Raw genomic sequence first — 57,124 nt, forward strand, 5'->3', positions numbered from 1 at the left:
TGGTGCCCTCTTTGTTGGCGATGGCCTGCATGTCGGCCACTTCCTCGCGGACGCGGGCGACGGCCGCGGGCCACACGGCCTCCATCAGGGCCGTGGCGCGCTCCGGCGTCTTGGCCATGGCGTTCTCGAGCCGCCAGTGCGCATGCGTCGGGTACCCAAGCAGCTTGGCGCGCTCGGCGCGCAGCTGGAGGATCTCCGTGATGAGCGCGTTGTTGTCGCGCGTGTCCCCGTTGTCCCCGCGGTTGACGTAGTTGCGCCAGACCTTCTCGCGCAGGTCCCGGCGGGTCGAGTAGGTGAGGAACGGCTCCATGGAGGAGCGCGTGTTGGTGATGGCCCACTTGCCCTTCTGGCCCCGCGCCTCGGCGGCGGCCGCCGCGGCATCCCGGATGGAGCTGGACAGGCCCGCCAGGTCCGCCTCCGTCTCCAGGATGACGGCGTAGCCCTCTTCGTCGGCCAGCACGTTCTGGCTGAAGGAGGTGTAGAGCGTGGCGAGGCGCTGGTTGATGTCCGCCAGGCGCTTCTTGGCGGTGGCGTCGAGCTTGGCGCCCGAGCGCACGAAGTTCGTGTAGTAGTACCACGCGAGGCGCTGCTGCTCGGGGTTCAGCTTCGCCTTGTCCGGCGAGGTGTACACGGCCTCGATGCGCTGGAAGAGCTTCTCGTTCTGGTAGATTTCATCCGAGAAGGCCGCGAGCTTGGGGGCCATCTCCCGCTCGATGACCTGGAACTCGGGGCTGTTGAGCGTCGAGGCCCAGACGCCGAAGACGGTGCCGACGTCGTTGAGCGTCCGCCCGGAGTCCTCCATCGCGGCCAGGGTGTTCTCGAAGGTGGGGGCCTGCGTGTTGGCCGTGATGGCGGCGATCTCCCGGCGGTTGGCCTCCATCGCCTCTTCCAGGCCGGACCGGAACTGCGAGACGGCGAAGCGGTCAAAGGCTGGGACTCCGCCGTAGGGGCCGGTCCAGGAGGCCAGCAGGGGGTTGGTCTCCTGGGCTTTCGATTCGGATGGGCTGCTGCTCATGGCGGGGCGGCCCTCCTGGGCCGTGGTCGCGCACGCGGTGGAGAGGAGGGCGGCGACACCCGCGCTGGCGAAGAAGAACGTTCGTCTCAACGAGCTACCTCCGGTAGGAACTGCAGGAACCGGTGACCGCAGTCATCGGCAGGGTCTTTTCGCACAGGGCACGGCGCTCCGCCTCTCCTTCCCGCCACGGCGGCGGAAGGGTGCGAAAAGACAGGCGAATGGAGGGGATGTGCCGGGAGGGGAGGCCGGGAGCGCCCGGCCGTCCCCTGGTGACGGGAGCCACCAGGGGCACGAGGCCTCAGACGTAGAGCTGCTCGACCGCCTGGAGCTTCAGGAGCTGGCGGGCCATGTGCTGCACCTGCTCCACTTCCATGTTCCCCATGAGCTTGCGGCCCATGGTCTTCAGGTCCGTGGAGGCGTTGAGGAGGATCTGCCGCACCTGCTTGTTGGTCAGGCGGGGGTTGAGGCGGCGCATGTGGGCCACGAGCGTGCCGAGCTGGGCCACGTTCAGCCCGGCGACCATGATCTGGGTGTCCGAGCCCTCATCGGGGTTGAGCCCCACGGCCAGCAGCAGCGGGTCCACCAGCAGCGAGCGCGAGAAGCTCTCGGGGGCGGTCATCTTCAGCCCGGCCAGCTCGGCCAGCATGGGGCCCGTGTCGTGACCGGGCACGATGGGCAGCACGTTCGCCTTGTCGTAGGCTTTGAGCACTTCCTCGTACTGGGCCCGGGTCTCCTTGCCGGGACGGCTGGCTTGGTAGTCCACGAAGGCCTGGTGGACGATGTTCATCAGCTCCTGGAGCAGGGTGGCATTGTCCGTCGCCGGGGAGAACCCCAGCGTCAGGGCCATGCGCTCGCGGCGGGCAGGGACGGAGCTGGGCTCCTTCCAGAGCTCATAGGTGATGGCGCTCTCGCTGAGCACCAGGGTCAGGTTGACGACGCCCAGGCGGCCGGGGCTCTTGATGAACTTGGTCAACCGGCCCAGGACATCCTGCATGCCGGCCTGGATGCGCTGGGCCAGGGCGGCCTGGAGCTTCGCGCGGCCCTCCAGGGCCTGGCGCGCGGCATTGGAGTGCTCCCGGTCCTCCGCGGCCTTCCTCTCGCGGGGCAGCTCGGGCGCGGCTGGAGCGGGCTGCTCGCGCGCGGGGCCCTGGGGAACCGGCTTGGAGTGGGTGGACTCGCCCTGGAGCATGTCGAACCGGCCCCGGCCTTGGCCCTGGGCCTCGCGCTTGTCCAGCGAGCCCGCGCCACCCCCGGCCTGTGCCCCGACGGAGCCGCCCGACTCCATGCCATCCTGGTTCTGAAGACCCTGGGCCCCTGCGCCCTTGCTGCTGCCCGCGGACTTGCCCGCGGCGGCGCCGCCCGTGGAGCCCTTGCCCGAGCCGGGCTTCGCGGGCTCCTTGCGGACCTCCTCCTTGGCTGCGGGTGTCCGGGCCGGCGTTCCCGTCGTTCTCGCGATGATTGCCGCCTGTGCCTGTGCTGACCGGACGCTCATGTGGGGCCTCGGAAGAGGTGCTGCGCGCGGAAGTCTACTGCAACTGGTGTTCCCACGTCTGGAGCTTCACTCCAAGTCCGTTTGGGCTCAGACTATCCGCGACGGAATCAGGCCGCTGGGGGGCGTTCGGTGACTTCGAACGTCATCCCGGCCTTTCGCAGCCGCTCGATGAGCGTGGAGCCCATGCTGGAGGCGGGGGTGAGCACACCGCCCCCGGTGGCGGGCGTGTCGAAGGCCAGGCACAGGGCGGACTGGGAGAGCATCCGGGCCGTCGCCGCGTAGCCCGGGTCGCCCTGGGAGGCCACCTTGCCCTCCAGGCGGAGCGTGCCGCCCTTCGGGGAGGTGCCCTCGCCGCGCAGCCGCACCTCGAAGAAGCCGTTCTCGCGCGCCTCGGCGGAGGGGCCCTCGCCCGGGCCCGGCAGGACGCGCTGCTCGAGCAGGCGCCGCACCGGGGTGATGCTCGCCGCCGCCATGAAGGCGCCCATTCCCGCCGTCATGCCCGCGGCGGTGAGCAGCCCCTTCACGCCGGGGGCGAAGCTGGAGGACTCCGCGTAGAAGAAGTCCCGGCCCCAGGGGTAGCCGAGCAGGGCATTGGAGCGGCGGACCACGCGCGTGTTGACGGAGGCCATCAGGAAGGGGGCCGTCCACCGGCCCAGCTCCGCGCTGTAGCGCACGCCCATCTGGTCGCGCTCCTCGCGGGTGCCCCGCCGGGGCTCCGGGTCCAGGGCGTGGGGATTGCCCATCACCCGGCGGACGGAGGGGTCCGCCGCCATCTCCTCCATCATCTGCATCATGCTCGCCAGGGTGCCCCCGCTGATGCCGCCGCGCATGCGCGTCATGTAGTAGTTCACGCGGTGGCAGTGCGTGCCGTGGCGTTCCTTCATGGCCTCCTGGAGCATCAGCACGCCCAGGTCCGAGGGGATGGAGTCGAAGCCACACGTGTGGACGATGCGCGCGCCGCTCTTCTGGGCCTCCTCGTGGTGCGCGTCGATCATCCGGCGCATCCAGTGCACCTCGCCGGTCAGGTCACAGTAGTCCGTGCCGCTTCGGGCACAGGCCGCCACCAGCTCGTTGCCATGGCGGGCGTAGGGGCCCACGGTGGAGATGACCACGCGCGTGCGCGCCACCATCGCGTCCAGCGAGGCGGCGTTCCGGGCGTCCGCGAGGACGATGGGGAGGTTGGCGCTCGAGGCATTGAGGGCGCCCAGCGACGCGCGGACCTGCTCCAGCCGGGTGCGGTCCCGGCCCGCCAGCGCCCACGTGGCGCCGTGGGTGTCCTGGGTCTTGGAGAGGTACTCGGCGACGAGGCGTCCGGTGAACCCGGTGGCGCCCCAGAGGATGATGTCGAACTCGGTTTTCTCGGATTTGGGCATGGCCAGGCCGCGATTTGCCCGGATGTGATTCTTGGGTCAATCATCATCGAATAGCTGCTATTCATTCCTGGCCATATGCGGCGCCGGGGCGCGGGGCGCATTCTCCTCGCCAGACGCATGCTCCTGGAGACACTCCATGGCTGAACCCGAGATTCGCATCCAATCCGTTCAGGTTCTCTCGGACGATTGGGCCATCCTGAAGAAGACCGTGCTCGACTACCGGCGCCGCGACGGGACGTGGCAGACCCTGGTGCGGCAGACGTATGACCGGGGCCATGGCGCGGCCGTGCTCCCGTATGACGCGGGGCGGGGCACGGTGCTGCTCATCCGCCAGTTCCGCTACCCGGCCTACGTGACAGGGCACCGGGAGCCGCTCATCGAGGTGTGTGCGGGGCTGCTCGACAAGGATGAGCCGGAGACGTGCATCTGCCGGGAGGCCGAGGAGGAGACGGGCTATCGCATCCGCAACGCGCGCCGCATCTTCGATGTCTTCATGAGCCCGGGCAGCGTGACGGAGCGTCTGGCGTTCTTCCTGGCGGATTACTCGCCCGCGGACCGGCTCAACACGGGTGGAGGGGACGCAGGCGAAGGGGAGGACATCGAGGTGCTCGAAATGCCGCTGGCGGAGGCCCTCGCGATGATTGGCCGTGGAGCCATCATCGATGGAAAGACCATCATGCTCCTGCAACACCTGGCGCTGGAGAGGCTCCAGCCGCCGTCCCGATGAGCCAGCGCCTGTCCAACTGGGATGACCTGCGCGTCTTCCTGGCAGTGGCGGAGACTGGCTCGCTCAGCGCCGCGGCCCGGCAGCTCCAGATGAGCCAGCCCACGGTGGGGCGCAGGCTCCGCGCGCTGGAGCAGGACGCGGGCGTGCGCCTCTTCGACCGGGTGTCGAACCGGATGGAATTGACCGAGGCGGGGCGGGAGGTGCAGCGCGTGGCATCGCCCATGCGCGGCACTGCGGATGCGGTGGAGCGGCGCCTCGGTGGGCTCCTGGCGGGTGAGCGCGATCCGGTCCGCATCACCGCGACGGGCTCGGTGGCCTTCTTCCTAACGCAATTCCTGCCGGAGTTGATGGCGAGGACAGGCGGCATTCCCATCGCCCTCTCGTCCACGAAGGAGCCGCTCAACCTGGCCCGCCGCGAGGCGGACGTGGCCATCCGCATGCGCCGGTTGCCCGTGGATGGCGACCTGGTCTCGCGCAAGCTCGCGACGCTGCGCTTCTCCATCTATGCGCCCACGCAAGCCCCTGCTCACCCGTCCATCATCGGGTTGCCGAAGACCGAGCGGAGGCCGTCACAGTCCGGGTTTCTCGACGACTGGGCGGCGGGGCGGCCGGTGGCCCTGCGGCTCTCGGACGTATTCTTGCGCTACCAGGCCGTGCGCTCCGGCCATGGGGTCTCGCTCTTGCCCTGCTGGCTGGGTGATGGCGATTCCGGGCTTGTCCGTCTGATTCCTCCGCCGCAGGAACTGGCGGAGGACGTCTACTGCCTCTACCACGGTGACAACCGCGCCTTCTCACCGGTGGTGAAGGTCTGCCAGGCGCTGGGAGAAGTCTTCCGGTCGCATGCGGGCCTCCTGGCGGGCGAGGGCGGTGAGCCCCGGCGCCGGAAGCGCCGGGAGGGGCGCGCCCATGCCATCCGACGGGAGAGGTAGGTAGGACAACGGGCGACCTCATGGATTGTAAGACTTTGTCCTCGAGGACAGGTGCTGCCCAGGTTTCGAGAGCCCATCGTGGAGTTGCCAGCCGGTACGCGGCTGGCGAAAACCCCAAAGAGGAGAACGCACATGGCTCAGAATCAGGGTGGTTCGAATCGTGGTTTTGCCGCGATGGACGAAGAGCGGCAGCGTGAGATCGCTTCCAAGGGCGGGGAGAGCGTGCCCGCGGAGAAGCGCAGCTTCTCGCAGGACCCGGAGCTTGCCCGCGAGGCGGGCCGCAAGGGCGGGGAGAGCGTGCCCGCGGAGAAGCGCAGCTTCTCGCAGGACCCGGAGCTTGCCCGTGAGGCGGGCCGCAAGGGCGGGGAGAACAGCGGTGGCGGCCAGTCGCAGGAGTAGTTCCTCCAGGGCTTTCCACGCGAAGCGTCTCTAGAGGAGGGGCAGCCGGGGGAGCGGCGGTGACGGTGCGCTTCCCCGGTGCCCGCTTGGCTTGACTCCAGTGATTCCGGCCGACATATTATGGCCGTAATCAAAGGAGCCGTGCATGCCAAGCAGCTACGTCATCGACGCCGTGCGCACCCCGCGAGGCCGCGGCAAGGCGGGCAAGGGAGCGCTGTCCGGGATTCACCCCCAGGCGCTTTTCGCGCAGGTGTTGACCGCCCTTCAGGTGCGGGACCGCTTCGACGCACGGAATGTGGATGACGTGATGGTGGGCATCGTGTCGCAGGTGGGCGAGCAGGGCGCCAACCTCGCCCGGAACGCCGTGCTGGCCGCGGGCTGGCCCCAGGAAGTGTCCGCCGTCTCCCTCAACCGCTTCTGCGGCTCGGGCCTGCAGGCGATTCACTTTGGCGCCATGGGGGTGGGCTCGGGGACGATGGATCTCGCCGTCGCCGGGGGCGTCGAGAGCATGTCGCGCGTGCCCATGGGCGCGGATGGCGGAGGCCAGGATGGGGACAACAAGCACCTCCGGGAGCGCCTCTTCCAGGTTCCCCAGGGCATCAGCGCCGACCTCATCGCCACGCTCGAGGGCTTCTCGCGCGAGGAGCTGGACGCCGTGGCGCTCCGCTCCCAGCAGAACGCCGCCCGGGCCATCGAAGAGGGCCGCTTCTCCCAGTCGCTCTTCGCCGTGAAGGACCCGTTCACCGGGGCCGTGATGCTCGAGCGCGATGAGTTCCCCCGGCCCGATACCACCGCCGCGGGCCTGGCCGCCCTGAAGCCCGCGTTCGCCGCCCTGGGCGAGACGGCGGTGGGGCCCAAGGGGGAGACGCTGGACCAGCTCGCGCTCGCCGTGTACCCACGTGCCAAGACCCTTCACCACCTGCACACCGCTGGCAATTCGAGCGGCATCGTCGATGGGGCCGCCGCCGTGGTGCTCGCCTCCGAGCGGTACGTCCGCGAGAAGGGCATCCGGCCGCGGGCCCGCATCCGGGCGATGACCACCCTGGGCACCGAGCCCGTCCTGATGCTCACCGCCCCGGCGCCCGTGAGCCAGAAGGCCCTGCGCATCGCGGGCATGCAGGCGGCGGACATCGACCTGTGGGAAATCAACGAGGCCTTCTCCGGCGTGGTGCTGCAGACCATTCGCGCGCTGAACATCGATCCGGACCGGGTGAACGTGAATGGTGGCTCCATCGCCCTGGGGCATCCGCTGGGCGCCACGGGGGCCATGCTGTTCGGGACGGCGCTCGATGAGCTGGAGCGCACCGGCAAGCAGACCGCGCTCATCACCATGTGCATCGGGGGCGGCCAGGGCATCGCCACCATTCTGGAACGGCTCTGAGCATGAACCAGAAGACGGAGCAGAAGCTGAAGTCCCGGGAGGCCATTCTTGCCTCCGCCGCGGCGCTCCTGCGCGAGCGTGGCATCCGGGCCAGCTCGGTGAGCGACGTCATGAAGGGCGCGGGCCTCACGGTGGGCGGCTTCTACAACCACTTCGACTCGAAGGAGGACCTCTTCGCCGCCACCATTCGCAGCTCGGCGAGCATCATGTGGAACAAGCTGCTCGCGACCGCCAAGGGCGAGTCGCCCCGGGAGCGGGTGATGAGCGTGCTGGGCCGCTACCTCTCGCGCACCCACCGGGACAACGCGGAGCCAGGATGTCTGCTGCCCAACACCGTGCCCGAGGCTTCCCGGGAAGGGGAGCCGTACCTGAGCGCCCTGGAAGCCGAGCTGGCCGGGTTCGTGAAGTCGTTGAGCGAGCTGCTCAGCGAGGGGAGCGGGCGCAGGGAGAAAGCGGTCGGACTGATTGCGCTGATGTACGGCGCGCTCTCGCTGGCCCGGGCCGTCCGGGGCACGCCGCTCAGTGACGAGTTCTTGCAGGCGGCGAAGAGGCTCGCCGAGAGATCGCTCGCCGAGGATTGAGCTTCGGGGTGGAACGTCTAAGGTCTCCCATTCCTGGCAACGTTCGAGGAGTGGGTGATGGGAATCTTTCAAGCCTTGGGGCTGGAGCTCGCGGGTCTGGGCGCCGGTCTTTTCGCAGGCGCATTGGCCTGGTTCGCGGTGCGGTGTGTCCTCACCGGTTTCTTCAGCGTGGACCAGAGCGAGCGGGCGGTGAAGGTCCGGTTCGGCCGCGCCGTGCGTCTGGCCGGTGAGCCCACGACGAAGACCGGGCCCGTCAGCGAGGGGCTGGCCCGCGCGGACGAGGACCGCTACGTCTACCCGCGGGTGGAAGTGATTCCGCCCGGGGGCCCGTACTTCAAGTGGCCCTGGGAACGGGTGGTCAAGGTCTCGGTGGCCACCCAGACGCTCAACATGGCCTATGATCCCGAGTCCTCCGATGCCAACGAGGGCGGCACGGTGCTGGAGGCGGTGACGAAGGACCAGCTCAACACCGGGCTCACCGGGCAGATCCGTTACCGCGTCTCGGAGCAGAACCTCTACGCCTACCTGTTCGCCGTGAAGAACCCCATCGCGCACGTGATGGGCTACTTCATCTCCATCCTGCGCGAGCGCATCGCCAGCTTCGAGGCCCCGCCCCCGGTGGCCGAGGAGGGCACGGTGCAGGCGGTCGAGGCGATGGCCGTGTCCGGCGTCTCCATCAATGACTTGCGCAAGAACATGCGCGACCTCAACGAGCACATGCTCCGGGAGAGCCGGGGCAGTCTGTCGCGCTATGGCATCGTGCTGGATGCCTCGCTCATCACCGGCATTGATCCGCCCCCTGAGGTGGACTCCGCGCTCGCGGCCATCAACACCGCGCACAACCATGTCTCCTCCGACATCAGCCTGGCGCAGGCCGCGGCGGACCAGAAGATCGTCCAATCGCACCGGGCGGTGGAGCTGGAGACCCTGAAGGCCCAGGCGGAGGTGGAGCCGCTGGTGGCCATGTCCGCCCAGCTCTCCCTGCTCAAGCAGAGCGGCCCCGGAGCCCTGGAGGCCTACCTGCGCAACATCCGCCTTGGCCTCTTCTCCAAGGCCAGCCAGGTGGTGATGGGGGTGAAGCCATGAGCGGCTTCGTCGTGGGCGCGGTCCTGGGGTTCCTGGTGATGCTGATGGGCGTCCCCATGCTGCTGGGGGTCTGCCGGATGCTGGGGCTCTACGCGATCGTGGAGGAGCGCACCTGCCGGGTCTATGTGCTGCTGGGCCAGGTGGTGGCGGTGCTGGATGAGCCCGGCCTGCACTTCCTGTTGCCCCGGCTCGGGTGGAAGGCGCTGCTGGTGAACTGGTTTGGGCGCTGCCAGGTGATTGATCTGCGCACGGACCAGCAGTACCTGCGCAGCCAGCCGGTGAACTCCGAGGAGGGCGCGCCCATGGGGATCGGCATCTGGTACGAGATGTCCATCTCGGATCCCCTCAAGTACCTGTTCGAGAACGCGGACCCCCGGGGGTCGCTGGCCTCCAACGTGAGCAACGCCACGGTGCGCTGCCTGTCCAACATGAAGCTCGCCCGGATGATGGAGAACCGGCACGAGATGAGCCGCACGGTGCGCGCCGAGGTCTCCCCCATGTCGCATGCCTATGGCTACCAGCTGGGCTCGGTCTACATCCGCAAGGTGCACTTCCGCGACCAGGGGATGATCCACCAGATCGAAGAGAAGGTCGTGAACCGGCTGCGGCAGGTGACGTCGGCCATCCGCCAGGATGGTGCCAACCAGGTGAGCATCCTTACCAGCTCCGCCGACCGCCGGGCGGCCATCGAGTTCGCCAAGGCGGCGGCCCTGCGCCCGCGCATCGTGGGCGAGGCCCTGCAGCGCATCTCCCACGATCCGGAGGTCGCCTCGGCGATGTTCGAGATCCTGGAGCTGCAGCGGCTCCAGGAGGGCTCCGCGAAGCTGATCCTCATTCCGGAGAACCAGAAGGAAGGGCTGCTCGCGCAGATGCTGGTGGCGTCCCCCGTGGGGCGCTGATCAGAAGGCGCGGCCCTGGCCTCCGTCCACGGGCAGGGTGGCCCCGGTCACCCAGCGCGCGCGCTCCGAGCACAGGAAGGTGACGACGTCCGCCACCTCCTCGGGCGTTCCGAAGCGGCCCCAGGGCATCTCCTCCCGGAGCAGCTTCTCCACCTTCTCGGGCTGGGCCTTCTGGCGCCGGTCCCAGCTTCCGCCCGGAAAGAGGATGGAGCCCGGGGCCACGCCGTTCACGCGGATGCGGTAGCGCGCCAGGTCGATGGCCATCTCCTTGGTCAGGGCGGTGAGTCCCGCCTTGGCGGCGGTGTAGGGCGCGCTGGTGGCGTACTCCCGGCCGTAGATGGAGTTGATGTGCACGATGCAGCCGCCCCGCTCGCGCATGGTCTCCACGGCGCGCTGGCTGCACCACACGGCGGCCAGGAGGTTGCGGTCCAGCACGTCCGTCCACTGGGCCGCGGTGGCGTGCTCGAAGGAGCCCGCGCCGCCGCTGCCCCCCACGTTGTTGACGAGGATGTCCACGGTGCCGAACGCGTGGACCGTGGCATCCACCGCGGCCCGGGCCCCCTCGGGCGTGGCCACGTCCCCCACGGCGGTGGTGACCTGGGCGCCTTCCGCCCGGAGCTCCGCGGCCGTCTGTTCCAGGGGCTCCGCGTTCCGGGCGCTCAGGCACAGCCGTGCCCCCTCCCGTGCCAGCGCGAACGCGATGGCGCGCCCGATGCCTCGGCTGCTGCCGGTGACGAGTGCCGCCTTGCCCGTGAGTTCCAGGTTCATGCCGGGGGTTTTACCTGAAAGACTCGGCGCCCATGAACGCCCGGCTTACGTTGGTGGTGGTGGGGTGGCTGGCTTCGGCCTGTACCCCTTCTTCCGCAGTCCGTCCGTCCTCCGCTGAGGCCTCGACCCCCGAGGATGCGCGCTTCATCGCCCTCCTGGCGGAGGACTGGGAGAAGAACCTGCGTGAGTACCCTACGCTCGCCACGTTCGTGGGAGATCCCCGTTACAACGACCGGCTGACGGACGAGTCCTTCGAGGCCATCGCCCGCCGCAAGCAGGCGCAGCGGGAGCTGCTCGAGCGGGTGAAGGGAATTGACCGCTCGCGCCTGTCGCCCGCACAGCGCCTCAACTACGAGCTCTTCCGCCAGGATGTGGAGAGCGGCCTCGAAGGCCAACGCTTTCCCGAGGAGTACCTGCAGATCAGCCAGCTCGGCGGCGTCCACAACCAGATGGCGGAGCTGGCGCAGGGCACGCCCAAGCGCACGGTGAAGGACTTCCAGGACTTCGTGAAGCGCCTGCGCGCGGTGCCGGTGATGGTGGATCAGTCCCTCGCGCTGATGCGCAAGGGGCTGGAGACCGGGGTGACGCCCCCGAAGGTGACGCTGCGCGATGTGGCGGGCCTCATCCGCAACCAGATCGTCGAGGCCCCCGAGCAGAGCCCCATCTACCGGGCCCTCTTCGAGGGCTTTCCGCCGTCCTTGAAGGCGGAGGAGGCCTCGCTGCGCGCCGAGGTGGCCACGGCCCTGCGCGAGGCGGTGGTGCCCGCCTACCGGAAGCTGCTCGTCTTCTTCGAGACCGAGTACGCCCCGCGGGCGCGGGAGTCGATCGCCATGTCCGCGCTGCCGGACGGGGCCGCCTGGTACGCCTACCGGGTCAAGGAGCTGACCACCACGGACCTGACGCCCGAGGCGATTCACCAGCTGGGCCTGGCCGAGGTGAGGCGCATCCGCGCGGAGATGGAGAAGGTGAAGGCCGAGGCGGGCTTCCAGGGCTCCCTGGCGCAGTTCTCCCAGTTCCTGCTCAAGGACCCGCGCTTCTCCTTCCGCTCGAAGGAGGAGCTGTTGATGACGTACCGGGACCTAACCAAGCGCCTGGATCCCGAGCTGCCCAAGCTGTTCCGCGTCCTCCCGCGCCTGCCCTACGGTGTGCTGCCCATCCCCGGGTACTCGGAGAAGACGATGTCCGCCGGCTACTACATGCCGGGCTCGCTGGAGGCGGGCCGCGCCGGGTACTTCTTCGTCAACACCTATGACTTGCCCTCCCGGTCCACGTGGATGGTGGACGCGCTGGTGCTGCACGAGACCGTGCCGGGGCACCACTTCCAGATTGCCCTCGCGCAGGAGCAGGGCGGGGTGCCCGCGTTCCGCCGCCACGGCTACTACGGGGCGTTCATCGAGGGCTGGGGCCTCTATGCCGAGTCGCTCGGTGCCGAGCTGGGCGCCTACCGGGACCCCTATGCGAAGTTTGGCCGGCTGGCCTCGGAGATGCTGCGCTCCATCCGGCTGGTGGTGGACACGGGGCTTCACTCCCAGGGCTGGAGCCGCGAGCAGGCCCTCGCGTTCTTCCGGGAGCACTCCGGCGAGCCCGAGCACGATCTCACCGTCGAGGTGGACCGCTACATCGTCAATCCCGGCCAGGCCCTTTGCTACAAGCTGGGCGAGCTGAAGATCCAGGAGCTGCGTGCCTTCGCCACCCGCGAGCTGGGCGCCCGCTTCGATGTGCGCGCCTTCCACGAGGTGGTGCTGCGCGCGGGCGCGCTGCCCTTGCCCGTGCTGGAGCAGCAGGTGAAGGCGTGGGTGACCCAGGCGCCTCTCGCACCCTGAAATTCCGGTAAATTCACTTTTCTGTTGTCCTTTACGCGTCCAGAGGGCATAGAAAAATACAATATGAACGCAACCGCTCGAACTGGCACGCATGCTTCAGCTGGGTGGACGCCGTGGGGCCTGCAAGGAAACTCCAGTGGTTCTCAGGACTTGCCCACGTTGAATGTGGGGGGCCCGTCCGAGAGCCGTCCGCTGGAGAAGGGGCTCTTCGCCGAGCGGTACGCGTTGCGGCGGGTGATTGGCCGGGGCGGGATGGGGACGGTGTACCAGGCGTGGGATGAGCTGTGCGGCCAGTCCGTGGCGCTGAAGGTGCTGGAGGCCACGGGCCCGCTGAGCCCCGTGGCGCAGGAGCGCTTCCGCCGGGAGGCGAAGCTGGCGCGGCGCATCTGCCATCTCAACGTGGCCCGCGTGTTCGAGCTGGGCAGCCACGAGGGGCGCTCCTTCCTGACGATGGAGTTCGTGGAGGGGGAGGACCTGAGGACCCTGCTGGCACGCGAGGGTGTGCTCTCCCCGGTGCGCGCGGCGCGGCTGGCGGTGGAGGTGTGCTCCGGGCTGGGGGCCGCGCACCAGGCGTCGGTGGCCCACCGGGACCTGAAGCCGGCCAACGTGCTGGTGGAGCGCGGCGGCCGGGTGGTGCTGACGGACTTCGGCATCGCGCGCGCGCTGGAGGACTCGAACGAGGAGGGGCTCACGCGCATTCACGGCGTGGTGGGCACCCCGCAGTACATGGCGCCCGAGCAGCTCACCGAGGGCAAGGTGGATGCGCGCACGGACCTCTACGCGGTGGGGCTGCTGCTCTTCGAGATGCTGGTGGGGCAGCCCGCGTTCGCCCAGGCGACGTCCCTCAAGGCCGCCTTCGAGCGCCTGTCGGCCCCGCCTCCGGACCCGCGCAATCACCGCGACGTGCCCCCGGAGCTCGCGCGCGTGGTGCGCCAGTGCCTGTCCGTGTCGCCCTCGGGGCGGCCCTCGGACGCCCGCGAGGTGGCCCGGGCGCTGGAGACGTGGTTGACGGGAGGCAGCGCCTGAGTCTCTGCTCGGGGCCATGCCCATCACCCGCGTTGAGCCGCATGAGGCGTTCCTGCGCGTCCACTTCGCTCCGGGCGAGAGCCCCCGCCACGCCGACTTCCACTGGTTCTGGCTGAGGCACAACTCCGAGCTCGACCGGCACCCGCTCACCCAGGAGCGCATCGTCTGTTCGTCCGAGCTGCCGCTCGACCCCGAGCCGTGCAGCGTGCGCATCGCCGAGGGGGCGGATGCGCTCGACATCGACTGGGGGGGCCGCTCCGACGGCAAGGTGAGCCGCTACGCCACCGAGTGGCTCCGGGCGCATGCCTATGCGGCCGACCAGGAGGCGCCCGCGGCGCCTCCGTCCAACAGCGAGGCGGTGACGGTGGACTTCGCGCGCCTGAAGGAGCCGCTCGGGCCCACGATTCTGCGCGCCCTGGAGCAGCAAGGGCTGCTCATCGTCCGGGGCTATGGGACGGACACCGAGGCCCTCATCGAGACGATTGGCCAGCAGGGCCTGTCCGTCATCGAGACCCACTTCGGCCGCATCGAGGACCTGCGCACCGACAACACGACGAACCGCAACACGGACCAGCTCGGCTACACCGACAGCGCCGTCCAGCTCCACACCGACCAGCCCTTCCTGGAGCGCCCTCCGCGCTATCAGCTGCTGCACTCGCAGCGGCCCGCGGAGACGGGCGGGGCCAACGCGGTGGTGGATGCGCTCGCCGCGGCCCGGTACCTGGCCGCGCTGGACCGGCCGGCGTTCGACTTGCTGCGCACGGTGCCGGTGACGTTCCACCGCAAGCAGAAGTCCTTCGAGCGGGTGCTCGTCTCGCCCATCCTCGACTTCGACGCGCCGGGGGGCTTCCGGGTCCGCTACAGCTACTTCACGCTGGCGCCGCACCGGCGGCCCTTCGCGGAGATGGAGGCGTGGTACCGGGCCTACAACCGCTTCGCCAAGCTGGTGCGCGACGAGCGCCACCAGTACCGGTTCCTCCTCCAGTCCGGCGACTTCCTCATCTATGACAACTGGCGGATGCTCCATGCGCGCACGTCCTTCACCGGCGCGCGCTGGGTGAGGGGCGTCTACTTCGACAAGGGGGGCTGAGCGGGCGCGGCAAGCTGGTGCTGACCGTCAGCCGCCCGTAAGGCGGTGTGGACTCCGCCGGGAATTCAGCGGAACATTCCCGGCCGAGCCGGGGGTGTCCTCTGAAAAAGCTGATCAACCAGCCGCAGAACGTGGTGGCCGAGGCGCTGCGGGGCATGGCCGCCGCGCACGCGGACCTGTTGAGGGTGAACGCCGAGCCGCCGTATCTCGTGCGCCGGGACGCGCCGGTGCAGGGCAAGGTGGGGATCGTCTCCGGCGGTGGCTCCGGGCATGAGCCCCTGCACGGCGGCTTCGTGGGGGCGGGCATGTTGGATGCGGCCTGTCCCGGGCCGGTGTTCACCTCGCCCACGCCGGACCAGATGCTCGCGGCCAGCCATGCGGTCAACGGCGGCGCGGGCGTGCTGCACCTCATCAAGAACTACACCGGGGACTGCCTGAACTTCGAGATGGCCGCCGAGCTGGTCCGCGCGGAGGGCATCGAGGTGGAGCAGGTCCTCATCAACGACGATGTGGCGGTGCAGGACAGCCTCTACACCGCCGGGCGGCGCGGCGTGGGGGCCACGGTGCTGGTGGAGAAGATCGCCGGGGCCGCGGCCGAGCAGCGGCGGCCCTTGAAGGCGGTGGCCGAGGTGGCGCGCACGGTGAATGCCCGGAGCCGCAGCATGGGCATGGCGCTCACCTCGTGCACGGTGCCCCAGGCGGGCAAGCCCACCTTCGAACTCGGCGAGGACGAGATGGAGATCGGCATCGGCATTCACGGCGAGCCGGGCCGCCGCCGGATGAAGCATGCGTCCGCCGCCGAGGTGGCCGTGATGCTGGTGGAGCCCATCCTGGGGGACCTGCCCTTCCGGTCCGGGGATGAGGTGCTGGCCTTCGTGAACGGCATGGGCGGCACGCCCCTGCTCGAGCTGTACATCATGTTCGCCGAGGTGGCCCGCATCCTGGAGGGCAAGGGCATCCGCATCGCCCGCAGCCTCGTGGGCCCGTATGTCACCTCGCTGGAGATGGCGGGGTGCTCCGTCACCTTGCTGAAGCTGGATGGGGAGTTGCTCCAGCTCTGGGATGCGCCGGTGAAGACGCCCGCGCTGCGCTGGGGGGCATGACGATGGCGGTGACCCGCGAGGCGGCAGAGCAGTGGATCCGGGCGTACGCGGCCGCCATCGCCGAGCATGAGCAGGCCCTCACGCAGCTCGACATGGCCATTGGCGATGGGGACCACGGGACGAACATGCACCGGGGGTTCCAGGCGGTGGTGTCCCGCCTGCCCACCGTGGCCGAAGGGGACCTGGCCGCCCTGTTCAAGCTGGTGGGCATGACGCTGCTGTCCACCGTGGGGGGGACCAGCGGTCCGCTCTACGGAACGCTGTTCCTGCAGATGGCCATGAGGGCCCAGGGCAAGCGCGAGCTGGCGCCTGAAGATCTGGAGGCCGCGTTCCGGGCAGGCCTGGAGGGCATCATCGCCCGGGGGAAGGCGGCCCCGGGAGACAAGACGATGATCGACGCGCTGAAGCCCGCCCAGGATGCGCTCCGGCTGGCGCTGAATCAGCAGGCGTCTCTGCCGGAGGCCCTGCGCCGGGCCGAGGAGGCCGCCCGGAAAGGCCGGGATGCCACCACGGCGATGGAGGCGCGCAAGGGACGCGCCAGCTACCTGGGACCGCGGAGCGTGGGCCATCCGGATCCCGGTGCCACCTCGGCCCACCTGTTGATGGAATGTGCCGCAAGGACGTGGGTGTGACGGATCGCAGCGACAGTTCGCCCCTGGTGGGATTGGTCATTGTCTCGCACAGCCGGCAGCTCGCCGAAGGCGTCGCGGAGCTCGCGCGCGAGATGGCAGGGCCCAGTGTCCGGATCGCCACCGCCGGGGGGACGGACGCCCCGGGTGCCCCCCTGGGGACCGATGCCCTCCGGGTGATGAACGCCATCGAGAGCATCTACTCGGAGGCGGGCGTGCTGGTGTTGATGGACCTCGGCAGCGCCGTGATGAACGCGGAGCTGGCGGTGGATCTGTTGCCTCCGGACCACCGGGAGCGCGTGCTGCTGTGCAGCGCGCCGCTGGTGGAGGGGGCGGTGGTGGCGGCGGTCCAGGCGCGTCTGGGCAACCCGCTGGGACGGGTGGCCGAGGAGGCCGGCATGGCCCTGCTGGCGAAGCAGGGGCAGGTGGGCGGCCCGGCGGTGTCCGAGGCCCTTGCCTCCCCCCGGCCGCTGGGGGAGCCCGAGGTGACCCTGCGCATGGCCGTGCTCAACCCCCTGGGGTTGCACGCGCGGCCGGCCGCGCGCCTGGTGCAGGCGGTGGCGTCCTTCTCGGCGGCCATCCAGCTGCGCAACCTCACCACCCAGAGCAAGGAGGTGGATGCCCGGAGCATCAGCGCGGTGATGACGCTGGGCGTGCAGCAGGGCCATGAAGTCGAGTTCATCGCCAGCGGAGTGGATGGGGCGCATGCGCTGGAGGCGCTGCGTCTGCTGGTGGAGACCCACTTCGGCGATGCCTCCGCCTCGCGGGTCTCCGCCGCGCCCGCGGTGGGCCCGCTGCTGGCGTCCGAGGCGTCCGTCACCACCTGGCTGCCCGGGGTGCTCATCTCCCCGGGCATTGCCGTGGGCCCCGCCGTCGTGCTCCAGCCGGAGGTGGACGGGGGGGACGGGGGCGCCATGGGCTCGCCTTCCCAGGAGTGGGAGCGGTTGCAAAAGGCCATCCAGTTCGTGCGCGACGAGCTGATGGCGACGCGCGCCGCCCTGGCCCTGCGCGCGGACCACCAGACGGTGGAGATCTTCGATGCCCACCTGCTGGTGCTCGAGGACTCCGAGCTGCTCCAGTGGCTTCACGAGCGCATCCTCCGGGGGGCCGAGGGGGCCGTCTCGGCGTGGAAGGCGGCCGTGGAGGGGGTGGCGCTGCGCTACGAGACCCTGCCGGATGAGTACCTGCGCTCCCGCATCGCGGACATCCGGGACGTGGGCCGCCAGGTCTTCGCGGCCCTGACGGGAGTCTCCCGGGCCGCCCCGGCCGAGCCCCCCGCCGGCATTCTGGCCGCGCTGGACTTCGTGCCCTCGGAGATCGCCCGCCTGGATGTCCACCGGGTCCAGGGGCTGTGCGCGGCGCGGGGCACGGCCAACAGCCATGCCGCCATCCTGGCCCGCTCGCTCGGGATTCCCGCCGTGTTTGGCGTGGGCGAGAGGCTGCTGCAGGTCCGTGACGGCGACACCCTGCTCGTGGATGCCACGGCGGCGCGCGTGTGTATCCGGCCCGATGCGGCCCTGCTGGCGGAGTACGAGGACCGGGCGCGCGTGGAGCAGAAGTCCCGGAGGCTGGCCCATCAGCTTCGCGCCCAGGCGGCGCTGACGCGGGATGGCCACCGCGTGGAGGTGGCCGCCAACATTGGCCGGGTGGCCGAAGTCGAGGCTGCCGTCGAGGCCGGGGCGGAAGGGGTGGGCTTGTTCCGCACCGAGTTTCTCTTCCTCCAGCGCACCTCCGCCCCGGACGAGGACGAGCAGTACGAGGCGTACCGCGAGGCGGCGCGGGCGCTCGATGGGCGTCCGTTGATCATCCGCACGCTCGACATCGGCGGGGATAAGCCGCTGCCCTACCTCGGCGTGGGGCCGGAGGCGAACCCCTTCCTCGGGGTGCGTGGCCTGCGCTTCTGCCTGTCGAACCGGGAGCTGTTCTCCTCCCAGCTCCGGGCCATTGCCCGGGCCGCGGTGGATGCCCCCATCCGGGTGATGTTTCCCATGGTGGCCACGCGCGAGGAGTGGCGCGAGGCCCGGGCGCTCTGGGAGGAGGCCGCCCGGCCGTTCCCCTCGGCCCGGCACGTGGAGGTGGGCCTGATGATCGAAGTCCCCTCCGCGGTGCTCCTCGTGCGGCACCTGGCGGCCGAGGCTCACTTCTTTTCGTTGGGGACCAACGATTTGACGCAGTACCTCTTCGCCGCCGAGCGGGGCAATGAGCAGCTGGCGCACCTGTCCGACGCGCTCCACCCGGCCCTGTTGCAGATGGTGGCGCGGGTGACCGAGGAGGCGCACGCGCGAGGCCGGTGGGTGGGCATCTGCGGAGAGCTGGCCGGCGAGGCGCTGGCGGTGCCGCTGCTCGTGGGGCTGGGGGTGAATGAGCTGAGCATGAGCGTGCCGTCCATCGCCGGCGTGAAGCAGGCCCTGCGCGCCTGCCACGTGGGCGAGTGCCGGGCGCTGGTGCGGCAGGCACTCGCCTGCGGGAGCGCCGCGGAGGTCAGGCGTTTGTTGGCGGGCGAGGCGTTCGAGGGGATAATGCCGGGGGCGCGCCCGTAGCGAGCGCGCGGACGCTGAGCGTCAGGAGTGTTCCGTGGGCATCAAGGTGGGCGACAAGGCTCCGGGCTTCACGCTGCCGAAGCAGGACGGCACGGCGGTGAGCCTGAATGACTTGCTCCAGAAGTCGGCCGTGGTCCTCTATTTCTACCCGAAGGACGATACGCCGGGCTGCACCCAGGAGGCGTGCTCCTTCCGCGACTCCTACGAGGCCTTCAAGGACGCGGGCGCCGAGGTGGTGGGCATCAGCTCGCAGTCGGCGGACTCCCACAAGGCCTTCGCCGCGAAGCACCGGCTGCCGTTCACCCTGGTGAGCGACGAGGGCGGCAAGGTGCGCAAGCAGTACGGCGTGCCGAGCACGCTGGGGCTGATTCCGGGCCGGGTGACGTATGTCATCGACCGCGGCGGCACCGTGCAGCACGTGTTCAACTCGCAGCTCAACGCGGCCCGGCACGTCACCGAGGCCCTGGGCATCATCCAGAAGCTCAACGGCGCGCGCGCCTCTTAGCCGGAGGCGGCGCGTGTCCCGGAGAGGGAGGCCCTCGCGGGGAGCCTCCCTCCGGACGGAGCGCTACGGCTGGCTCGTGCAGAGCGCCAGGCCCTGGCCCAGCGGGGCGAGCTGGTTCTGGGCGTAGTGCGCCAGGCCCACGGCGCCCTCGTTGAGGAGCACCTGCCGCGCCTGGGCCACGGCCTCGGCCGAGTGCAGCGCCATCGTCTGCCCGGCCGCGTCCGTCACCGCCACGGCGCCTCCGGTCTGCTCGCGCGCCTGGAGCAGCAGCGCGCCCGCGTCGTCGCGCACGGCGATGCCGTCTTCCAGCGGCTCGAAGTAGCGCACCAGCGGGGCCTGGCCCTCGCGCTCCAGCTCCACCTTCATCACGCCCGAGGCCGCATCGCGCGACAGCCGCAGCGTCTCGCTGGGCCCCAGCCGCACCACGCGCGTGGTGCCCGGCGTGCCGTCCGCGTTCGCCACGGGGTTCTCCCCGGTCCAGAACTCGATGCTGTTGATGACCAGTGCGTCCACCAGGGTGCCAATGGCGTACACGGGGACGATCGCCATCACCAGGAACACGCCCCACTGGGCGAACTTGTTGTCCGAGACGTTCTTGTTGAACTCCCACATGGCCCGCGTCAGCGAGAACTTGCCGAAGCATCCGGACATGTGAAGCGACAGAACACCCACGCACAGCGTGGCCAGCAGACGGGAAGAGCGCTTCATACGGTGTGTCCACCTCCAGAGGACCGCGAAGTCAGTCCTCCTCGCTCTGTACCAGACCGTACTTGTGCAGGAGTGAGTACAGGTGCTTCCGGTCCAATTCTGCTTCCCGGGCGGCCTTCGCAATGTTGCCCTTTGTACGTCCCAGCAGCCGGGTGAGGTATTCGCGCTCGAAGGCGCGCACCAGCTCGTCCTTGCACGTCTTGAAGGGGCCCGTGAACTCCACCGGCAGCGCCTCGCCCGCGGTGGCCGGGGGCTCGCGGGTGAACTCCCGCAGGAGCCCGTCCCCGGCCAGCTCGGGGATGTCCGCCATGTGGCGCGCCCGCTCCAGCGCGTTTCGCAGCTCGCGCACGTTGCCCGGCCACGTGTGCCCCATGAACTGCTCCCGCACCTTCTCCGGGAGCCGGCCCCACAGCCCCTCGCCCGCGAACGCGTCCACCAAGAGGGGGATGTCCTCCTTCCGGTCCCGCAGGGCCGGCAGGCTCACGGTGAAGACGGACAGCCGGAAGTAGAGGTCCTCCCGGAAGCGGCTCGCCTGGGTCTCCGCCCACAGATCCTTCTTGCTCGCCACGACGATGCGCGCATCGAAGGAGATGGGCGTGGAGGCGCCCAGGCGGCGGAACTCCCGGTCCTCGATGGCCCGCAGCAGCTTGGGCTGCAGGTCCATGGCCAGGTCGTCGATTTCGTCCAGGAAGAGCGTGCCGCCGTTGGCCCGCTCCAGGCAGCCGATGCGCTGGCTCACCGCGCCGGTGAAGGCGCCCTTCTCGTGGCCGAACAGCTCGCTCTCGATGAGCGAGTCGGAGACGGAGGCGCAATCGAAGACGATGAGCGGCCCGGCGGCCCGGGGCGACAGCTTGTGGATGGCCTTGGCCGCGGCGCCCTTGCCCGCGCCCGTCTCGCCCACCAGCAGGATGGTGGAGTCCGTGGTGGCGATGCGCTGGAGCAGGGTGAAGATCTGCCGCATGGGCACGCTGCGGCCCACCAGGTCCCCCAGCCGGTCCTCCGAGGACGGGTCCACGTGGACGGGGGCCACCTGGGGGCTGAAGCGCAGGCGCACGTCGCCCACCTCCAGCAGGGCGCCCGGGCGCAGGTACGCCTCGCGCACCTGGGCCCCGTCCAGGAAGGTGCCGTTGGTGGAGCCCAGGTCCTGCACGAGGAAGCGGTCCCCCTGGCGGCGCACCAGCAGGTGGTTGCGGCTCACCGTGGGGTGCTCGATGACGACGTCGTTCTCGGGCGCCTTGCCGATGCGCAGCACCTCCCCGCCGAGTGGGAAGACGGTGCCCGCACGTTCGGTATCCAGCAGCACCAGGTGGAACTGCTGCGCGGCGAGCCGGTCCGCTTGCGCACGGCTGCCGAGAACCGTGTGCGTGGGAATGGGGCCAGGCGGGGCGGAGGACATGGGCGGTGCGGACTCTATCCTGGATGGTCCACGAAGGGGTCAGGAGGATTCGGACCCGGCCGTGTTAGACGGGGCGTCGCATGCGCCCTCTCTTTCTGTTGCTGCCCGTGCTGGCCTCGTGTGCCTCCGTTCCTCCCACATCGGCGCCCCCGGCGCTCCCCGCTCCGGCACCGGCGCAGGTCCTGGCCACCCGGACGTGGGTCCAGCCGCGCGCCGTCGTCATCCGCCATGCCACGGTGATGCCCGCCTCGGGCCCGGCCATCGAGGATGGCGCGGTGGCCTTCGCCGAGGGCCGGTTGCTGGCGGTGGGCCGCAACGCGGAGGTGCAGACGCCGCCGGGCGCGGAGGAGCTGGACGGCACGGGGCTCTTCGTCACCCCGGGCATCATCGATGCGCACAGCCACCTGGGCGTGTACGCCACCCCGGCGAGCTTCGCCAACGAGGAGGGCAACGAGGCCACCGCCCCGGTGACGGCCGAGGTGGATGCCGAGCACGGCTTCTGGCCGCAGGATCCGGGGCTGCGGCGCGCGGCGGCGGGTGGGGTGACCTCGCTGCTCGTGCTGCCGGGCAGCGCCAACCTGATTGGGGGCCGGGGCTTCCCGGTGAAGCTGCACTTTGGCCGCACGGCGGCGGAGATGCAGTTTCCGGGGGCCAAGGACGCGCTGAAGATGGCCTGCGGGGAGAACCCGCGCCGGGTGTACGGCGAGGGCCGCAAGATGGCGCCCGCCACGCGCATGGCCAACGTGGCCGGCTTCCGGCAGGCGTTCGCCCTGGCGCGCGACTACCTCCAGAAGCGCGAGGACTGGGAGAAGAAGCGGGCGAAGAAGCCCGAGGAGGCGGGGCCGCCGCCCGCGCGGGACTTGAAGCTGGAGACGCTGGCGGAGGTGCTGCGCGGCAACCTGCTCGTACAGAACCACTGCTACCGCGCCGATGAGATGGCGGTGATGCTCCAGGTGGCGGAGGAGGCGGGCTTCTCCATCCGCGCCTTCCACCACGCGGTGGAGGCCTACAAGCTCCGGGACGTGCTGGCGAAGAAAGAGGTGGCGGTGGCCACCTGGACGGACTGGTGGGGCTTCAAGCTGGAGGCCTGGGATGGCATCCCCGAGAACCCGGGGCTCCTGTGGCAGGCCGGGGTGCGGACCGTCATCCACTCGGACTCGGCCTACGGCATCCAGCGGCTGAACCAGGAGGCGGGCAAGGCGATGTGGCGGGCGCGCGAGTCGGGCATCCCCGTCACCGAGGAGGAGGTGCTGCGCTGGGTGACGCTCCACCCCGCGTGGGTGATGGGGGTGGAGGAGCGCACGGGCTCGCTGGAGCCGGGGAAGATGGCGGATGTGGTGCTGTGGAAGGGCCACCCGCTGAGCGCCTATGCGCGGGCGCAGCGCGTGTGGGCCGATGGCGTCGTCACCTATGACGCCGCCCAGGGCGTGGTGGAGGCGAGCGACTTCGAGGTGGGGGAGCACGCGCGGACCTCGGCCCGGCTGGTGGCGCAGCCCGCGGCCGTGCCCACGCGGCAGGCGCTGGGGCTGGAGGCCCCGTGCGATGGCGTGAAGGAGCCGGCCTGCGCTGCGCTATTGGCCCTGGAGGAGGGGACGTGCACGGCCTTCCAGGGCGTGACGGTGTTCACCGGCTCCGAGTGGTGGACGGGGGCCTCGGTGCTCGTGGAGGGCGGCAAGGTGACGCGGGCGCAGAAGGGGGCGCTGGGGACGCTGCCCGCCGGGTGCCGCGCGGTGGAGGGCCGGGGCCGGTTGCTGACGCCGGGCTTGATGGATGCCTTCACGGGGCTGGGGCTGGTGGAGGTGCCCGCGGAGTGGTCTGCCTCCGATGAGGACTTCCGGGGCGAGGCCGCGGCGAAGACGCCCATCCGGGCCGCGCTGCGGGCCTCCGATGGAATCAATCCGGCCTCGGAGCTCTTCCCGGTGGCCCGGCTGGGCGGCGTGACGGCGGTGGGCGCGGTTCCTTCAGGGGGACTGGTGCCTGGCCAGAGCGCCTTCGTGGCGGCGGATGGCCGCGTGCTCCGGACGCCCCTGGCGCTCCACATCAACCTGGGGATCTCCGGCCGGGCGGCGCTGTCCACCTCGCGCTCCGGGGTGCTCGAGCGCCTGCGGGAGCTGCTCTCGGATGCGCGGGAGTACGGCCGGCGACGGGCGGACTTCGAGCAGAACCGCATGCGGGACGTGGCCGCGAGCCGGTTGGATCTGGAGGCGCTCCAGCCGGTGCTGAACGGCTCCGTGCGGGTGGTGGTAGCGGCGAAGCGGGCAGGGGACTTGCTGGCGGCGCTGGATCTGGCGCGCGAGTACAGGCTCAAGCTCGTGCTCGTGGGCGCGGACGAGGCGTGGCAGGTGGCAGGGGCCCTGGCGGCGGCGAAGGTGCCCGTCATCCTCCAGCCCACGCAGAACCTGCCCAGTGACTTCGACAGCCTGGGCGGGCGGCTGGACCAGGCGGCCTTGCTACATGCCGCAGGGGTGAAGGTGCTCTTCTCGACGCTGGGCGAGCCGCACCGGGTGCGCACGCTGTCCCAGGAGGCCGCGAACGCGGTGGCCTGGGGCTTGCCCCACACCGAGGCCCTGCGGGCGATGACATCCAACGTGGCGGAGGCCTTCGGGGTGGAGGGCGGCCGCATTGCCCCGGGCGCGGTGGCGGACCTGGTGCTGTGGAACGGGGACCCGCTGGAGAGCGCCAGCCGCCCGCTGGGCATGTGGCTCGCGGGCCGGCAGGTGCCGCTCGTCAGCCGGCAGCAGGCGCTCTTCGAGAAGCACCGCGTGCCGGTGAAGTAGGCGCTTTCATTTGAAGCTGTGCCGAGCGGCTGTGCTGGCCGCGCTCCTCATGGGGTGTGCAACGCCCCAAGGAGTGGGCGGCTCTGGTTCTTCACCATCGTCAGGAGTCCACCCTGCGGTGAAGAAGGAATTGCCTTGGCTCCCGGTGCTCGGAGGGCAGTTGAAGACAACCCTCTTCTACGGTCCTTGGCAGTGCAGGCAGGACTTCATGCGGATGTGTCAGAAGGAGTGCGCTCAGCAAGGCCATCGGCTCATGGGCTGCATGTGGTTGGCCGACATCAAGCTGGATTGGGAGGGACGTCTCGTCATCCCTCCGTTACCCGTCAAGGCAGGTAGCCGCTATGGCATCTTCCACTGTTGCTGCGACTACCCTGCGGTGACGAAGGCGCAAAACGATGCCGCACGCAAGAAGTGGGAAAACTTTCGAGATTCCTTCCGGGACCAATGGAGCAAGAAGTTTGGCCAGTGGCCAGCCGATGGCGATAACTGGCCGGGCCATCACATTCGCGATCTGAAACACGGCGGTGACCCGACGGATCGCAACAACATCTTGCCTACTGAGCCCAGTGTGCATGGCGAGTTCGGCAGGCAGTATCCTGCCTGTTACGACAGCAGATCCCCCTGGAATACGGTGGGCCCCAATCTGCCCTACCTGGACAATTGATCATGGCCACACCCATGAACCTCCTGCTGGAAGAGGTCTCACGCGACCACTTTCCGTATCCACCCGCCACGCTTGAGCAGATTGAGGCGTTCGAGCACCGGGTGGGATGGAGGTTGGATCCTGACCTGCGGGCCTTTTATCTTCACTGTGATGGAGCGGAACTGATCAAACAGCGGCCGGGTTGCCCGTACCGCGTCCTACCACTGTCAGAGCTCGTCCGGGCCCGGGTCGCCATCCGCGGAGAAGACAACGACCAGTGGGGCCCCGCTTCGATGTATGCCATCTGCTACGTGCAGGATGGAAACTACGTCGTGCTGGACGTCGGCCATCAGGAGGACGGCCGCTATCGCCTCATTGATGGGTCCCATGAAGCATGGCCGGACCTTTATTACTGTGGCCCCGTCGCCAGTTCCTTCTCGAAGTTCTTGGAGAACGTGCTGCGCACCCGGCGCAACCTCTACTGGCTGGGAGACTGAAGCCCTCCCTCTATGAGGAAACCCTTAACACAGCGCATCATCCACCCTTCGCGGCCTCGCTCCACGCAAGCGTGAAGTTCTCCACAGCCGGCATGCCCCCCCTTCACCTCCCCCGTGGGACGCAAGTATGTAGGGCGGCGTGAGTTGGGGGGGAAAGGCCGATGAGCCCTCCTGGCCCGTCAAGGGAGGCGTGTGTGCTACGCGTGAACAGAAGGGCTGATATGTCTAGAATTGGGATCCGGCTTGCCGTCGTGGCGTTGCTGGGATTGATGTGTGCGTGTTCTTCGACGGAGGATGAGCCTTCAGACGATGGGCTCGTGCAGCTCCATCGCTACATCGACGAACAGTTGTTCGATGATCTCTCGACATTTGTCGCGGCCCGGACCTACCGCGGGGTGGACCTGTCCGAGGCTCAAGTCGTGGCCAACCTCCAGCAGATCCAGGCGGAGCTGCTGCGCCAGGTCGAGCAGTTCAATCAAACTCAGAAGGTCCATAAGCTTGTTCCCTTCGAGTGGAAGAAGACCATCAATGGCCAGGAGTACTGGCTGTTTGGCGTTCGCGTGGGCTCGGGGCCGCGCCGGGTGGCCCTGAGCAGCCACCTCGACACGGTGGCTCCAGGGAACCAGGAGGGCTGGGAGCCCTTCAAGCTCGTGAAGGAGCAGCGGACCTATTTAGGCAAGGAGCAGGAGTTCTACGTCGGCCGCGGAGCCATCGACGACAAGGGCCCCGCCCTCATCGCCCTCAACGTCCTGAAGGCCGTGGCCCGGCAGTATGACGGCGATTCCAGGCTGGACCGGCTCACCCTGGAGGTCATCTTCGATACCTCGGAGGAGACCGACATGTCGATGCACCACTACCTGGAAGACAAGCCGGAGGAGAACCCGGACCTGGGGGTCATCTTCGATGCCATGTGGTGCATCCGCGCCGAGAAGGGACTGGAGCGCCCCGTCTTCACCATCCAGCGCCGGGCGCCGGTACCTGAGCCCGGGCCCGAGGCCCCAGCACAGGTGTGGATCGAATCGCTCGATACGCCGAAGGGGCCCGCGAACCAGATTCCCGACTCGGCCACCGCGGTCATCCGCTCGAATTCGCAGGAGGCCCTCCAGCGCTTCGCCCAGCAGGTGGAGGCCCTGTACCAGGGCCACGGGTTCGATGACCCTGCCTATCGCAAGGCCCCGCTGTCCGTGGACACGTCGGGACTGGCCAACAATCGCCTGGTCCTCAAGACCTCGGTGATCGGTGCTCAGCACGGCTCGGCGCCGGATGAGAACCGGCGGGAGGGTGCCAACCCGCTGATCTCGCTGGCCAACTTCTTGAGCGCGATGGTGGGCAGCCACCTGGAGCGCAACGAGATCAGCGAGCTGAGCCGGTTCATCACCTGGAGCTGGGGCACCCAGGTCCTCGGCGAGCACCACCCGGAGCTGCTGCTGCGCCACGATGATGTCTTCACGGAGGGCAAGGGGACGACGTATGCCGTGACCCGCTTCTACACCCGCCCGGAGGGCGCGCCCGACACCGCCGCGCGGGTGGAGATCGACATCCGCTACGCCCTCGGCCACCACAGCGTGGCGTGGGACGGCAAGACGGAGGGACTGGTCGGAGGCAAGGCGTCCCCCAGCCGCTTCCAGGAGACCTTCGCGGAGCTGATGCGGCGTTTCCCCGCCGAGCCCGGCTACACCCTCGGATACCGGACAACGACCTTGTTCCCGCCCGACGTCCGGCTGCCGGAGAGCAATGCGTTCCGGAGAGTCAGTCAGGCGTTCGAGAAGGTTCTTGGCGAGCCGTGCCCGGCCAGGGCCATTGGGGGCGGAACGGATGCCAAGGGCAACACGAACCTGATCGCCGCCGGCGCGCTGTTCACCGAGAACATGGGGCCGCCCATCAACTACCACGGCTTCAACGAGGGCGCCCCGGTCGAGGATCTCCGCAAGAGCGCCGACATCCTCTATGGCCTGTTGGCGGATGAGGTGACAGGCGCCGCGAAGTCTTCGTCCAGCGCCCGTCCCCGCTTCACACCGATGCGCGCCGCGCCGGATTTCCACTAGAAGGTTGCTGAAAAAGCAAGAGATGAGGCGCTGGGGCTCTGCCGGGCAAGTCGTTTCCCGGTTTCCCCGGCGCATTCTACAGTCAGGCTTCCAAGAAGGACTTCCCTTCTGGAAATATCAGGTGCGACTCACCGGCTTGTCGCGACGATGGCCGAACTGGGAAAACCACAGCAGATCAAATGGTAGAGAAACCTGGACAGCGGTGCGGTTCGGCGGACCGTCTGCCGGCTTCAGCCTTGGTTTCCTCAAAGCCCAGGTGGCTCTTCACCAGAGGGCACAGAACGTGGCCTTGTCCACCCTCACCCCTGAACACCCGGGTCCACCTGTTCCTGAGCTGTGGGCATTGGACCGTTGTCCAATGCCCTGCCACCGCTCCGGGCCCAAGAACTTGCCGCGGAATTCAGTAGATGCTTTCGCAGTACTTGTTCACGTAGAAGGACGTGGCTGGCGCTGTGCTGCTGTAGAGGTTGCAATCGGAACCAATGCCCGGGGTGAGCAGGGAGCCGCTGTTGATATCCGGCGAAGTTCCAAAAATGGGATACAACGGGCGCTGTCTTATCAAGCCCGGGTCCCGGGCCCACCTGTAGTACCCCTGCGCGTCGGAGCCCTGATAAGCGCTGGTGCCGGACTTGTAGAGTGAGGACACGTAAGCGGAATTGACCTCATAGTTCACGCTGGGCCCAGAGTACCTTCTGTCCTGCGGAGCCGCCGTCTCGGAGTAGTCCTTCAGCGTGGTGCTCTGATCGAGCGCCAGCAGGCCCGTGTCGAACCACGCGGAGGGGAGTCCGATGTTCTGCCTCAGACCGCATTGGCGCGCCCAGTCGATCCGTTCTTTGGCCTCGCGCACGTTCAGCCGGTCGGTGGTGCACCGATCCGTGGATGCGGCGGCCTCGCAGTATCCGTTGACGTAGAAGCTGGAGCCGGTCGCCAGCACCGTGCCATTCGGATCACGATAGAGGAAGCAATTGCTCAGTTGAGGGTGGGGATAGAGCTGCTGGTTGCTGAGGCTATAGATGTCGAAGTGGCTCCCGAAGATGGGATAGACCGGGCGGCTCTTGCGCCGGGCCGCCGGGCGCCACCACTCGTAGTAGCCATTGGCGTCCAGGCCTTGGGAGGTCGGCCCGCTCATGTAGAGCTTGCTGATGAACGAGGCGTTTACTTCGAAGTTGTCGTTCTGACCGATATAGGCGTTCACCCCTTGCCAGTTCGAGCTGACATCGGTCTCGGCGTAATCCTTCAGCGTCCCGCCATTGGCTGCCGTGGCGTAGGTGTCGTAATAGGCGCCCGGGGAAATGGCATGTGTGGTCAACGCGCACCGGCGTGCCCAGTGGACGCGAGCCTCGGCCTGGCTTGGGTTCCGGCTATCCGCGTTGCACCGCTGTTGGAGGATGGGCTGCGCATCTGCCTGTTGTGGCAGCCACGCGGCCACGCAGAGGGCTGCGAACAAGACACGTGCTTCCGTCAGGAGGTTCATGAGCGGGAGATTTCAAGGCCGAGACGGGTATGCGGCAGGGGTTTACCCGCACACCCGTCTCAGCCAACGCCACTGGGTTACGGGATGATTTCGGCCGGGATGGTCGAGCTGAACAGGATGACGCGGTTGATGTAGCCGATGTCGTCGTTCTGGAACGTCGAGGAGCCCACGAGGAAGCCCTGGGCAACGAGGATGTTCGTGACGGGCTGATCGGTCACGGGGCGCACGTTGTAAACCTTGCCAAAGTACGGGGTCTGCCGGATGTCGGTGATGCGGTCGCGCGAGCCGTCGACCTTCACCAGCTCGTCCCCCACCTTGAGCGTCTGCGCCTGCACGAGGCGGCCCTCGCCTTGGATGATGGGGTGCGCCCCGGTGACGCGCAGGTGTCCACCCGACTCCGTGGCGATCTCATAGAGCGTGTGCCGGGTATCGCGGAGCTCTTCGGTGAAGCTGTAGGTCTGGTTGGTCTGCAATTGGATGGCATCCAGCGTGGAGTCTGCGGTCAGGGTGACCAGATCCTCGCGCATCGCCTTGCGTGCCTCGACGATGGCTTGGGGACCATCCGAGAACAGCACCTCCTGCTCCGGAGAGTAGCAGCTCGCCCGGCAGTACCCATTGACATAGAAGGCAGGGGCGACGGTGCCGTTGGCCCTGTAGAGGTTGCAGTCCGCCAAGGTGGCGTGTGGGCGCAGCGGAGTGCCTGCGGTGATGTCCCTGTTGTCGCTGAAAGTCGGGTAAAGTGGGAGCGGCCTGACTCGGGTAGAGGAACCCGTCCACTTGTAAAAGCCCTGAGCATCGATCGAGCTCGTGATGGGTGAGCTCAGATAGATCGTATTCAGGTAGGTAGAGTTAATTTCATTGGACTGAAAGTCGCCCGAAAACATGCGGCTCGCAGGCCCTACGGTCGTCTCCGTGTACTCATACAGGTAGCCACCGTTGGAGGCGGGCAATTCCGTGTTGAAGTAAGCCCCGGTGCCTCCCGAGTTGTAGGCCAAACCGCACTTGCGCGCCCACTCGTTGCGCTGGATGGCCTGCGCGGGATCGAGGCTGTCGTCGGTGCAGCGTTGCTCCAAGATGGTAGCGCTGGCCCCAGTCGAGTAGCCCAGGACTCCCACGACGGTCACGACGTGTTTGAGTCGAAATTCCATTCCGGTGCCTCCTTGGTTTGGTGATGAACGAAGGTTCACAGGGAATGGTCAACGCCGTCAATGATTAAAGAGCTTGTTTGGCGAGGAAAGCCTTTGTTGTCACCTTGGCCCGGATTGCCCACGGCAGCGGACCGCGCTTTATCGGGCTTGGCCAAGCGGCCTCGGATTGAGCCGGGAGGAACTGACAATTCATTCCATCCGGCGCAGACCCCTCACCTGTCGGTAAAGCCTGATTTTAATGTAGGCGGATTTTGCCTGGTGAGGTCTGGGTGATGCTGGAGAGAGAGACAGGCTCCGGCGCTAAGGGGTTTCCCGTAGACAATCATTGTCGCTGGAGAAGTCATGAATGGTTGAGTAACTTGGTTGGAAAGAAAAACGCCCTGCTTCCGCGAGTGGGGAAGCAGGGCGAGTGGCGCTGGCTGGAATTGAATCCTGGGCCGTGGAGGGTCAGTCCCCGGTGTAGATGCCGATGGAGCCCGCCACCCAGCGCTTGTCACTGCGCTCGTAGCCCATGAAGCCCACGAGGATGCGGCGCTGGGCGCCCGAGGTGTCCGCCTGGATGTCGGACACGCGGGACATGGCCAGGTCCATGCCGATGATGTCGCTGTTGTAGTGCATGACGGTGTTGCCCCGGATGCGGCTGATGCCACCGCCCCAGCTCGTGCCCGCCCAGACGCTGCCATCGAGCGGGTCCGCCGAGAGCGAAGCGACGTAGCCCTTGCGGTCCACCAGCTCCGTGCTGAACCGGCGCAGCACCTTGCCCTCGCCGTCGAGCTGGGCCACCCCGTTCGCGAAGGAGCCCACCCACACCGTGCCGTCCTTGGCCACCGCCATGCCGGAGACGGTGTCCGCGGTGCGCTGCTCGGGGCGCGAGCCGTCCGCCACCGCGTCCGTCCAGATGTCGTACCGGTTCCAGGCGTAGGCGCTGTCCTCGGTCATCGACTGGGCCCGCCAGTAGTTCGGGCTGCCCGTCGCGGTGACGTAGCGGAAGCGCGTGGAGCGGTCCGCGCCGCCGAACCACACGTCCCCGCTGGGGTCCACCGCCACGCCGTAGTAGGCGTCCGTGAGCAGCGCGTTGCGCACGCGCCACTTGGACGGATCATTCGGGTAGAGCTTCGAGTCCTCGGCCTTATTCGAGTAGACGAAGGCGTTGATGGCCGGGTGCACGTGCTCGTAGAGGCCCGCGCACGAGTGCTGCCCGTTGCAGGCCGGGTTGCCCTCGAAGCGGATGTCGCCCCAGGCGAAGCCGTGGTTGCCGCCGAACCAGACGCTGTGGGTCTTCTTGTCCACCGCGATGCGCAGGATGTTGCAGACCTTCTCCCGGCCGCGGGGCTCGTCGCGCACCACGTCCGGACCCGAGAAGATGTCGTAGTGCACCGTGGTGATGGTGCCATCCGGCAGCAGCGTCACCTTGTCCGCGTCTCCGCTCTTGTAGCGGCTGGCGTCCGGGTTGGCCCCGTCCCAGTTGTTCTCGCAGTGGTTCGCGCCCTCGCCGGGCAGCCCCTCGTAGCCCACGAACACCATGCCCGAGGCGCCCGCCTTCTTCACGCCGCCGGCCACGGAGATGACCTTGAGGTACTTGGTGCCCGTGGGCGTGCCCCCGCCCGGCAGGTAGCCGTAGGGCCGCAGGCCGTCGGTCATCGTGAACTTCTGGAAGCTCGTGGCGCCGGGCTTCAGCACGAAGAGGCCCTCTTCGCCGCCCGCCACCCAGATGTTGCCGTCCTCATCGGACGTCACGCCGTACACCTTCTCCGGGCCCCCCTCGGCCCGGCCGAAGAACCGCCAGCCGGCCGCCGACGGCGGGGGGGCGATGATGGGCGGGGTGGGGGGGGGCGGCGGCGTGGGCGGGGTTCCCCCGTCCGTGGGCGGCGTGCCCCCGTCGCCTGGAGGCGTCCCGGCATCGGGGGTTCCGCCATCGTTCCCCGAGGCGGGCGGGTTCTCCGCCGCCGGGGGATTCACGGGCACCACGGGCGTCTCAGGCCCTGGATTGTCCAGTCCTGGATTGCCCTGCTCCGAGGTGTCGTTGCTCTCGCCGCCATCCGAGCACGCCGCCGCCGACACCAGCCCAGCCGCCAGCAGTGCTCCCGCCCACTTCCGTCCGCCCTTCATACGTCCCTCACTTGAGGAAAACGGGTGTTGCCATCCCGTGCTCACTCAGGGTGAGGCAAAACCGGGGCCAACGGGATCGACTGCGGGGCAGAGGGGCGCGTCGGTTCCTGGACAGGCCGTGGGAAGAGGATTGCTCAGTATGAGCAGGCCCCTGTCCCGGCAAGGTGTCTTTCCGTGCTACGTCCGGGACATGAGCGGGAATGATGTCCGCGGCCGTGCGCCCCTGTCCCTGGTGAGCCAGGAGCCGGATCTCCTCTTCTACATGCGCCAGGCAGGTGAGCGGGGCGGGCCGGTGCTCGTGCTGGGCACCGCCAACGGCCGGGTGCCCTGGTCCCTGGCGGGCCATGGGTTCCCGGTGGTGGGCGTGGACGCCTCCGAGGCGATGATTCGCTCCGCCGAGGAGCGCCGCAGCGCGGAGTCCCCGGAGGTCTCCGGCCGGGTGCGCTTCGTCATCTCCGATGTGCGGGCCCTGCGCCTGGAGGAGCGCTTTCCGCTGGTGCTTGCCCCCCAGCACGCCATGGGGCTCATGCCGAACCGGGATGACCTGGAGGCCTTCCTGGCCACGGTGCGTCACCACCTCGCGCCGGATGGCACCTTCATCTATGACGTGCTCAACCCGCCCCGCGAGGCCATTCTCCCCCGGGACGACACCCCCACGGCCCCGCTGGAGCCCCGCCGCTCGCTGTTCGCCCTGCACCTGAGCGAGCGCAAGCCGCCCGGGGGCCCGGCGCCCATCCGCCGGTTGCGGCTGCGCCACTTCTCCCCGGAAGAGCTGGAAACGGCGCTCAGTGCCTGTGGGTTGACGCTGCGCGAGCGCTACGGGCGCTTCGACGGCAAGCCGTTCGACCTGGAGGACTCCCGCCAGATTGGCGTCGTGGGGCTGTAGCCCGTCAGCTGATGACGGGGAGCTTGAACTTGTCCGGCCCGTTGGGGTTGGGCGGGGGCCCCTCGGTCTCGATGCCGAGCGCCAGCTCCATCAAGTCCAGCAGCTGGGCGCGGCCGTCCTCGCCATCGGGCGCCATGACGATCAGCTCCACGGGCAGCCGGTCCTCGGGGGGCACGGGCTCGGGGTCGATGGCCTTGCCCTGGGCGTCGAGTTCCTCCACGAGGAGGTCCCCGTCTCGGTGGATGGTGTAGCGGCGGCGCATGGTGTCCTCGGCAGCTCGGCGGGCATCGTGCGGGAGGCGGTGGCTCCCGGAAAGCAAAATGTGCGGCCTCAGCGGTCGAACCGGTAGCCCAGCCCCCGGATCGTCAGAAAGTGGCGGGGGGATTCCGGATCCGGCTCGAACTTGAGCCGCAGCTGGCGCACGAAGTTGTCCACCGTGCGCGCGCTGCCCTCGTAGTCGAAGCCCCAGGCGCCCGACAGCAGCTCCTCGCGGGAGAAGGTCCGCCCCGGGTGGGCCAGGAAGTGGGTGAGCAGCTTGAACTCCTGCGCCGTCAGCTCCACGGCCTTGCCGGCGCGCGCCACCGTCTTGCCCACCATGTCCACCTCCACGTCCCCGAACGTCACCGGGGGCGCGCCGGAGACGGGGTGCCGGCGGCGCAGCACGGCCTTGATGCGCGCCATCAGCTCCTGCAGCCCGAAGGGCTTCACCACGTAGTCATCCGCCCCCAGGTTGAGGCCGAGAATCTTGTCCGTCTCCATGCCCTTGGCGGAGAGCATCACCACGGCGGTGTCCCGGCCGCGCTGGCGCAGCTCCTTGAGGACATCGAAGCCGTTGAGCTCCGGCAGCATGATGTCCAGGACGATGAGGTCCGGCGCCTCGTCGAGCGCCTTGGCGAGCCCCACGCGCCCGTCCTGGGCCTGGAGCACCTCGTAGCCCTCGATGCGCAGGTTGATGGACAGGCCCGTGAGGATGGACAGGTCATCCTCCACGACCAGGATGCGTTGGACCTTGCCGCTCATGCCTTTCCCGCTGGAAGCTGGATGGTGAAGAGGCTGCCCCGGCCCAGCTTGCTCTGGACCGAGATGCGTCCCCCGTGGGCCTCGATGATGCGCTTGGTGATGGCCAGGCCCAGCCCGCTGCCCTCCGTCTTGCGGGTCAGCAGGTTGTCCACCCGGTAGAAGCGCTCGAAGATGCGCTGGCGGTCCCTGGGTGCGATTCCCACCCCATTGTCCTCCACGGAGAAGGCCACCCACCGCCGGTACGCGCGGACGGTGAGGGCGATGCGCTTGTCCTGCCCACTGTACTTGTAGGCGTTCTGCAGCAGGTTGAGCAGGGCGCCGGCCATGGCGTGCCGGTCCACGTGCACCGGGGGCAGCCCGCTGGGCACCTCCACCTTCAGGTCCATGCCCCCATCCAGCCGCTGGGCCCGGAAGGCCGCCACCGCCGTGTCCACCAGGTCGGCCACCGCGATGCGCTCGCGCTGGTACTCCTTGCGCCCGCTCTCCAGGCGCGCCCAGTCCAGCACCCGCTCGATGAGGACCGACAGCCGCTCGGTCTCCCGCGTGAGCAGCTGGAGCACCTCCTGGATCTGCGCGGGGTCCTTCAGCCGTCCCAGCGCCAGCGTCTCGATGAACATGCGGATGGAGGTCAGCGGGGTGCGCAGCTCGTGGCTCACCAGCGAGACGAAGTCCGTCTTCAGCCGCGACAGCTTCGCCTCCCGGTAGAGGACCCGGCCGGTGTACACCACCCCGAAGGTGAGCGTCAGGTAGAACAGGCCCAGCAGCACGCCGTACACCACGCGGTTGCGCGTGGAGGCGCGCGCCACCGGGTCCTCGCCCGTGGGGAGCACCACCAGCCGGAAGTCCTGCAGCGGCGCCGCGAGCACCTGGTCCGCCAGCACCTGGGGGCCCAGGGCGCTCGCCCGGGCCTGCACCACCTCGGACATGAGCCGGCCCATGAGCCCCTCGTTGGTCTCCCGGGGGATGGGCCGCAGCGCGAAGAGCACCGGCTCCGGGGAGGTCAGGTAGTGCTCGGCCTGCTCCGTCAGCAGCGCCTCCACGGCGGCGGTGGACAGCTGGGTGCCGCGCACCCCGTTGCCGTGCCGCTCGGCGGCGATGAGCACCGGCAGGCCGCCCACATATAAGGAGAAGACGGTCGTGTCCGGGGGCAGGTGGCTCAGGTCGGTGAGCACCGCGTTGAGCGCCAGCGCCAGGGGCGCATCCGAGCACGTCACCTTGCCCCCTTCGATCCAGAAGGAGGCGTTGGAGAGCACCCGGCCCGGGGTGTTCACCAGGTCCAGCTCCTCGCCGCGCTCCACGAAGCGCGCCTGGCGCAGCTCCTGGGGCAGGTCCTTCGCCAGCGCCTTCAGGGTGCCGTGCCAGGCGGCCTCCAGGCGCTTTTCCACCGCGGCGCGCTCGTTGATGATGGCCACCACGCCGAAGCCCGACAGCCCCGCCGAGGGCAGCACCACCAGCACGATGAGCAGTGCGAAGGTGCGCCGGAAGCTCAGGACGATGGGGGGCGAGGCACGGGCCACGGGGTCTCCTTACTCCGCTCCCGCCATGTATGCCCGTGTCGTGGAGGCTTGGCCAGGAGCGTGGCTTCTGTGTCCAGCGAGTCACACCCGGTGTGGGGAAACATTCGACTTTGGGTTGCCGCCGGTGGCACCATGCCGCCCTGGGAGGAAGGAGCCGGGCCGGAACCCTTCCTGTCGAGGAGTGCCCATGCGCAAGCAGGTTCTGGCCGCGGTGATGGTGTTGGCCCTGGGGTGGACGGGCTGTGAGCAGAAGCCCATCGCCACCTATTCGACCTCCGCGGGCTCCGTGGCGCTCAGCCGGGATGACGCGCTGCTCTACGCGGTGGACACCGACAACGGCATCGTCGCGGTGGTGGACACCGAGGCCTACGAGAAGGTGGCCGAAATCAAGGTGGGCCGCGCCCCTGAGCGCATCACCGTGGGGCCAGATGACACCTTATATGTCTCCAACCGGGGCGACCGCAGCGTGTCCGTCATCCGCCGGGGCGAGTGGACGGAGGCGGCGCGGCTGAAGGTGGGCGTGGAGCCCATGGGCCTGGCGGTCTCCGCGGATGGCCAGACGCTCTTCGTGGTGAACACCGCCATGCTCGACACCACCGAGACGGGCTCCGTCGCCGCCTTCGACACGGCCACGCTCGCCAAGCGCTGGGAGCTGCCCGTGGGCGAGGAGCCCCGCGGCATCGCGCTGAGGGAGGATGGCACGGCGCTCGTGACGCTCCACCGCTCGGGCGAGGTGGTTCAGTTGGACTTGTCCAGCCGGGACCGGCCGAAGGTGCTCAAGGCGAGCACCGGGCTCTACGAGCGCGCCAACGCCACCCTGCTGTTGCGGCGGGGCCCGGGCGGGAGTGCCCAGGAGTTTCCGGGAACCCTCTTCCATGCCCGGGGCATGACGGACGTGGTGGTGTCGCCGGACGGCCGCCGGGCTTTCGCGACGGCGCAGTGGGCGCGCGAGGACCCCGTCGTGACGCCGGGGATGCCGGATTCCGGCGGTGGCGGGGGCAGCCTCTACGGGGGGGGCGGGCCGTGCGGCACGGGCGCCATCGCCTCGCCGGGCATCGTCACCTTCGAGGCGGACACCGCCGAGCCTCTGGTGGACGACCACAGCCAGACCTGCCACGAGGACGGCAACCCGGACTATCCGCCCAACACCATCACCAGCCCGGACCCCTCGCACCCGGTGCAGGGGCCCATCGCGTCCGTGGTGGACGCGACCGGGGCGTGGCTCTACGTGGTGAACCGCGAGACGAACAACGTGGCGGTGATTCCCACCGACCGCCGCTCGGGCGAGGACCTGAGCCGCAGGCCGGGGGTCACCACCTCCACCGTGCGCCAGCTCGTGCGCGTGGGCTCGGGCCCCACCGGCATTGCCCTGTCGCGGGATGGCCGCCGGGCCTACGTGTACAACGGCTTCGACCACACGCTGAGCCGGCTGGTGGGCGATGGCACGGGGACGGTGAACATCCGCGAGGAGGAACCCCGGCTGAAGCTCGCCGGGGACGTGCTGCCGCCCGAGGTGGTGATGGGCCGCAAGCTCTTCTTCTCCGCGCTCGACACGCGCATGACGGCGTCCAACGTGGGCGCCGCGTGCTCCACCTGCCACCACGACGTGCGCGATGACGGCCACACGTGGATGTTCCCGGATGGGCCGCGCCAGACGCCCACGATTGCCGGCCGCATGATTCCCCAGACGGGCCCGTTCCACTGGAGCGGCGAGTTCTCCTCGCTGAGCGACTTCCTGGACACCACCGTGCGCCACCGCATGGGCGGGGGCATGGTGGATGCGTTCATGACGGCGCAGCTCACCGCCTTCATGGACGCAGCCCCGGCGCCGGACAACCCCTACCAGCGCGAGCAGATGACGGAGGCGCAGATCCGCGGCTCCCAGGTCTTCCTCAAGGCCCGGTGTGACGAGTGCCACGCGGGCCAGGCGCTCACCAACAACAATCAGGCCAACGTGGGCACCTTCGTGCTCACGGGCGCGCAGCCGGACATCGAGGCCGTGCGCAAGCTGGGCCTCAACACCCCGTCCCTGCTGGGGCTGGCGCGCAGCGCGCCGTACCTGCATGACGGCAGCGCGAAGACGCTCCGGGAGCGCATCTTCCAGACGCGCTACACGGATCAGCACGGCAAGACGTCGCAGCTCTCCGACGCCGAGGTGGAGGACCTCGTCGAGTTCCTGCGCACGCTGTAGCCTGGGCGTTCTGACCGGAGCGTGCCATGACGGCGAAGACGGATGCCCCCTCCTCGAAGCTGCTCGTGCGGGCCGCGGATCATTCGCGGGTGCCCGAGCAGTCCCAGTCCCACCCGCTCAACCCCGCCTCGCTGGTGCGGGGCCTGTCGCTGAGTGAGCTGACCGGGCTCAAGCGCCTGGGGATTCACCTGCTGAAGCTGGCCCCGGGCAAGGAGTCCTTTGTCTTTCACTCCCACCACTCCGAGGAGGAGTTTCTCTACATCCTCTCGGGGCGGGGCATCGCCGAGATTGGGGAGGAACGCCACGAGGTGGGGCCCGGAGACTTCATGGGCTTTCCCACGCCCAGCGTGGGCCACCACCTGCTCAACCCCTTCGACGCGGAGCTCGTCTACCTCTCCGGGGGCGAGCGGCGGGAGGTGGAGGTGGCGGACTTCCCGCGCCTGGGCAAGCGGCTGGTGCGCTTTGGGATGCAGGCGGCCATCTACGAGGTGGACCGCGGGCAGAAAATCTCCTTCGAGGAGGAGTAGCCCCGCTCAGGGCAGCCCGCCGCCGCCGGCGGGCCCTTCCGAAGGCGGGGCCGCCACCAGGCCCGCGTCCGGCTGGAGCAGGACGGAGGTGGTGGCGCGCAGGGCCGTGCGCAGGACTTCGACGGCGCGCTCGGAACCCGCGCCGAGCCAGGTGACGGCCAGCACGCACGGGGTGTCATCGTCCCAGGCCACCACCTGGAGCATGCCGGGCACGAGCGAGCGGCGCGCGGCGGCCCGGCCCAGCGCGGGCACCTCCACGCCGCCGGCCTTCAGGGTGGGCTCGAGCAGCTCACGGACCTCGGTGTGCGAGTCCCGGGGCTGGCAGTCATAGGTGAGCGAGACGGTCACGCCGGGCTCGGCCGCCGAGCGGTAGGTGCACAGCGGGCCACAGGTGGGGCACGCGCGCGCCTCCTTGCCGGTGAAGCCGGGCAGCGCCAGCTCCAGGAGATCCGCGGGCAGGAGGGTGTCACACCCGGGCCCCGTCCACGCCACGGCGGGGGCGCGCGGGCCCGCATCCTCCGGTGTGGAGGGCGCGCGCTCCCGGCATGCCCCGAGTGTCAGCGCCATCACCAGTCCCACGCCCCATCCGGGCCTCATCCCGTCGTGCTCCTCCGCCGGAGATTCCGGCGCGCGGATGCTAGACCGGGCGGGGCGTCTCGGGGGCACAATGCGGGCGGTTGGTGGGTGCTGGACGTCCGGGGCGTGTTCTAAGCTGCCCCGGCCCGTCCCCATGCGAACCCCCCTCCTGACATCCTTGCTGGCCCTGAGCGTGGGGCTGCCTGCCTGGGGGCAGGAGGCCTCCGGGCCCGCCTCCGCCGCCAATCCGGAGCCGGACGAGTCCTGGCTGAGCTTCCCGGGCCCGGCGGACGGGGCCCCTCCGGTGGACGCCATGCCCGCGCCCCCCCCTCCGCCTCGCCGGGAGGCGCCCGGCCCCGAAGCCCCTCTCCGGGGTGTGCCCCGCCCGGAAGCGCGGACCCCCGTGCGGACGGCGGCGTTCGGTCCCAACCGGGTGAGCCTGCAGGGCGCCATCCCCCTGGGGCAGGGGCAACTGGCAGCGGGCCTGCTCCTGGGGTTTCCGCTCGTCTCGGCCCAAGTCTCATGGGGGGTGCTCCCCTGGCTCGATGCGGGCGCCGCCGTGAACAGCCTGTACGGCGTCATGAACGAGGTGAATGCCCGGGTGCGGCTGTCCCTGGTGAATGGCGAGGAGGCCCAGGTGTCCCTGGGCCTGGAGGGCGGGCATGCCTTCTTCCTCAAGCCGCAGGCCCGTGAGCAGCACGGCGGGCGGTACTTCACGGGCCGGCGCGACTGGAACCTCATGCCGGGGCTGACCGGCTCGGTGCGGGTGGGGCGGCGGACCCGGGCCTTCCTGGACGTGCGCTACCACCTGGCCTTCGACACGGATCCGGTCGTGCGCACGCCGCTGGGCGGGGCGCCGGACGATGTGAAGGTCTCCAGCAATGTTCTGTTCCGTACGGGGGTGGAGGTGCCCTTCTCCGAGCGGACGTCCTACGTCATCATGGTGGGCGGCAACATTCATGGCCGTCCCGAGGATGCCTCCTTCATGCCCACCCTCTCCCTGGGCGTGGTCACGGGCATCTGAAGGGTTGCCCAGGCCCCCTCTCATTCCGAGGCTTCCATGCGCAGCAGCGTCATCGGCTCTGGCTCCTTTGGTACGGCGCTCGCCAACTCCCTGGCGGTGACGTGTGACGAGGTCCGCCTGTGGGGGCGTGACGAGGCGCTCGCCGCCAGCATCAACACCCGGCACGAGAACCCCACGTACCTGCCGGGCATCCCGCTGTCCCCGCGGGTGCGCGCCACGCTGGATTTGAAGGAGGCGCTGGAGGGCGCGGAGCTGGTCATCCTGGCCACGCCCAGCCAGGCCACGCGGGACATCATCTCCCGGGCGGTGGACTTCCTGCCGCGCCACGTGCCGCTGCTCACGGTGGCCAAGGGCATCGAGAACGAGACCCTGCTGACGATGACGGAGCTGCTGGAGGACTGCCTGCCGGAGGAGTTCCATCCTTATATCGCCGTGCTGTCGGGCCCCAGCTTCGCGCGGGAGCTGGCGCTGCGCAGCCCCACGGTGGTGACCATCGCCTCGTACTGGGAGAAGGTGGCGGCGCGGTGCCAGAAGATGCTCCAGACGGAGACGTTCCGCTCCTACACCTCCAATGACGTGGTGGGGGTGCAGTACGGCGGGGCGCTGAAGAACGTCATCGCCATCGCGGCGGGCATCGCGGACGGGCTGGGCATGGGCCACAACGCGCGGGCGGCCATCATCACCCGGGGGCTGGCGGAAATCACCCGGCTGGCGGTGCGCAAGGGTGGCAACCCGCTGACGCTCTCGGGGCTGTCGGGGATGGGGGACCTGGTGCTCACGTGCACGGGCGAGCTGAGCCGCAACCGCCGCGTGGGCATGGAGCTGGGCAAGGGGCGGCCGCTGGCGGACATCCTCGGGGACATGAAGCAGGTGGCCGAGGGGGTGAAGACGGCCAAGAGCGCCCAGGACCTGGCCGTGAAGCTGGGGGTGGAGCTGCCCATCTGCCAGCAGGTCTACGCCATCTCCCACGAGGGCAAGAGCGCCAAGGCCGCGGTGGTGGAACTGATGACCCGTCAGCCGAAGCCGGAGCTGGGCGGCGCCTGAGCCCGGAGGGCCCAGGGCAGGGCGCTCAGTAGCGCGCGTCCTTCCGGTCGTTGCCGGTGCCCCGGACGCGCCACACCATCATCCGGTTGGAGCTCATGTAGGAGCTGATCATCCCCTCCTGCTGCATCTGCTCCAGGAGCTTCATGGTCTTGAGGCGCTCCAGGCCAATGGCGCGGGCGAGCACGTCGCCGGGCAGGCCACTGAGGTTGCTGCGCAGCTCGTTGACGATGGCGCGCTTGAACTCGTTCTTGGTCAAGCCGTCCATGTCCTGGCTGCGCCAGGCCTGGATGATGCCGATGATGACCAGCCCCAGCGCGAGCAGGCCCAGCGCGGGGTAGATGATGTGGCTGTTCTGCTCCAGCAGCTCGAAGTACTTCGGCGCCATGGAGGACGCGGGCCGGACGTACTGCGGCCGGTTGTCCTGGCCGGGCAGGCCTTCGATCTGCGTCAGGTGGAGGAAGAAATAGAAGAGCAGCGTGAGCACGGGGGCGAATCTAGAAAAGCCTGGGGCCAGACACCACCCCTGCCAGACGCTCTCCTGCTCGCCCGCCGCGAGGTGCCGGAAAGGGAAGGGGGCCGCAGGTTGCGGGAAGAGGAGGCCCCCATGCTCACCCTGTTGCTGCTGGAGCTGCTCATGACCGCCCCCCTGACGGTGGAAGGCCCCGGGGTGCCCGAAGGTGTCGAGACCCTCGACGGGCTGCGGTGGAAGCAGCGGGTGCTGCTGCTGTTCCCCGGGGAGCCGGGCGGAGCGTGGCAGGCCCAGCTTCAGGGCTTGGAGCGGGCCCGGCCGGAGCTCGCCGAGCGGGACGTGCTCGTGCTCATCGTGGGAGCGAAAGAAGGGAAGGACGCCCGCCTCCCCGGCGAACGCGAGGCGCGGGCGCGCTGGAAGGTGGCGCCCGGGGAGGGGGCCGCGGTGCTCATCGGCAAGGACGGGGGCGAGAAGTGGCGCTCGCCCCTGCCCGCCCCCTTGGAGGAGATGTTCCCCGTGATTGACGCCATGCCCATGCGGAAGCAGGAGCAGGGCGGGTAGGGCTCAGAGCGCCCCGAGCATCTGCGAGGCGCCCTCGGCGAACAGCGTCGTGTCCGCCTTGGCCAGCAGGGAGGCGAGCCCCTCGCGCGTCTCCGCGCTGATGGCGACGCCGCCCCGGGACCGGAGCAGGGCCTCCACCTCGTCGGAGGCCATGAGGTCCGCCTTGTTCCAGACCATGAGGCGCGGCTTCTCCATCAGCCCCAGGGAGCTGAGGATGGTTTCCACCGCCTCCACCTGCTCGTCCCGCGCGGGGTCCGCCGCATCCACCACGTGCAGCAGCAGGCTGGCGTCGTACAGCTCCTCCAGCGTGGCGCGGAAGGCGGCCACCAGGTCCTTGGGCAGGTCCCGGATGAACCCCACCGTGTCGGTGATGATGACCTCGCGCTCCTGCGGGAAGCGCAGGCGGCGGCTCGTCGGGTCCAGCGTGGCGAACAGCTTGTTCTCCGCCAGCACGTCCGCGTTGGTGATGGCGTTGAGCAGGGTGGACTTGCCCGCGTTGGTGTAGCCCACGATGGAGATGACGGGCAGCTCGCGCCGGTTGCGCTGGGCCCGCCGCACGCTGCGCTCGCGCGAGACGGCGTCGATGCGCTTCTCCAGGTGGTTGATGCGGTCGCGCACCCGGCGGCGGTCGATTTCGAGCTTCGTCTCACCGGGGCCGCGCCCGCCGATGCCACCGGCGAGCCGGCTGAGCGAGTCGTCACTCTGGACGAGCCGTGGCAGGCGGTACTTGAGCTGGGCCAGCTCGACCTGGAGCTTGCCCTCGGCGCTCTGGGCGCGCTGGGCGAAGATGTCCAGGATGAGCTGCGTGCGGTCCAGCACCTTCAGGCTGGTGGCCTCGCCGATGTGGCGGCCCTGCGAGGGCGTCAAGTCCTTGTCGAAGATGAGGACGTCCACCATGGACTGCATGGAGCGCAGGTTCAGGTCCTCCAGCTTGCCCCGGCCGATGAGGTAGCGCGGGTCCGCCTCGCGGCGCACCTGGAGCACGCTGTCGATGACCTCCACGCCGGCCGTGCGCGCGAGCTCCTTGAGCTCCGCCAGGCTTGCCTCGGCGTGCGCGCGGTTGCCGTCCAGGCACACCGCCACGAGGATGGCCTTCTCCCGCCCGCCCACCGCGCGTGCGGCGGCCTTGCGGTTGAACTCCTCCTCCAGCGCCTCCAGGGTGTCCAGGAGGTCGGGCTGGTCATGGTGCACGCTGGGCAGCGTGGCCACCTGCCAGAACTCGCCGGTGCCGTTCTCGGGCACCAGGTGGGCGTAGTGGAGCACCCCGGGCAGGCCTTCCCGGCCCACGCCCACGGCGGCCACCATGTCCAGGCGCAGCAGCGCCAGGTCCGTCAGGTCGTCCTTGGTGAGCGGCTCGCTCTTGAGGTGCGTGTGCACCAGCCGCAGGCCACGCAGACGGATCTGCCCCGCGCGGGCACGGCCGATGTCGGGCAGCTCGAGCTTGTGGGCGTTGCCCACCACCACGTGCTCGATTTCGCCCTTGCGGTTGATGAGGACGCCCACCTGCCGGTTGAGCTCGCTCGACAGCTCGGTGAGGTGGCGGGCAAGCTCCGGGGAAACAATCTCGTGGGGAGCCACGCGCCGCCGGAAGGTGTTGCGCAGCCGGCTCTGTTCACTGGCCTTGAGGCCCAGGGTGTTTCCGTAGATTTCCTTCAACGATTCACTCTCCCGTGCGGGTGTAGATAGATGCCCGCGGCCGTCCTCTCCTGACAGTCTAGGGTCTGGCCCGCCCAGTTTCACGGCCTTGCGTGCTTCCGGGTGGGTTAGTGGAAACACCTGAGGGGCGGGCCCTCTTCCGGCTTAATCTCGGAGCCGTGAGTGACTCGGGACGAGACGGGGTGCGCGCCGCCCGGCGCGTGGTGGTGAAGATCGGCACGAACGCGCTGACGAACGCCACGGGGCGCTTCAACCGCGCCCACTTCGAGGCGCTGAGCGAGGACCTGCTCTGGGCGGCGAAGGACCGGGAGCTGGTGGTGGTCTCCAGCGGCGCCATCGCCCTGGGGGTGGAGCGGCTGGGGCTTCCGGCCCGGCCCAAGGATATTCCCGGCAAACAGGCCTGCGCGGCCGTGGGCCAGAGCCGCCTGATGCAGGCCTATGAGGAGGCCTTCGGCCGGGCCGACAAGCGCGTGGCGCAGATTCTTCTGACGCACGAGGACGTGCAGGACCGGCGGCGCTACCTCAACGTGAAGCACGCCCTGGACCGGTTGCTGGAGGCCGGGGTGGTGCCCGTCATCAACGAGAACGACACCGTCTCGGTGGACGAGCTGAAGTTCGGCGACAACGACACGCTGGCGAGCCTCGTGGCCGGTGTCGTCGAAGCCGAGGTGCTGGTGGTGCTCTCGGACGTGGAGGGGCTCTACACGGCCGACCCGCGCAAGGACGCCGGGGCCCGGCTGCTGGCGCAGGTGGATGCGGTGACGCCGGAGCTGCTGGCGCTGGCGGGCGGCAGTGGCTCGACGGTGGGCACCGGGGGCATGTCCACCAAGGTCCGGGCCGCCGCCCGGGCCTCCGAGCGGGGCATCCGCTGTGTCATCACCTCGGGCGCCGTTCCGGGGCGCCTCCGGGCGGTGCTGGCGGGGGAGTCCGTGGGCACCCTCTTCGAGGCCGCCTCCAGCCGCCGCAGCGCCCGCACGGCGTGGATCGCCCATGCCCTGCGGCCCAAGGGGCGGCTCGTCGTGGATGCCGGGGCCCGGGATGCCATCGTCGGAAGCAAGCGCAGCCTCCTTCCCTCGGGCATCAAGCAGGTGGAAGGGGACTTTGGCCGGGGAGACCCGGTGGACCTGGTGGACGAGCAGGGCACGCCGTTCGCCCGGGGGCTCAGCGCCTACGAGGGCAGCGAGCTGCGCCGCATCGCGGGCCACAAGAGCACGGAGATCGAGTCCCTGCTGGGCTACCGCTACCTCGATGAGGCGGTGCACCGGGACGATCTGGCGGTGCTGCAGACCTTGGCGTGACAGGCTGACAGGGGCATTTTGCCAGGGCGGGCGCCGCAGGGTGCCCGGCCTTGGGGGCCTCAGCGGGGGCTCAGATGGGCCGGGCGGTGATGGTGCCCTCGGACTCCGAGAGGTTCATCATCGCCCGGAACTCGGGGGAATCCACCCGCATCAGGAGGAGGGACACCTCGAGCTCACCCGGCACGTTGCCCAGCTGGAGCTTCCGCTGCTGACCGTGCAGGAGGGACAGGTCCGAGTGCCCGCGCAGCTCCGGCAGCGTCAGGTCCAGGGCCAGGCGGTAGGACTGCCCCTCGGGCATGGGCTTCAAGATGAGCTGGTAGTCCGAGTGCGGAGCGCCCGGCTTGCGGCGCTCGGCCCGGAGCGTGCGGCCCGTCTCCCCCAGCAGCTTGGGCTGGGCCACCAGCCGTCCCTCCCGCCGGACCTCCAGCGCGAAGTAGAGCGGCTCGGCCTCGGCGGGGGCGGGCGCCATGAAGCTGGTGAGCACGGCCAGGGCCAGTCCCGCGAAGACACTTCTGAGGAAGGAGGAGGTGTTCACGATGGGTCCCTGTCAGAGCAATCTTCGCGCCACGTTGGCCTGGCCGGGCGCCGGCCGGCCCTCTCTCCCCGAGAGGTTGGGGCCGCTTCACCCCAGGAATACCCCAGAAATGCCCCGAGGGCGAGTCCCCCCCTGCTCTCTTGGCCGGAGCCCAAGTGTAAATAAATGGGCCACCTGGCATTACCTGCTTGCCTGTTCAGGTGTCGATGGGTACCGATCCGGATGTACCCGCACCCCTCGTTTGTTTCCATGACCATGCCCGCCTTGACCCCGCGTGCCCCCATTCGCCATCGTCGCCGGCCTCCTGACATGGACCGTACGGAACGCCTACTCGATCTCGTCGCCTTGCTGCTCGACGCCCGCGAGCCCATCTCGTGGGCGGAGCTGCGCGAGCACTTCCCCGCGGACTACGGCGGCATCTCGGACGATGCGGCCGAGCGCAAGTTCGAGCGCGACAAGGCGGAGCTGCTCGAGCTGGGGCTGCCGCTCGCCTACGTCCAGGGCGATGACGACCGGAAGGACGGCTACCTCGTCGACCGGAGCGCCTACTACCTGCCCGAGGTGGACCTGACCAAGGAGGAACTGGCGGTGCTGTACGCCGCGGGCAGCGCCTCGCTGGCCTCGGGCGCCTTCCCGGGCAGCGATGACCTGGCGCATGCGCTGCGCAAGATCGGCTTCTTCGCGGGGGATGCGCTGCCCACGCCCCGGGTCCGCATGGAACTGGGCATGGCCCAGGGCGACGCGGAGCTGTCCTCCCGCCTGGAGCACCTCTGGGAGGCGTGCGCCGCGCACAAGTGGGTGCAGATCTCCTACGCCTCGCCCAAGCAGCCCGTGGCCACCGACCGCAAGGTGGATCCGTACGGCTTGGCGCTGCGGCGGGGCGTCTGGACGCTCGTGGGCTACTGCCACCTGCGCCAGGGGCTGCGCACCTTCCACGTCCACCGCATCCGCGAGCTGAAGGTGAACCCCTCCAAGCCCCGCACGCCGGACTTCGAGGTGCCCGCGGAGTTCTCGCTCGACGCGCACGTGGCCTACTTCCCCTGGCAGCACCGCTTCCATGAGCCCATGGAGGTGACGCTGAGCCTGCGCGGGGATGCCGCCCAGCGCGTCTCGAGCCTCTTTCCGGGCGCCACGGTGGAGCCCGAGGGCGAGCGGGTGCGGGCCCGGCTCGGGGTGACGTTCCTGGATGGGCTGCTGCGCTTCTGCCTGGCGCTCGGACAGGACTGCCGGGTGGAGGCCCCCGAGGCCGCCGTCAACCGGGGGCACGAGATGGCCCGGCGCATCCTGGAGCGCCACGCTCCGTCCTCCGACGAGAAGAAGGTGAGTGGATGAGCACCGTCCATGAGCGGCTCCGCCGCCTGTTGTTCCTCGTGCCTTACGTCTCCAAGCACCCCGGCGTCTCGGTGGACGACCTGTCCAAGGCGCTCAACGTCAAGCGCGAGGACCTCCTGGTGGAGCTGGACCTGCTCACGTGCGTGGGCCGGCCGCCCTTCAACCCGGACGACTACGTGGACATCTACGTGGACAACGACCGGGTCTACGTGGATCTGGACCAGCGCCTGTCCCGGCCGCCCCGGCTGACCGCGGGCGAGGCCGCGGCCCTGGCCGCCGCGGCGGAGCTGCTGCGCCCGGCCGCAGGCGATGCGCTCGAGGGGGCCCTCCAGAAGCTGGAGCGCATCCTGCCGGCGGGCGCCCGCGAGCGCTACCGGGAGATGCACCGGAAGATCGACGCCTCCACCGACGCCCCGCAGTCCCTGGGGCCCCTGACCCGCGCCATCCTGGAGCGGCGGGAGGTGACGTTCGATTACGCCAGCCCGGGGCGGGTCTCGGAGCCGCGCAAGGTGCGGCCCTACGAGCTGCTGAGCCACCGGGGCCAGTGGTACCTCCAGGGCTACTGCCACACCCGGCAGGACGCGCGGCTGTTCCGCCTGGACCGCATGGAGAACCTGGCGCTCACGGACATCCCCTTCCAGCCGCCTGCGGACGCGCGCGCCGCGGTGCCCAACCCGGCCCGCTCGGACGCCAGCGTCCGGGTGCGCTTCTCCAAGCTGGTGGCGCCGTACGTCCGGGAGCGCTTCGGCTCGGATGCCCGGTTGCTGGCCGACGGGGGCGTCGAGGTGCGGGTGGCAGGGGACAGCGAGCGGTGGCTCACCCAGTGGGTCCTCTCGTTTGGAGGGGAGGCCGAGGTGCTGGAGCCCGCTTCCGCGCGCGCGGCCGTTGCCCGGGCCGCCCAGGCCTCGCTAGGATTCTAGAGATTCCATGGGCTTCCAGCTGAAGATTGCCGAGGGCAAGGACGCGGGCAAGGAGTTCCAGTTCGAGCACGAAGAGGTGCTGATCGGACGGACCCCCGAGTGCGACGTGGTCTTGTATGACGCGGGGATCTCCCGCAAGCACTGCCGCATCTTCAGTCTGGGAGAGCGCTACTTCGTCGAGGACATGGGCAGCTCCAACGGCACCAAGGTGAACGGGGCGCCCATCAAGAAGCAGCCGCTGTCAGACGGGGACCAGATCGGCCTGGGGCCGGTGGTGTTCTTCTTCGAGGCGCTCGCGTCGGACCCTGGCGAGGAGCCCAACACGGACGCGGGCGAGGAGCCGCCCCAGGATGACCCCAGCACGCGCATCGTCTCCCTGGCGGAGGTCAAACAGCGCCGCGGCAAGCGCGAGGTGATGAAGCCCGAGGGCGAGGAGGCGCAGCCGGAGCGGCTGGACAAGATGCAGCGCTCGGCCACCCGGATGGGGATGCCCGCGATTCGCCCCTCTTCTCCCCGCGCCCCGGCGGGCGGCTCCCCGCGGGCCCTCGACCGGGCGGCTCCCTCGGCGCCCACCCCTTCCCGCCGGGCCGGTGGCGCCGGGTCCGTGGAGCGGGCGGCGCCCGCGCGGGGTGCTGCGGCCGGGGCGGTGCTGTCCGCCGCGGAGCGGGCCCGCATCAAGCGGGCCTCCGGAAGCATCGCCGCCCAGCTGAAGATCTTCTGGATCGAAGCGGGCACCTGGACCCGCCGCGGCGTCATCGCCTGCATGGTGATGCTGGGGCTGGGCGTGGTGGGGCTGGCGTACTGGCTGGTGCTCGATTCGGGCCGCAATCCGAACGCGGGGGCCTCCGAGCCCATGGCCCTGACCGCCCAGCCCATCGAGGACTCGTTCGGCCTGGGGCCGGACGTGGCGTGGGAGCGGCCCGACCTGAAGTCCTTCACCTGGGAGTACACGGCCGCCACGCGCGCGGTCGTCATCCTGCACTTCCAGGCGCAGGGCATCTCGCAGGGCGAGCTGGTGGTGACGGTGAACGGCCTGGACGTGGGGCAGGTGCCCGCGGACACCCTGGCCAGCCGGGACCGCTCGCTGGAGATCATGATTCCCCCCAACGTCCTCAAGAAGGGGGAGATCAACCGCTTCACCTTCGACAACACGAAGAACCCCCCGGGCGAGGACACCTGGCGCATCTGGAACGTGTGGGTGGAGAAGGCCCTGCTGCCCGAGCTGCCTCCGGATCAGCTCGTGCTGGAGGCGCGCAACGCCTATCAACGCGGCAAGCAGAACATCGACCGTGCGGACGTGGGCGCCCGCAACCGGTACCTGGCGTGGAAGTCCTTCCGCGAGGCGTGGCTGATGCTGGAGGCCCACCCCGAGCCCAAGCCGGACCTCTATTACGAGGCCCGCGACCGCATGGGGGATGCGCAGCAGGCGCTGGACCGCACCTGCTCCAAGCTCCTCCTGGAGGCGGAGGGCTACTACAACCAGCGCAACTACAAGGCGGCCAAGCACACGCTGGAGCACATCCGGGAGTACTTCCCGGAGTTCGACCAGCCCTGCGCCATCAAGTCCGAAAACAAGCTGCTCGAATACGACTTGTAGTGAAGTGTCCCCCCGTGAACGCGGGGGGAGACCGAGGGTTGCCGGTCTGACGGACCGTCCTCACCGTTGTCCCGTATGCGTGAGCTGGGGGCGGAGAGGGAGCAGGCGGGGCTGACGCGGCGGGCGGAGCCGGAGGTGGAGCCCGTGCACCGGGGGGCGGGACCGGTGCCGGAGCACGGCCGGGTCTGGAGTCCATCCATCCCCAACCGGTTGCTGGCGCGGTACTACCTGCCCCGCAGCCACACCATTCTGCCGGGCAACTCCTGCCAGCTCCTGCGCGACGGCGTGGAGGCCTACCCGGCGATGCTGGAGGCCATCCAGCAGGCGCGCCGCTACATCCGGCTCGAGACGTACCAGTTCATCTCGGACGCGGTGGGCGAGCTGTTCGGCCAGGCGCTGGCCGAGGCGGCGGAGCGGGGGGTGCACGTCAAGGTGCTCTTCGACGCGGTGGGCTCGTGGACGAGCCGCCGGGACTTCTTCGAGGCGCTGCGCCAGCGGGGCGTGGACATCCGCCCCTTCAAGCCCTTCAGCCTGAGCCGGGGCCTGCGGCACTTCGTGCGCCGGGACCACCGGAAGATTCTGGTGGTGGACGGCGAGGTGGCCTTCACCGGCGGGGTGAACATCTCCGCGCACTGGGCGCCCCTGGGGCAGGGGGGCGGGTGGCGCGATGACGTGCTGCGGATTGAAGGGCCGGCGGTGCATGAGCTGGAGCGGCGCTTCGTGGCCACCTGGCGCATGGCCTTCCAGGACCGGTTCGAGCGCTTCCGCTCCCGGCTCCACGTGTCGCGGCGGCGCACCCGGACTTCACCGGGCAAGGTGTGCCTGTCGGTGCTCTCCAGCCGCCGGAGCATTCACCGGGCGTACCTGAATGCCATCGCGCGCGCGCGGCGCAGCGTGCTCATTGCCGCAGCGTACTTCGTGCCGGACCGGCGCATGGTGGCGGCGCTGTGCGAGGCGGCGCAGCGGGGGGTGGAGGTGAGCCTGCTGCTCAACGGCCGCAGCGACCATCCCTTCCTGGAGCACGCCACGCGGGCCTTCTACGAGAAGCTCCTGGGCGCGGGCATCCGCATCTTCGAGTGGCAGCGCGGGGTGCTGCACGCCAAGACGGCGGTGGTGGACGGCGTATGGGGCACCCTGGGCTCCTTCAACCTGGAGCGGCTGAGCCTGGCCTTCAACCACGAGGCGAACGCTGTCTTCGCGGACCCGCGGCTGGGCAAGGCGCTGGAGGACTCGTTCCGCAACGACTGTGGCAACTGCCGGGAAGTGAGCCTGGCGGAGTTCCGTCAGCGGCCGTTCTGGCAGAAGGTGCTGGAGCGGGTGCTGTACTTCTTCCGCAAGGTGCTCTGAGCCGGGCGCGTTCTCAGGTTTCTGAGCCGGCCGCGACGGAGGGGGCGTGCTTGCCGGGAGGGGCTGCGCGCCGCTCCGGGAGGGGCGCCTTGGCACCGTCATTGCTCTGGGGCAAGGGCTCCCCTTTACGCTGGAGCCCGCCATGGATTCGTCATCGGTGTACCGCGCCTTCCTGAATGCCCTGCGTCTGTCGCTCGTGTCCCCCCTGGTCTTGGCGGGGTGTGGGGATGACGAGGATTTGACGGGCTACGCGTTGCCCGCGTGCGAGGACGGTGGGCTCGCGGTGAGTGGCCTGTCGCCCGCCGCACCGGTGGATGCGGTGCAGCTGCGGACGCGCGTCTCCACCGGGAACGAGGTGGTGAATACCCGGGCCACGGCCACCTCGGGGACGCCTTGCGCGACGGCATCCAACCCCAGCGCGTGCCAGAGCACCCTGGAAGGCCTGGCCCCGGCCAGCAGCTTCCACAGGATCTGTTACGACATCTGCAGCGAGTACTACCTGGCGACGACGCGAGGGGATGACGTCACCGCCCACGCGACGTTGGAGTCCCTCCGGGGATTCCTGGGCACCGTGGACACCCCGCAGGAGGCGGCGCTGATCGCCTTCGCCGAGGGGTACAACCTGTCCTGCGAAAACCTGAAGCGCGGCGGGGTGCGGACGAACGCGGATGGGAGCTTCAGCGTCATCGGCACCCAGGGCTTCGCCTGCGGGGAGGGCACGAAGGTCACCCGCTTCATCCTAGAGGTCTCCCCCTCGGGCGAGCTGAAGGAGGAGAGCCGCAAGGTCATCGAGAAGGGGAACGACAGCTGCGCGATCGGCCGGCGGCCCGCGGGCCTGCGGACGGCGGAGGAGGTGGCGTGCACGGACGCGCTGGGCCGCCACTTCGCGGCGGCCGCCCACCTGGAGGCAGCCTCCATCCACGCGTTTCTCCGGCTGCGCGAGGAGCTCGCGCTCCACGGGGCCGATGCAGCCCTCCAGGAGGCGGCACTGAGGAGCGCTTGCGAGGAAGTGCGGCACACGGAGGTCTCCAAGCGCCTGGCGGGCCTCTTCGGCGCCGTGCCCCCGCGGCCCGGGGTGGAAGCGCTGCCCTTGCGCTCCCTGTTCGAGGTGGCCCTGGACAACGCGGTGGAGGGCTGCGTGCGGGAGACGTTCGGCGCGCTGGTGGCGCACCACCAGGCCGCCCACGCACGCGACGAGGGGATTCGCCAGGTGATGTCGCAGATCGCCGAGGACGAGACGCGGCACGCGGGGCTCTCCTGGGCCATTGACCGCTGGGTGCAGCCGAAGCTGTCCGCCCCCGAGCAGGAGCGCCTGCGCGAGGCGCGGGCCCGGGCCGTGGCGGCGCTGCGCGAGGAGATGGCCACCGCGCCCGAGGCCGTGCTCATCGAGGAGGCCGGGCTTCCGCCGCCGGCCGTGGCCTCCGCGATGATGGACTCCCTGGCCCGGGACCTCTGGGCCTAGGGAACGGTGAATCGCACGCCCTGGCTCTCCGCCCCGCCCCGGCCCACGGCGCTGACGGCCCACGAGCCGCTGGAGACCTCGAAGCGGGCCTCGGCGCCGCCCGCCACCCGCACGAGCTCCCACTCGCCGGGGGTGGCCTCGCGGTACAGGAGGTGGAAGCGCACCGCGGGCGGCTGGGGCGAGCTCACCCGCACGGTGAGCCCCTCCTGGGCCACCACTGGCTCGGGGGGAATGAGCGCCGCGCCCATGCGGGGCACCAGGGGGGGCAGGGCGGGCTTCGCATACAGCGTGTCGCGGAAGAGGGCCTTCACGCCCTTGCCATCATTCGAGAGGAACATCGACCGGAAGTGGATGTCGCCCAGCGCACCCAGGCCCCGCAGGGTGCGGGTGAACGCCACCTGAGCCTCCAGCTCCGCCAGGGGCCAGTCCTGCGCGGACGTCAGGTGGTGCACCGCGTGCGCGGGGAAGAGGTGCCGCCCGCCCACCAGGCCGTTGGCCCACCAGCTGGACAGCTTCGAGTACGACTGGGCCGACGTCTCGCGCCAGTAGAGCTGGGGGGCCAGGTAGTCGACCCAGCCCTGGTTCATCCACGTCACAGCATCGCAGGAGATGGCGCTGTAGGCATCCAGGCCGGGCACGGGCACGCCGCTCTTCCAGATGCCGAAGGGCGAGACGCCAAAGCGCACATGGGGGTGCTCCGAGACGATGGTGGCCATCACCTCGCGGATGAGCACGTTGACGTTCTCCCGCCGCCAGTCGCCCTTCTCCAGCGTGCCCCCCGTGGCCCGGTAGCGCTCGTACGTCGCGGTGTCGGGGAAGGGCGTCTGCTGGGCATCGGGGTACGGGTAGAAGTAGTCATCGAAGATGAGCCCATCGACGTCGTAGCGGCCGAGCAGATCCTTCACCACGGCCTTCACGTGCTGGCGGACCTCGGGCTCGCCCGGGTTCATCACCACCGCCTTGTTGTACGTCACCGCCGCGGCGGGCAGCCGCTGGGAGACATGGTCCGGCGCGGCCACCACGGTGGTGGACATCAACGCCCGGTAGGGGTTCACCCAGGCATGGACCTCCAGGCCCCGCGCGTGCGCGGCATTCACCAGGTGCTCCAGCGGATCCCACCCCGGATCCGTGCCCTGCGTGCCGGACAGGAAGCGGCTCCAGGGCTCCAGCGTGGAGGCATAGAGCGCGTCGGACTCCGGGCGGACCTGGAAGAAGAGGGCGTTGAGCCCCAGCCCAGCCATTTCGTCCACCAACGAATCGAGCGAGGCCCGCCCGGCCTCGGGCGTCATCCCCTCGGCGGGAGGCCAATCGAGCCGCAGCACCGTGGAGACCCACACGCCGCGCAGCTCGCGCGCATGGCCCACCGTCACCCGCTCGGGCTCGGGGGGAAGGGGCGTGTCCGGGCCCTCCGGCGGAGGCGTTCCGGAGTCACCGCACGCCACGAGCATCCACAGCAGTCCAAGGGGCAGCAATCGGGTGGGCATCCGGTGCATCTACCCGTGCACACCCCTTGGCGTCGATCTTGTAGGTAAACGTCGGCACCGGCCGGTGTCCGGCATTATGAGTCCCTTAAGCCTGACACCCGGGGGGGCTGCGGGCATGCGTCCGCTCCTGGAAGCGGGCACAGGAACCCTTTGCAAGCCGCAAGGTGTGGGCCTAGAAGACACCTCGCGCACCCTCATGGGGAAGGACGGCGAACGGACATGACGGACAGTTTCGGCACGAAGAGCCAGCTCAAAGTGGGCTCCAAGACCTACGACTTCTACAGCTTGGGCAAGCTGGCCCAGAAGAACCCGGCGGTCAGCCGGCTGCCCCTCTCCCTCAAGGTGCTGCTGGAGAACCTGCTGCGCCACGAGGACGGGCGCGTGGTGAAGAAGGAGCACGTGGAGAAGATGCTGGCGTGGGACCCCAAGGCCACGCCCGACACGGAGATCTCCTTCCACCCGGCGCGCGTGCTCTTGCAGGACTTCACGGGCGTGCCCGCGGTGGTGGACCTGGCGGCCATGCGCGAGGCGCTGGCGTCCATGGGCGGCGACCCGGCGAAAATCAATCCCCGCAACCCCGCGGACCTGGTCATCGACCACTCCGTGCAGGTGGACTCCTTCGCCACCACGGCCTCCTATAAGGAGAACGCGGAGCTGGAGTTCGAGCGCAACCGGGAGCGCTATGCCTTCCTGCGCTGGGGCTCCAACGCGTTCAAGAACTTCGGCGTGGTGCCGCCGGACATCGGCATCTGCCACCAGGTGAACCTGGAGTACCTGGCCCAGGTGACGTTCCGCCAGGGCAACGTGGTGTGCCCCGACACGCTCGTGGGCACCGACAGCCACACGACGATGATCAACGGCATCGGCGTGGTGGGCTGGGGCGTGGGCGGCATCGAGGCCGAGGCGGCGCTGCTGGGCCAGCCCATCACGATGCTCATTCCGCAGGTGGTGGGCTTCAAGCTGACGGGCCAGCTGCCCGCGGGCGCCACCGCCACGGACCTGGTGCTCACCGTCACCCAGATGCTCCGCAAGAAGGGCGTGGTGGGCAAGTTCGTCGAGTTCTACGGCAACGGCGTGAAGAACCTGTCGCTGCCGGACCGCGCCACCATCGCCAACATGGCGCCCGAGTACGGGGCCACCATCGGCTTCTTCCCGGTGGACGAGGAGAGCCTGGCGTACCTGCGCTTCACCGGCCGTCCGGACGAGGTGGTGGCGCTCACCGAGGCCTACTGCCGGGAGCAGGGGCTGTTCCGGCTGGACAGCGCGCAGGACCCCGTCTTCAGCGACACGCTGGAGCTGGACCTGGCCACGGTGGTGCCGAGCCTGGCGGGCCCCAAGCGGCCCCAGGACCGCGTGCCCCTCAAGGACATGAAGGGCGCCTACGAGAAGGCGCTCGTGGAGATGCTGGCGGCCGGCAAGAGCAAGGGCGAGGACGACGAGGGCGGCGGCAAGAAGGCCCCCGCGGCGGCCGTGCCCCCGGAGCGCCTGCAGCAGACCTCCACCGTGACGGCGGGCAGCGAGAGCTACAAGATGGGCCACGGCGCGGTGGTCATCGCCGCCATCACCTCGTGCACCAACACCTCCAACCCGGCGGTGCTGGTGGGCGCGGGCCTCCTGGCGAAGAAGGCCGTGGAGCGCGGCCTGACCTCCAAGCCCTGGGTGAAGACGAGCCTGGCGCCGGGCAGCCGCGTGGTGACCGAGTACCTCAAGGAGGCGGGCCTCCTGCCGTACCTGGAGGGCGTGGGCTTCCACGTGGTGGGCTACGGGTGCACCACGTGCATCGGCAACTCCGGCCCCCTGACGGAGCCTGTGGCCAACGCCGTGACGGAGGGCGACCTCGTGGTGGCCGCGGTGCTCTCGGGCAACCGCAACTTCGAGGGCCGCATCAACCCGCACGTGCGCATGAACTACCTGGCCTCGCCGCCGCTCGTGGTGGCGTACGCGCTGGCGGGCGACGTGAACCGGAACCTGGACACGGAGCCGGTGGGCCATGACCGCAACGGCAAGCCGGTGTTCCTCAAGGACATCTGGCCCTCGGACGAGGAGATCCGCGAGGTCATCCGCACCGCGGTGAAGCCCGAGCAGTTCCGCACCCAGTACGCCCACGCCATGGAGGGCGACACGCTCTGGCAGCAGCTCCAGGTGAACAAGGGCAACACGTTCCAGTGGGAGCCGAAGTCCACCTACGTGCGCAAGCCGCCCTTCTTCGAGAACCTGCCCAAGGAGCCGGCCGCGCTCAAGGACATCCACGGCGCGCACGTGCTGGCGGTGCTGGGCGACTCGGTGACGACGGACCACATCTCGCCCGCGGGCAACATCGCCAAGAACAGCCCGGCGGCCAAGTACCTCATGGCCGAGGGCGTGGAGCCCAAGGACTTCAACTCCTACGGCGCGCGCCGCGGCAACCACGAGGTGATGGTGCGCGGCACCTTCGCCAACATCCGCCTGAAGAACCTGCTGGTTCCCGGGGTGGAGGGTGGCGTGACGGTGCACATCCCCACGCGTGAGAAGACGACCATCTACGACGCCTCCATGAAGTACCAGCAGGAGGGCACGCCGCTGGTGGTGCTCGCCGGCGCCGAGTACGGCACGGGCTCCAGCCGTGACTGGGCGGCCAAGGGCACGCAGCTCCTGGGCGTGAAGGCCGTCATCGCCAAGAGCTTCGAGCGCATCCACCGCTCGAACCTGGTGGGCATGGGCGTGCTGCCGCTGCAGTTCGAGGCGGGCCAGGACGCGCAGTCCCTGGGGCTCACCGGCCACGAGAAGTTCACCATCACCGGCGTCTCCGAGGGCCTGGCGCCCCAGAAGATGCTCACGGTGAAGGCCGAGGGTGAGGGCGGCACGAAGGAGTTCAAGGCGCTGTGCCGCATCGACACGCCCAACGAGCTCGACTACTACCGCCACGGCGGCATCCTGCAGTACGTGCTGCGCCAGCTCGCCAAGGCGTAAGGCACTTCGCCCGAAGCGCCGGCAGCACCGCGGCCCGGTGTACCTCTTGGGTACGCCGGGCCGTCGTGTTTCTGGCTCCGGAGCTTAGAACTGCGCCCAGCCCGGCACGCGCGGGTAGGGGATGGCGTCGCGGATGTTCTGCAGGCCGCACAGGTAGACGATGAGGCGCTCGAAGCCGAGGCCGAAGCCTGCGTGGGGCACGGTGCCGTAGCGCCGCAGGTCGCGGTACCACTGGTAGCTCTCGGGCTTGAGGCCGAACTGCACCATGCGTTGGTCGAGCACGTCCAGGCGCTCCTCTCGCTGGCTGCCGCCGATGATTTCGCCGATGCCCGGGGCCAGCACGTCCATCGCCGCGACGGTCTTCCCGTCCTCGTTGATGCGCATGTAGAAGGCCTTGATTTTCTCCGGGTAGTTCATGACGACCACAGGCCTGCCCACGTGCTCCTCGGTGAGGTAGCGCTCGTGCTCGGTCTGCAAGTCATTGCCCCACTCGGGCGTGTACTCGAACTTCTTCTTCTTGGCGTTCTTCAGGATGGTGATGGCGTCCGTGTAGTCGATGCGCTCGA

The 57,124-nt window shown here is 69.4% G+C and carries 49 protein-coding genes (2 of these 49 only partly in view); 31 read left to right on the forward strand and 18 right to left on the reverse strand.

All coding sequences use genetic code 11. From position 1 onward, the window contains the following. The 3 genes from KY661_RS09455 to KY661_RS09465 all read right to left on the reverse strand — a co-directional run. Positions 1–1,015, reverse strand: partial view of a M3 family metallopeptidase gene (locus KY661_RS09455; RefSeq protein ID WP_225410120.1) — the 5' end (the start) only. The gene continues 1,067 nt to the left of window position 1, outside the view; only the first 1,015 of its 2,082 coding nucleotides appear in the window; the start codon lies at positions 1,013–1,015; the stop codon falls past the left edge of the window. A 298-nt stretch (positions 1,016–1,313) separates the two neighbouring features. Then, positions 1,314–2,507 (reverse strand): hypothetical protein, encoded by a 1,194-nt coding sequence (locus tag KY661_RS09460; protein WP_225409900.1) that lies wholly within the window; start codon positions 2,505–2,507, stop codon positions 1,314–1,316. Positions 2,508–2,614: 107 nt separating this feature from the next. After that, positions 2,615–3,880 carry a saccharopine dehydrogenase family protein gene (locus tag KY661_RS09465; protein ID WP_225409901.1) on the reverse strand — a complete coding sequence of 422 codons (1,266 nt, stop codon included), beginning with the start codon at positions 3,878–3,880 and terminating at the stop codon, positions 2,615–2,617. Between the two features lie 136 nt (positions 3,881–4,016). Between KY661_RS09465 and KY661_RS09470 the strand changes: the two genes are divergently transcribed. The 7 genes from KY661_RS09470 to KY661_RS09505 all read left to right on the forward strand — a co-directional run bounded on the left by KY661_RS09470 (position 4,017) and on the right by KY661_RS09505 (position 9,882). Next, positions 4,017–4,607, forward strand: a complete 591-nt coding sequence (locus tag KY661_RS09470; RefSeq protein ID WP_225409902.1) for an NUDIX domain-containing protein — start codon at positions 4,017–4,019, stop codon at positions 4,605–4,607. Next, entirely contained in the window at positions 4,604–5,536 is a 933-nt protein-coding gene (locus tag KY661_RS09475) for a LysR family transcriptional regulator (RefSeq protein ID WP_225409903.1), read from the forward strand. The genes KY661_RS09470 and KY661_RS09475 overlap by 4 nt, the downstream gene beginning before the upstream one ends. A gap of 132 nt (positions 5,537–5,668) precedes the next feature. After that, positions 5,669–5,935 (forward strand): con-10 family general stress protein, encoded by a 267-nt coding sequence (locus tag KY661_RS37535; protein WP_317987239.1) that lies wholly within the window; start codon positions 5,669–5,671, stop codon positions 5,933–5,935. 145 nt (positions 5,936–6,080) lie between these two features. After that, complete coding sequence (locus tag KY661_RS09490) at positions 6,081–7,316, forward strand: acetyl-CoA C-acetyltransferase (RefSeq protein WP_225409904.1); 1,236 nt, start codon at positions 6,081–6,083, stop codon at positions 7,314–7,316. 2 nt (positions 7,317–7,318) lie between these two features. Beyond that, positions 7,319–7,897 (forward strand): TetR/AcrR family transcriptional regulator, encoded by a 579-nt coding sequence (locus KY661_RS09495; protein ID WP_075004430.1) that lies wholly within the window; start codon positions 7,319–7,321, stop codon positions 7,895–7,897. A 57-nt stretch (positions 7,898–7,954) separates the two neighbouring features. Further along, positions 7,955–8,983 carry an SPFH domain-containing protein gene (locus KY661_RS09500; protein WP_225409905.1) on the forward strand — a complete coding sequence of 343 codons (1,029 nt, stop codon included), beginning with the start codon at positions 7,955–7,957 and terminating at the stop codon, positions 8,981–8,983. Then, positions 8,980–9,882, forward strand: coding sequence for an SPFH domain-containing protein (locus tag KY661_RS09505; RefSeq protein WP_075004432.1), 903 nt, complete (start codon positions 8,980–8,982; stop codon positions 9,880–9,882). Before KY661_RS09500 ends, KY661_RS09505 begins: the two co-directional genes overlap by 4 nt. Here KY661_RS09505 and KY661_RS09510 read toward each other — a convergent pair whose 3' ends face one another. Next, on the reverse strand, positions 9,883–10,650 hold the full coding sequence (locus tag KY661_RS09510; protein ID WP_225409906.1) for an SDR family NAD(P)-dependent oxidoreductase: 768 nt from the start codon (positions 10,648–10,650) through the stop codon (positions 9,883–9,885). Between the two features lie 32 nt (positions 10,651–10,682). Between KY661_RS09510 and KY661_RS09515 the strand changes: the two genes are divergently transcribed. The 7 genes from KY661_RS09515 to KY661_RS09545 all read left to right on the forward strand — a co-directional run bounded on the left by KY661_RS09515 (position 10,683) and on the right by KY661_RS09545 (position 19,366). Beyond that, positions 10,683–12,473, forward strand: coding sequence for a DUF885 domain-containing protein (locus KY661_RS09515; protein WP_225409907.1), 1,791 nt, complete (start codon positions 10,683–10,685; stop codon positions 12,471–12,473). A gap of 150 nt (positions 12,474–12,623) precedes the next feature. Beyond that, entirely contained in the window at positions 12,624–13,499 is an 876-nt protein-coding gene (locus tag KY661_RS09520; RefSeq protein WP_225409908.1) for a serine/threonine-protein kinase, read from the forward strand. Positions 13,500–13,515: 16 nt separating this feature from the next. Next, positions 13,516–14,589, forward strand: coding sequence for a TauD/TfdA family dioxygenase (locus tag KY661_RS09525; RefSeq protein WP_225409909.1), 1,074 nt, complete (start codon positions 13,516–13,518; stop codon positions 14,587–14,589). A gap of 47 nt (positions 14,590–14,636) precedes the next feature. After that, positions 14,637–15,692, forward strand: coding sequence for a dihydroxyacetone kinase subunit DhaK (dhaK, locus tag KY661_RS09530; RefSeq protein ID WP_225409910.1), 1,056 nt, complete (start codon positions 14,637–14,639; stop codon positions 15,690–15,692). Beyond that, entirely contained in the window at positions 15,689–16,324 is a 636-nt protein-coding gene (gene dhaL, locus KY661_RS09535) for a dihydroxyacetone kinase subunit DhaL (RefSeq protein ID WP_225409911.1), read from the forward strand. The genes dhaK and dhaL overlap by 4 nt, the downstream gene beginning before the upstream one ends. Continuing rightward, entirely contained in the window at positions 16,321–18,861 is a 2,541-nt protein-coding gene (gene ptsP, locus KY661_RS09540; RefSeq protein WP_225409912.1) for a phosphoenolpyruvate--protein phosphotransferase, read from the forward strand. Before dhaL ends, ptsP begins: the two co-directional genes overlap by 4 nt. 34 nt (positions 18,862–18,895) lie before the next feature. Further along, complete coding sequence (locus KY661_RS09545) at positions 18,896–19,366, forward strand: peroxiredoxin (protein WP_225409913.1); 471 nt, start codon at positions 18,896–18,898, stop codon at positions 19,364–19,366. A gap of 63 nt (positions 19,367–19,429) precedes the next feature. Here KY661_RS09545 and KY661_RS09550 read toward each other — a convergent pair whose 3' ends face one another. Both KY661_RS09550 and KY661_RS09555 read right to left on the reverse strand, forming a co-directional pair. Next, positions 19,430–20,074 carry a DUF3332 domain-containing protein gene (locus KY661_RS09550; protein WP_225409914.1) on the reverse strand — a complete coding sequence of 215 codons (645 nt, stop codon included), beginning with the start codon at positions 20,072–20,074 and terminating at the stop codon, positions 19,430–19,432. Between the two features lie 31 nt (positions 20,075–20,105). Beyond that, the gene (locus tag KY661_RS09555; RefSeq protein ID WP_075004439.1) at positions 20,106–21,470 is read right to left on the reverse strand and encodes a sigma 54-interacting transcriptional regulator; all 1,365 of its coding nucleotides are present in this window, start codon (positions 21,468–21,470) and stop codon (positions 20,106–20,108) included. An 80-nt stretch (positions 21,471–21,550) separates the two neighbouring features. Here KY661_RS09555 and KY661_RS09560 point away from each other — a divergent pair, with 80 nt between their 5' ends. From KY661_RS09560 to KY661_RS09575, 4 genes are all read left to right on the forward strand, one after another. After that, positions 21,551–24,247 carry an amidohydrolase family protein gene (locus tag KY661_RS09560; protein ID WP_225409915.1) on the forward strand — a complete coding sequence of 899 codons (2,697 nt, stop codon included), beginning with the start codon at positions 21,551–21,553 and terminating at the stop codon, positions 24,245–24,247. A gap of 118 nt (positions 24,248–24,365) precedes the next feature. Further along, entirely contained in the window at positions 24,366–24,911 is a 546-nt protein-coding gene (locus tag KY661_RS09565) for a hypothetical protein (protein WP_225409916.1), read from the forward strand. A gap of 2 nt (positions 24,912–24,913) precedes the next feature. Then, positions 24,914–25,387 (forward strand): SMI1/KNR4 family protein, encoded by a 474-nt coding sequence (locus tag KY661_RS09570; protein WP_225409917.1) that lies wholly within the window; start codon positions 24,914–24,916, stop codon positions 25,385–25,387. Between the two features lie 221 nt (positions 25,388–25,608). Continuing rightward, positions 25,609–27,432 carry a M20/M25/M40 family metallo-hydrolase gene (locus tag KY661_RS09575; RefSeq protein WP_225409918.1) on the forward strand — a complete coding sequence of 608 codons (1,824 nt, stop codon included), beginning with the start codon at positions 25,609–25,611 and terminating at the stop codon, positions 27,430–27,432. Positions 27,433–27,832: 400 nt separating this feature from the next. Here the strand turns inward: KY661_RS09575 and KY661_RS09580 are convergent, their stop codons facing one another. From KY661_RS09580 to KY661_RS09590, 3 genes are all read right to left on the reverse strand, one after another. After that, complete coding sequence (locus KY661_RS09580) at positions 27,833–28,906, reverse strand: hypothetical protein (protein ID WP_225409919.1); 1,074 nt, start codon at positions 28,904–28,906, stop codon at positions 27,833–27,835. Between the two features lie 77 nt (positions 28,907–28,983). Next, positions 28,984–30,054, reverse strand: a complete 1,071-nt coding sequence (locus tag KY661_RS09585; protein WP_225409920.1) for a Hint domain-containing protein — start codon at positions 30,052–30,054, stop codon at positions 28,984–28,986. A 447-nt stretch (positions 30,055–30,501) separates the two neighbouring features. Then, positions 30,502–32,163 (reverse strand): ligand-binding sensor domain-containing protein, encoded by a 1,662-nt coding sequence (locus tag KY661_RS09590; RefSeq protein WP_225409921.1) that lies wholly within the window; start codon positions 32,161–32,163, stop codon positions 30,502–30,504. Between the two features lie 190 nt (positions 32,164–32,353). Between KY661_RS09590 and KY661_RS09595 the strand changes: the two genes are divergently transcribed. Continuing rightward, positions 32,354–33,049, forward strand: a complete 696-nt coding sequence (locus KY661_RS09595) for a class I SAM-dependent methyltransferase (protein ID WP_398577173.1) — start codon at positions 32,354–32,356, stop codon at positions 33,047–33,049. 4 nt (positions 33,050–33,053) lie between these two features. Here KY661_RS09595 and KY661_RS09600 read toward each other — a convergent pair whose 3' ends face one another. The 3 genes from KY661_RS09600 to KY661_RS09610 all read right to left on the reverse strand — a co-directional run bounded on the left by KY661_RS09600 (position 33,054) and on the right by KY661_RS09610 (position 35,586). Beyond that, the gene (locus KY661_RS09600) at positions 33,054–33,311 is read right to left on the reverse strand and encodes a hypothetical protein (protein WP_075004443.1); all 258 of its coding nucleotides are present in this window, start codon (positions 33,309–33,311) and stop codon (positions 33,054–33,056) included. A 68-nt stretch (positions 33,312–33,379) separates the two neighbouring features. Beyond that, positions 33,380–34,069: a response regulator transcription factor gene (locus KY661_RS09605; protein ID WP_075004444.1), complete on the reverse strand. Its 690-nt coding sequence runs from the start codon at positions 34,067–34,069 to the stop codon at positions 33,380–33,382. After that, positions 34,066–35,586: a sensor histidine kinase gene (locus KY661_RS09610; RefSeq protein WP_225409923.1), complete on the reverse strand. Its 1,521-nt coding sequence runs from the start codon at positions 35,584–35,586 to the stop codon at positions 34,066–34,068. The genes KY661_RS09605 and KY661_RS09610 overlap by 4 nt, the downstream gene beginning before the upstream one ends. A 187-nt stretch (positions 35,587–35,773) precedes the next feature. Here KY661_RS09610 and KY661_RS09615 point away from each other — a divergent pair, with 187 nt between their 5' ends. Both KY661_RS09615 and KY661_RS09620 read left to right on the forward strand, forming a co-directional pair. Further along, positions 35,774–37,777, forward strand: a complete 2,004-nt coding sequence (locus KY661_RS09615) for a c-type cytochrome (protein WP_225409924.1) — start codon at positions 35,774–35,776, stop codon at positions 37,775–37,777. Positions 37,778–37,803: 26 nt separating this feature from the next. After that, positions 37,804–38,304 carry a cupin domain-containing protein gene (locus KY661_RS09620; RefSeq protein WP_225409925.1) on the forward strand — a complete coding sequence of 167 codons (501 nt, stop codon included), beginning with the start codon at positions 37,804–37,806 and terminating at the stop codon, positions 38,302–38,304. Between the two features lie 6 nt (positions 38,305–38,310). Here the strand turns inward: KY661_RS09620 and KY661_RS09625 are convergent, their stop codons facing one another. Continuing rightward, entirely contained in the window at positions 38,311–38,901 is a 591-nt protein-coding gene (locus KY661_RS09625; RefSeq protein ID WP_225409926.1) for a hypothetical protein, read from the reverse strand. Positions 38,902–39,034: 133 nt separating this feature from the next. Between KY661_RS09625 and KY661_RS09630 the strand changes: the two genes are divergently transcribed. Next, entirely contained in the window at positions 39,035–39,904 is an 870-nt protein-coding gene (locus tag KY661_RS09630; RefSeq protein ID WP_225409927.1) for a hypothetical protein, read from the forward strand. A gap of 36 nt (positions 39,905–39,940) precedes the next feature. Then, a complete protein-coding gene (locus tag KY661_RS09635; protein WP_225409928.1) occupies positions 39,941–40,948 on the forward strand; it encodes an NAD(P)H-dependent glycerol-3-phosphate dehydrogenase in 1,008 nt (335 codons plus the stop codon). A gap of 25 nt (positions 40,949–40,973) precedes the next feature. Here KY661_RS09635 and KY661_RS09640 read toward each other — a convergent pair whose 3' ends face one another. Further along, on the reverse strand, positions 40,974–41,432 hold the full coding sequence (locus tag KY661_RS09640; RefSeq protein WP_075004450.1) for a hypothetical protein: 459 nt from the start codon (positions 41,430–41,432) through the stop codon (positions 40,974–40,976). Positions 41,433–41,552: 120 nt separating this feature from the next. On the opposite strand from KY661_RS09640, the gene KY661_RS09645 reads away from it, so the two are divergent. Continuing rightward, a complete protein-coding gene (locus KY661_RS09645) occupies positions 41,553–41,978 on the forward strand; it encodes a DUF4174 domain-containing protein (RefSeq protein ID WP_225409929.1) in 426 nt (141 codons plus the stop codon). Positions 41,979–41,981: 3 nt separating this feature from the next. On the opposite strand, the gene hflX is transcribed toward KY661_RS09645, so the two are convergent. Further along, a complete protein-coding gene (gene hflX, locus KY661_RS09650) occupies positions 41,982–43,634 on the reverse strand; it encodes a GTPase HflX (protein ID WP_225409930.1) in 1,653 nt (550 codons plus the stop codon). A 158-nt stretch (positions 43,635–43,792) separates the two neighbouring features. Here hflX and proB point away from each other — a divergent pair, with 158 nt between their 5' ends. After that, on the forward strand, positions 43,793–44,932 hold the full coding sequence (gene proB / locus KY661_RS09655; protein ID WP_075004451.1) for a glutamate 5-kinase: 1,140 nt from the start codon (positions 43,793–43,795) through the stop codon (positions 44,930–44,932). Between the two features lie 70 nt (positions 44,933–45,002). Here the strand turns inward: proB and KY661_RS09660 are convergent, their stop codons facing one another. Next, on the reverse strand, positions 45,003–45,467 hold the full coding sequence (locus tag KY661_RS09660; protein WP_225409931.1) for a hypothetical protein: 465 nt from the start codon (positions 45,465–45,467) through the stop codon (positions 45,003–45,005). A gap of 309 nt (positions 45,468–45,776) precedes the next feature. Here KY661_RS09660 and KY661_RS09665 point away from each other — a divergent pair, with 309 nt between their 5' ends. From KY661_RS09665 to KY661_RS09685, 5 genes are all read left to right on the forward strand, one after another. After that, on the forward strand, positions 45,777–46,799 hold the full coding sequence (locus tag KY661_RS09665; protein WP_225409932.1) for a helix-turn-helix transcriptional regulator: 1,023 nt from the start codon (positions 45,777–45,779) through the stop codon (positions 46,797–46,799). Further along, complete coding sequence (locus tag KY661_RS09670) at positions 46,796–47,719, forward strand: WYL domain-containing transcriptional regulator (RefSeq protein WP_075004454.1); 924 nt, start codon at positions 46,796–46,798, stop codon at positions 47,717–47,719. The genes KY661_RS09665 and KY661_RS09670 overlap by 4 nt, the downstream gene beginning before the upstream one ends. 7 nt (positions 47,720–47,726) lie before the next feature. Beyond that, complete coding sequence (locus tag KY661_RS09675; protein ID WP_225409933.1) at positions 47,727–49,316, forward strand: FHA domain-containing protein; 1,590 nt, start codon at positions 47,727–47,729, stop codon at positions 49,314–49,316. A 75-nt stretch (positions 49,317–49,391) separates the two neighbouring features. Continuing rightward, a complete protein-coding gene (locus tag KY661_RS09680; protein ID WP_225410122.1) occupies positions 49,392–50,663 on the forward strand; it encodes a phospholipase D-like domain-containing protein in 1,272 nt (423 codons plus the stop codon). A gap of 142 nt (positions 50,664–50,805) precedes the next feature. Then, positions 50,806–52,125: a ferritin-like domain-containing protein gene (locus KY661_RS09685; RefSeq protein ID WP_225409934.1), complete on the forward strand. Its 1,320-nt coding sequence runs from the start codon at positions 50,806–50,808 to the stop codon at positions 52,123–52,125. Here KY661_RS09685 and KY661_RS09690 read toward each other — a convergent pair. Beyond that, positions 52,122–53,609, reverse strand: coding sequence for a glycoside hydrolase family 10 protein (locus tag KY661_RS09690; protein ID WP_225409935.1), 1,488 nt, complete (start codon positions 53,607–53,609; stop codon positions 52,122–52,124). The two genes, KY661_RS09685 and KY661_RS09690, sit on opposite strands and share 4 nt — an antisense overlap. Positions 53,610–53,828: 219 nt before the next feature. Between KY661_RS09690 and acnA the strand changes: the two genes are divergently transcribed. Next, positions 53,829–56,558, forward strand: a complete 2,730-nt coding sequence (acnA, locus tag KY661_RS09695; RefSeq protein WP_225409936.1) for an aconitate hydratase AcnA — start codon at positions 53,829–53,831, stop codon at positions 56,556–56,558. A gap of 84 nt (positions 56,559–56,642) precedes the next feature. Here acnA and asnS read toward each other — a convergent pair whose 3' ends face one another. Further along, positions 56,643–57,124: the final stretch of an asparagine--tRNA ligase gene (asnS, locus tag KY661_RS09700; RefSeq protein ID WP_225409937.1), read on the reverse strand. The gene runs 922 nt beyond the window's last position; 482 of the gene's 1,404 nt are visible here — the last part of the coding sequence; its start codon lies beyond the right edge, outside the window — the gene reads right to left on this strand; its stop codon occupies positions 56,643–56,645.

Source organism: Allostigmatella hybrida, from assembly GCF_020103775.1.
Lineage (GTDB): Bacteria > Myxococcota > Myxococcia > Myxococcales > Myxococcaceae > Hyalangium > Hyalangium aurantiaca.

Coding starts and splice junctions, on each gene's coding strand:
- KY661_RS09460 (WP_225409900.1), bottom strand. CDS start 2,507: ATGAGCGTCCGGTCAGCACAGGCACAGGCGGCAATCATCGCGAGAACG.
- KY661_RS09465 (WP_225409901.1), bottom strand. CDS start 3,880: ATGCCCAAATCCGAGAAAACCGAGTTCGACATCATCCTCTGGGGCGCC.
- KY661_RS09470 (WP_225409902.1), top strand. CDS start 4,017: ATGGCTGAACCCGAGATTCGCATCCAATCCGTTCAGGTTCTCTCGGAC.
- KY661_RS09475 (WP_225409903.1), top strand. CDS start 4,604: ATGAGCCAGCGCCTGTCCAACTGGGATGACCTGCGCGTCTTCCTGGCA.
- KY661_RS37535 (WP_317987239.1), top strand. CDS start 5,669: ATGGCTCAGAATCAGGGTGGTTCGAATCGTGGTTTTGCCGCGATGGAC.
- KY661_RS09490 (WP_225409904.1), top strand. CDS start 6,081: ATGCCAAGCAGCTACGTCATCGACGCCGTGCGCACCCCGCGAGGCCGC.
- KY661_RS09495 (WP_075004430.1), top strand. CDS start 7,319: ATGAACCAGAAGACGGAGCAGAAGCTGAAGTCCCGGGAGGCCATTCTT.
- KY661_RS09500 (WP_225409905.1), top strand. CDS start 7,955: ATGGGAATCTTTCAAGCCTTGGGGCTGGAGCTCGCGGGTCTGGGCGCC.
- KY661_RS09505 (WP_075004432.1), top strand. CDS start 8,980: ATGAGCGGCTTCGTCGTGGGCGCGGTCCTGGGGTTCCTGGTGATGCTG.
- KY661_RS09510 (WP_225409906.1), bottom strand. CDS start 10,650: ATGAACCTGGAACTCACGGGCAAGGCGGCACTCGTCACCGGCAGCAGC.
- KY661_RS09515 (WP_225409907.1), top strand. CDS start 10,683: ATGAACGCCCGGCTTACGTTGGTGGTGGTGGGGTGGCTGGCTTCGGCC.
- KY661_RS09525 (WP_225409909.1), top strand. CDS start 13,516: ATGCCCATCACCCGCGTTGAGCCGCATGAGGCGTTCCTGCGCGTCCAC.
- dhaL (WP_225409911.1), top strand. CDS start 15,689: ATGACGATGGCGGTGACCCGCGAGGCGGCAGAGCAGTGGATCCGGGCG.
- KY661_RS09550 (WP_225409914.1), bottom strand. CDS start 20,074: ATGAAGCGCTCTTCCCGTCTGCTGGCCACGCTGTGCGTGGGTGTTCTG.
- KY661_RS09555 (WP_075004439.1), bottom strand. CDS start 21,470: ATGTCCTCCGCCCCGCCTGGCCCCATTCCCACGCACACGGTTCTCGGC.
- KY661_RS09560 (WP_225409915.1), top strand. CDS start 21,551: ATGCGCCCTCTCTTTCTGTTGCTGCCCGTGCTGGCCTCGTGTGCCTCC.
- KY661_RS09570 (WP_225409917.1), top strand. CDS start 24,914: ATGGCCACACCCATGAACCTCCTGCTGGAAGAGGTCTCACGCGACCAC.
- KY661_RS09575 (WP_225409918.1), top strand. CDS start 25,609: ATGTCTAGAATTGGGATCCGGCTTGCCGTCGTGGCGTTGCTGGGATTG.
- KY661_RS09580 (WP_225409919.1), bottom strand. CDS start 28,906: ATGAACCTCCTGACGGAAGCACGTGTCTTGTTCGCAGCCCTCTGCGTG.
- KY661_RS09585 (WP_225409920.1), bottom strand. CDS start 30,054: ATGGAATTTCGACTCAAACACGTCGTGACCGTCGTGGGAGTCCTGGGC.
- KY661_RS09590 (WP_225409921.1), bottom strand. CDS start 32,163: ATGAAGGGCGGACGGAAGTGGGCGGGAGCACTGCTGGCGGCTGGGCTG.
- KY661_RS09595 (WP_398577173.1), top strand. CDS start 32,354: ATGAGCGGGAATGATGTCCGCGGCCGTGCGCCCCTGTCCCTGGTGAGC.
- KY661_RS09600 (WP_075004443.1), bottom strand. CDS start 33,311: ATGCGCCGCCGCTACACCATCCACCGAGACGGGGACCTCCTCGTGGAG.
- KY661_RS09605 (WP_075004444.1), bottom strand. CDS start 34,069: ATGAGCGGCAAGGTCCAACGCATCCTGGTCGTGGAGGATGACCTGTCC.
- KY661_RS09615 (WP_225409924.1), top strand. CDS start 35,774: ATGCGCAAGCAGGTTCTGGCCGCGGTGATGGTGTTGGCCCTGGGGTGG.
- KY661_RS09620 (WP_225409925.1), top strand. CDS start 37,804: ATGACGGCGAAGACGGATGCCCCCTCCTCGAAGCTGCTCGTGCGGGCC.
- KY661_RS09625 (WP_225409926.1), bottom strand. CDS start 38,901: ATGAGGCCCGGATGGGGCGTGGGACTGGTGATGGCGCTGACACTCGGG.
- KY661_RS09630 (WP_225409927.1), top strand. CDS start 39,035: ATGCGAACCCCCCTCCTGACATCCTTGCTGGCCCTGAGCGTGGGGCTG.
- KY661_RS09635 (WP_225409928.1), top strand. CDS start 39,941: ATGCGCAGCAGCGTCATCGGCTCTGGCTCCTTTGGTACGGCGCTCGCC.
- KY661_RS09645 (WP_225409929.1), top strand. CDS start 41,553: ATGCTCACCCTGTTGCTGCTGGAGCTGCTCATGACCGCCCCCCTGACG.
- KY661_RS09665 (WP_225409932.1), top strand. CDS start 45,777: ATGGACCGTACGGAACGCCTACTCGATCTCGTCGCCTTGCTGCTCGAC.
- KY661_RS09670 (WP_075004454.1), top strand. CDS start 46,796: ATGAGCACCGTCCATGAGCGGCTCCGCCGCCTGTTGTTCCTCGTGCCT.
- KY661_RS09675 (WP_225409933.1), top strand. CDS start 47,727: ATGGGCTTCCAGCTGAAGATTGCCGAGGGCAAGGACGCGGGCAAGGAG.
- KY661_RS09680 (WP_225410122.1), top strand. CDS start 49,392: ATGCGTGAGCTGGGGGCGGAGAGGGAGCAGGCGGGGCTGACGCGGCGG.
- KY661_RS09685 (WP_225409934.1), top strand. CDS start 50,806: ATGGATTCGTCATCGGTGTACCGCGCCTTCCTGAATGCCCTGCGTCTG.
- KY661_RS09690 (WP_225409935.1), bottom strand. CDS start 53,609: ATGCCCACCCGATTGCTGCCCCTTGGACTGCTGTGGATGCTCGTGGCG.
- acnA (WP_225409936.1), top strand. CDS start 53,829: ATGACGGACAGTTTCGGCACGAAGAGCCAGCTCAAAGTGGGCTCCAAG.